At 71.8% G+C, this 55,791-nt stretch carries 54 protein-coding genes and 2 riboswitches (2 of these 56 only partly in view); of the genes, 17 read left to right on the forward strand and 37 right to left on the reverse strand.

All coding sequences use genetic code 11. The features are described 5' to 3' along the window. The 5 genes from ACZ4XJ_RS07320 to ACZ4XJ_RS07340 form a co-directional block, all read right to left on the reverse strand. Positions 1-756 carry the 5' portion of a hypothetical protein gene (locus ACZ4XJ_RS07320; protein WP_468495590.1) on the reverse strand. Its footprint begins 222 nt before the window's first position, so 756 of the gene's 978 nt are visible here — the first part of the coding sequence; the start codon lies at positions 754-756; its stop codon lies off the left edge, out of view. A 50-nt stretch (positions 757-806) separates the two neighbouring features. Beyond that, positions 807-1,721, reverse strand: coding sequence for a methylenetetrahydrofolate reductase [NAD(P)H] (gene metF / locus ACZ4XJ_RS07325; RefSeq protein ID WP_362879706.1), 915 nt, complete (start codon positions 1,719-1,721; stop codon positions 807-809). Positions 1,722-1,847: 126 nt separating this feature from the next. After that, entirely contained in the window at positions 1,848-2,498 is a 651-nt protein-coding gene (gene thiE / locus ACZ4XJ_RS07330) for a thiamine phosphate synthase (RefSeq protein WP_362879708.1), read from the reverse strand. A 71-nt stretch (positions 2,499-2,569) separates the two neighbouring features. Beyond that, positions 2,570-2,935: an Rv2175c family DNA-binding protein gene (locus ACZ4XJ_RS07335; protein WP_362879710.1), complete on the reverse strand. Its 366-nt coding sequence runs from the start codon at positions 2,933-2,935 to the stop codon at positions 2,570-2,572. A gap of 146 nt (positions 2,936-3,081) precedes the next feature. Then, the gene (locus ACZ4XJ_RS07340; protein ID WP_468495591.1) at positions 3,082-4,302 is read right to left on the reverse strand and encodes an NAD(P)/FAD-dependent oxidoreductase; all 1,221 of its coding nucleotides are present in this window, start codon (positions 4,300-4,302) and stop codon (positions 3,082-3,084) included. Positions 4,303-4,471: 169 nt separating this feature from the next. After that, positions 4,472-4,584: riboswitch (TPP riboswitch) on the forward strand. Between ACZ4XJ_RS07340 and thiO the strand changes: the two genes are divergently transcribed. The 6 genes from thiO to ACZ4XJ_RS07370 all read left to right on the forward strand — a co-directional run bounded on the left by thiO (position 4,582) and on the right by ACZ4XJ_RS07370 (position 10,389). Next, complete coding sequence (thiO, locus tag ACZ4XJ_RS07345) at positions 4,582-5,751, forward strand: glycine oxidase ThiO (protein ID WP_468495592.1); 1,170 nt, start codon at positions 4,582-4,584, stop codon at positions 5,749-5,751. It overlaps the preceding riboswitch by 3 nt. Then, complete coding sequence (gene thiS, locus ACZ4XJ_RS07350; protein WP_468495593.1) at positions 5,748-5,948, forward strand: sulfur carrier protein ThiS; 201 nt, start codon at positions 5,748-5,750, stop codon at positions 5,946-5,948. The genes thiO and thiS overlap by 4 nt, the downstream gene beginning before the upstream one ends. A 5-nt stretch (positions 5,949-5,953) precedes the next feature. After that, positions 5,954-6,754: a thiazole synthase gene (locus tag ACZ4XJ_RS07355; RefSeq protein ID WP_362879717.1), complete on the forward strand. Its 801-nt coding sequence runs from the start codon at positions 5,954-5,956 to the stop codon at positions 6,752-6,754. Between the two features lie 137 nt (positions 6,755-6,891). Further along, complete coding sequence (gene pknB / locus ACZ4XJ_RS07360) at positions 6,892-8,808, forward strand: Stk1 family PASTA domain-containing Ser/Thr kinase (RefSeq protein WP_468495594.1); 1,917 nt, start codon at positions 6,892-6,894, stop codon at positions 8,806-8,808. Between the two features lie 20 nt (positions 8,809-8,828). Further along, on the forward strand, positions 8,829-9,737 hold the full coding sequence (locus ACZ4XJ_RS07365; RefSeq protein ID WP_468495932.1) for a deoxyribonuclease IV: 909 nt from the start codon (positions 8,829-8,831) through the stop codon (positions 9,735-9,737). Between the two features lie 94 nt (positions 9,738-9,831). Continuing rightward, the gene (locus ACZ4XJ_RS07370; protein ID WP_362879721.1) at positions 9,832-10,389 is read left to right on the forward strand and encodes a DUF4396 domain-containing protein; all 558 of its coding nucleotides are present in this window, start codon (positions 9,832-9,834) and stop codon (positions 10,387-10,389) included. Between the two features lie 19 nt (positions 10,390-10,408). Here ACZ4XJ_RS07370 and ACZ4XJ_RS07375 read toward each other — a convergent pair whose 3' ends face one another. Further along, the gene (locus ACZ4XJ_RS07375; RefSeq protein WP_362879723.1) at positions 10,409-11,041 is read right to left on the reverse strand and encodes a sulfite oxidase-like oxidoreductase; all 633 of its coding nucleotides are present in this window, start codon (positions 11,039-11,041) and stop codon (positions 10,409-10,411) included. Positions 11,042-11,214: 173 nt separating this feature from the next. Between ACZ4XJ_RS07375 and bfr the strand changes: the two genes are divergently transcribed. After that, entirely contained in the window at positions 11,215-11,694 is a 480-nt protein-coding gene (gene bfr / locus ACZ4XJ_RS07380) for a bacterioferritin (RefSeq protein WP_281204637.1), read from the forward strand. Between the two features lie 19 nt (positions 11,695-11,713). Here the strand turns inward: bfr and ACZ4XJ_RS07385 are convergent, their stop codons facing one another. Both ACZ4XJ_RS07385 and ACZ4XJ_RS07390 read right to left on the reverse strand, forming a co-directional pair. Then, on the reverse strand, positions 11,714-11,965 hold the full coding sequence (locus ACZ4XJ_RS07385) for a (2Fe-2S)-binding protein (protein WP_362879724.1): 252 nt from the start codon (positions 11,963-11,965) through the stop codon (positions 11,714-11,716). Between the two features lie 157 nt (positions 11,966-12,122). Then, positions 12,123-13,478, reverse strand: coding sequence for a class II 3-deoxy-7-phosphoheptulonate synthase (locus ACZ4XJ_RS07390; RefSeq protein ID WP_362879726.1), 1,356 nt, complete (start codon positions 13,476-13,478; stop codon positions 12,123-12,125). Positions 13,479-13,760: 282 nt separating this feature from the next. On the opposite strand from ACZ4XJ_RS07390, the gene ACZ4XJ_RS07395 reads away from it, so the two are divergent. Further along, positions 13,761-15,641 carry an anthranilate synthase family protein gene (locus tag ACZ4XJ_RS07395; RefSeq protein ID WP_468495595.1) on the forward strand — a complete coding sequence of 627 codons (1,881 nt, stop codon included), beginning with the start codon at positions 13,761-13,763 and terminating at the stop codon, positions 15,639-15,641. A 28-nt stretch (positions 15,642-15,669) separates the two neighbouring features. Here ACZ4XJ_RS07395 and ACZ4XJ_RS07400 read toward each other — a convergent pair whose 3' ends face one another. From ACZ4XJ_RS07400 to ACZ4XJ_RS07420, 5 genes are all read right to left on the reverse strand, one after another. Continuing rightward, positions 15,670-16,668 carry a 2-hydroxyacid dehydrogenase gene (locus ACZ4XJ_RS07400; protein WP_468495596.1) on the reverse strand — a complete coding sequence of 333 codons (999 nt, stop codon included), beginning with the start codon at positions 16,666-16,668 and terminating at the stop codon, positions 15,670-15,672. 110 nt (positions 16,669-16,778) lie between these two features. Continuing rightward, positions 16,779-17,807: a 6-phosphofructokinase gene (locus ACZ4XJ_RS07405; RefSeq protein WP_468495933.1), complete on the reverse strand. Its 1,029-nt coding sequence runs from the start codon at positions 17,805-17,807 to the stop codon at positions 16,779-16,781. A gap of 198 nt (positions 17,808-18,005) precedes the next feature. Then, positions 18,006-18,650, reverse strand: coding sequence for a response regulator transcription factor (locus tag ACZ4XJ_RS07410; protein WP_362879779.1), 645 nt, complete (start codon positions 18,648-18,650; stop codon positions 18,006-18,008). 50 nt (positions 18,651-18,700) lie between these two features. After that, positions 18,701-19,921, reverse strand: a complete 1,221-nt coding sequence (gene macS, locus ACZ4XJ_RS07415; protein ID WP_468495597.1) for a MacS family sensor histidine kinase — start codon at positions 19,919-19,921, stop codon at positions 18,701-18,703. A 38-nt stretch (positions 19,922-19,959) separates the two neighbouring features. After that, positions 19,960-20,700: a lysophospholipid acyltransferase family protein gene (locus ACZ4XJ_RS07420; protein ID WP_468495934.1), complete on the reverse strand. Its 741-nt coding sequence runs from the start codon at positions 20,698-20,700 to the stop codon at positions 19,960-19,962. Between the two features lie 176 nt (positions 20,701-20,876). Here ACZ4XJ_RS07420 and ACZ4XJ_RS07425 point away from each other — a divergent pair, with 176 nt between their 5' ends. Further along, positions 20,877-21,656, forward strand: a complete 780-nt coding sequence (locus tag ACZ4XJ_RS07425; RefSeq protein ID WP_468495598.1) for an alpha/beta hydrolase — start codon at positions 20,877-20,879, stop codon at positions 21,654-21,656. Then, entirely contained in the window at positions 21,649-22,254 is a 606-nt protein-coding gene (locus ACZ4XJ_RS07430) for a hypothetical protein (protein WP_468495599.1), read from the forward strand. Before ACZ4XJ_RS07425 ends, ACZ4XJ_RS07430 begins: the two co-directional genes overlap by 8 nt. A gap of 244 nt (positions 22,255-22,498) precedes the next feature. On the opposite strand, the gene ACZ4XJ_RS07435 is transcribed toward ACZ4XJ_RS07430, so the two are convergent. The 6 genes from ACZ4XJ_RS07435 to ACZ4XJ_RS07460 form a co-directional block, all read right to left on the reverse strand. Then, the gene (locus tag ACZ4XJ_RS07435) at positions 22,499-23,269 is read right to left on the reverse strand and encodes an endonuclease/exonuclease/phosphatase family protein (protein WP_468495600.1); all 771 of its coding nucleotides are present in this window, start codon (positions 23,267-23,269) and stop codon (positions 22,499-22,501) included. A gap of 69 nt (positions 23,270-23,338) precedes the next feature. Next, positions 23,339-24,280 (reverse strand): ROK family glucokinase, encoded by a 942-nt coding sequence (locus tag ACZ4XJ_RS07440; RefSeq protein WP_362879738.1) that lies wholly within the window; start codon positions 24,278-24,280, stop codon positions 23,339-23,341. 61 nt (positions 24,281-24,341) lie between these two features. Beyond that, positions 24,342-24,815, reverse strand: a complete 474-nt coding sequence (locus tag ACZ4XJ_RS07445; protein ID WP_362879740.1) for a DUF5304 family protein — start codon at positions 24,813-24,815, stop codon at positions 24,342-24,344. Between the two features lie 67 nt (positions 24,816-24,882). After that, positions 24,883-26,025 carry an ArsA family ATPase gene (locus ACZ4XJ_RS07450; protein ID WP_468495601.1) on the reverse strand — a complete coding sequence of 381 codons (1,143 nt, stop codon included), beginning with the start codon at positions 26,023-26,025 and terminating at the stop codon, positions 24,883-24,885. 301 nt (positions 26,026-26,326) lie between these two features. Next, complete coding sequence (locus ACZ4XJ_RS07455; RefSeq protein ID WP_468495602.1) at positions 26,327-26,767, reverse strand: SRPBCC family protein; 441 nt, start codon at positions 26,765-26,767, stop codon at positions 26,327-26,329. A 156-nt stretch (positions 26,768-26,923) separates the two neighbouring features. Beyond that, positions 26,924-27,706 (reverse strand): metallophosphoesterase family protein, encoded by a 783-nt coding sequence (locus ACZ4XJ_RS07460; protein ID WP_362879743.1) that lies wholly within the window; start codon positions 27,704-27,706, stop codon positions 26,924-26,926. Between the two features lie 266 nt (positions 27,707-27,972). Here ACZ4XJ_RS07460 and ACZ4XJ_RS07465 point away from each other — a divergent pair, with 266 nt between their 5' ends. Next, positions 27,973-29,769 carry an AMP-dependent synthetase/ligase gene (locus ACZ4XJ_RS07465; RefSeq protein WP_468495603.1) on the forward strand — a complete coding sequence of 599 codons (1,797 nt, stop codon included), beginning with the start codon at positions 27,973-27,975 and terminating at the stop codon, positions 29,767-29,769. A gap of 66 nt (positions 29,770-29,835) precedes the next feature. Here ACZ4XJ_RS07465 and ACZ4XJ_RS07470 read toward each other — a convergent pair whose 3' ends face one another. From ACZ4XJ_RS07470 to ACZ4XJ_RS07500, 7 genes are all read right to left on the reverse strand, one after another. After that, positions 29,836-31,452 (reverse strand): GMC oxidoreductase, encoded by a 1,617-nt coding sequence (locus ACZ4XJ_RS07470; protein ID WP_362879746.1) that lies wholly within the window; start codon positions 31,450-31,452, stop codon positions 29,836-29,838. A 233-nt stretch (positions 31,453-31,685) separates the two neighbouring features. Then, positions 31,686-32,828, reverse strand: a complete 1,143-nt coding sequence (locus ACZ4XJ_RS07475; protein WP_383988893.1) for a glycosyltransferase family 4 protein — start codon at positions 32,826-32,828, stop codon at positions 31,686-31,688. Between the two features lie 53 nt (positions 32,829-32,881). After that, positions 32,882-34,015, reverse strand: a complete 1,134-nt coding sequence (locus tag ACZ4XJ_RS07480; protein ID WP_468495604.1) for a hypothetical protein — start codon at positions 34,013-34,015, stop codon at positions 32,882-32,884. Between the two features lie 88 nt (positions 34,016-34,103). Then, positions 34,104-35,147 (reverse strand): C40 family peptidase, encoded by a 1,044-nt coding sequence (locus ACZ4XJ_RS07485; RefSeq protein WP_362879749.1) that lies wholly within the window; start codon positions 35,145-35,147, stop codon positions 34,104-34,106. Between the two features lie 243 nt (positions 35,148-35,390). Next, the gene (locus ACZ4XJ_RS07490) at positions 35,391-36,428 is read right to left on the reverse strand and encodes a C40 family peptidase (protein ID WP_468495605.1); all 1,038 of its coding nucleotides are present in this window, start codon (positions 36,426-36,428) and stop codon (positions 35,391-35,393) included. 265 nt (positions 36,429-36,693) lie between these two features. Next, positions 36,694-38,058 carry an NYN domain-containing protein gene (locus ACZ4XJ_RS07495; protein WP_362879781.1) on the reverse strand — a complete coding sequence of 455 codons (1,365 nt, stop codon included), beginning with the start codon at positions 38,056-38,058 and terminating at the stop codon, positions 36,694-36,696. A gap of 39 nt (positions 38,059-38,097) precedes the next feature. After that, on the reverse strand, positions 38,098-38,337 hold the full coding sequence (locus ACZ4XJ_RS07500; protein WP_007263676.1) for a hypothetical protein: 240 nt from the start codon (positions 38,335-38,337) through the stop codon (positions 38,098-38,100). Between the two features lie 112 nt (positions 38,338-38,449). On the opposite strand from ACZ4XJ_RS07500, the gene ACZ4XJ_RS07505 reads away from it, so the two are divergent. Beyond that, the gene (locus ACZ4XJ_RS07505; protein WP_468495606.1) at positions 38,450-39,184 is read left to right on the forward strand and encodes a rhomboid family intramembrane serine protease; all 735 of its coding nucleotides are present in this window, start codon (positions 38,450-38,452) and stop codon (positions 39,182-39,184) included. Beyond that, complete coding sequence (locus ACZ4XJ_RS07510) at positions 39,181-39,462, forward strand: Lrp/AsnC family transcriptional regulator (RefSeq protein ID WP_007263678.1); 282 nt, start codon at positions 39,181-39,183, stop codon at positions 39,460-39,462. The genes ACZ4XJ_RS07505 and ACZ4XJ_RS07510 overlap by 4 nt, the downstream gene beginning before the upstream one ends. Positions 39,463-39,589: 127 nt before the next feature. Here ACZ4XJ_RS07510 and ACZ4XJ_RS07515 read toward each other — a convergent pair whose 3' ends face one another. The 6 genes from ACZ4XJ_RS07515 to ctaE form a co-directional block, all read right to left on the reverse strand. Next, complete coding sequence (locus ACZ4XJ_RS07515) at positions 39,590-40,993, reverse strand: aminotransferase class V-fold PLP-dependent enzyme (protein WP_468495607.1); 1,404 nt, start codon at positions 40,991-40,993, stop codon at positions 39,590-39,592. A gap of 215 nt (positions 40,994-41,208) precedes the next feature. Further along, a riboswitch (SAM riboswitch) is annotated at positions 41,209-41,325 on the reverse strand. Between the two features lie 82 nt (positions 41,326-41,407). Further along, entirely contained in the window at positions 41,408-42,472 is a 1,065-nt protein-coding gene (gene trpD, locus ACZ4XJ_RS07520) for an anthranilate phosphoribosyltransferase (RefSeq protein WP_362879755.1), read from the reverse strand. A 166-nt stretch (positions 42,473-42,638) separates the two neighbouring features. Continuing rightward, the gene (gene qcrB, locus ACZ4XJ_RS07525; protein ID WP_362879757.1) at positions 42,639-44,270 is read right to left on the reverse strand and encodes a cytochrome bc1 complex cytochrome b subunit; all 1,632 of its coding nucleotides are present in this window, start codon (positions 44,268-44,270) and stop codon (positions 42,639-42,641) included. Further along, positions 44,267-45,325: a cytochrome bc1 complex Rieske iron-sulfur subunit gene (gene qcrA / locus ACZ4XJ_RS07530; protein ID WP_362879758.1), complete on the reverse strand. Its 1,059-nt coding sequence runs from the start codon at positions 45,323-45,325 to the stop codon at positions 44,267-44,269. The genes qcrB and qcrA overlap by 4 nt, the downstream gene beginning before the upstream one ends. Continuing rightward, positions 45,322-46,131 carry a cytochrome bc1 complex diheme cytochrome c subunit gene (gene qcrC / locus ACZ4XJ_RS07535; RefSeq protein WP_362879760.1) on the reverse strand — a complete coding sequence of 270 codons (810 nt, stop codon included), beginning with the start codon at positions 46,129-46,131 and terminating at the stop codon, positions 45,322-45,324. Before qcrC ends, qcrA begins: the two co-directional genes overlap by 4 nt. Before the next feature lie 76 nt (positions 46,132-46,207). Continuing rightward, positions 46,208-46,828, reverse strand: a complete 621-nt coding sequence (gene ctaE / locus ACZ4XJ_RS07540; RefSeq protein ID WP_281204606.1) for an aa3-type cytochrome oxidase subunit III — start codon at positions 46,826-46,828, stop codon at positions 46,208-46,210. A gap of 198 nt (positions 46,829-47,026) precedes the next feature. Between ctaE and ACZ4XJ_RS07545 the strand changes: the two genes are divergently transcribed. Continuing rightward, positions 47,027-47,428, forward strand: coding sequence for a DNA-binding transcriptional response regulator (locus ACZ4XJ_RS07545; protein WP_281204605.1), 402 nt, complete (start codon positions 47,027-47,029; stop codon positions 47,426-47,428). 59 nt (positions 47,429-47,487) lie between these two features. Here the strand turns inward: ACZ4XJ_RS07545 and ACZ4XJ_RS07550 are convergent, their stop codons facing one another. The 4 genes from ACZ4XJ_RS07550 to ctaC form a co-directional block, all read right to left on the reverse strand. Continuing rightward, positions 47,488-48,735 carry a L,D-transpeptidase gene (locus tag ACZ4XJ_RS07550; protein ID WP_362879762.1) on the reverse strand — a complete coding sequence of 416 codons (1,248 nt, stop codon included), beginning with the start codon at positions 48,733-48,735 and terminating at the stop codon, positions 47,488-47,490. Positions 48,736-48,889: 154 nt separating this feature from the next. Continuing rightward, positions 48,890-49,288 (reverse strand): cytochrome c oxidase subunit 4, encoded by a 399-nt coding sequence (locus ACZ4XJ_RS07555; RefSeq protein WP_362879763.1) that lies wholly within the window; start codon positions 49,286-49,288, stop codon positions 48,890-48,892. Then, on the reverse strand, positions 49,285-51,018 hold the full coding sequence (ctaD, locus tag ACZ4XJ_RS07560; RefSeq protein WP_362879765.1) for an aa3-type cytochrome oxidase subunit I: 1,734 nt from the start codon (positions 51,016-51,018) through the stop codon (positions 49,285-49,287). The genes ACZ4XJ_RS07555 and ctaD overlap by 4 nt, the downstream gene beginning before the upstream one ends. Next, on the reverse strand, positions 51,015-52,040 hold the full coding sequence (gene ctaC / locus ACZ4XJ_RS07565; protein WP_362879766.1) for an aa3-type cytochrome oxidase subunit II: 1,026 nt from the start codon (positions 52,038-52,040) through the stop codon (positions 51,015-51,017). Before ctaC ends, ctaD begins: the two co-directional genes overlap by 4 nt. 283 nt (positions 52,041-52,323) lie before the next feature. Here ctaC and ACZ4XJ_RS07570 point away from each other — a divergent pair, with 283 nt between their 5' ends. After that, positions 52,324-53,703: a cysteine desulfurase/sulfurtransferase TusA family protein gene (locus ACZ4XJ_RS07570; protein WP_362879768.1), complete on the forward strand. Its 1,380-nt coding sequence runs from the start codon at positions 52,324-52,326 to the stop codon at positions 53,701-53,703. Positions 53,704-53,803: 100 nt separating this feature from the next. Here ACZ4XJ_RS07570 and ACZ4XJ_RS07575 read toward each other — a convergent pair whose 3' ends face one another. Then, positions 53,804-54,781, reverse strand: a complete 978-nt coding sequence (locus tag ACZ4XJ_RS07575; RefSeq protein WP_362879769.1) for a carbohydrate kinase family protein — start codon at positions 54,779-54,781, stop codon at positions 53,804-53,806. A 132-nt stretch (positions 54,782-54,913) separates the two neighbouring features. Here ACZ4XJ_RS07575 and ACZ4XJ_RS07580 point away from each other — a divergent pair, with 132 nt between their 5' ends. Both ACZ4XJ_RS07580 and ACZ4XJ_RS07585 read left to right on the forward strand, forming a co-directional pair. Further along, complete coding sequence (locus tag ACZ4XJ_RS07580; protein ID WP_362879771.1) at positions 54,914-55,129, forward strand: hypothetical protein; 216 nt, start codon at positions 54,914-54,916, stop codon at positions 55,127-55,129. Between the two features lie 93 nt (positions 55,130-55,222). Further along, positions 55,223-55,791, forward strand: the start of a protein-coding gene (locus ACZ4XJ_RS07585) for a hypothetical protein (protein ID WP_468495608.1). It continues 910 nt past the right edge of the window; only the first 569 of its 1,479 coding nucleotides appear in the window; it begins with the start codon at positions 55,223-55,225; the stop codon falls past the right edge of the window.

The raw sequence follows: 55,791 nt of genomic DNA on the forward strand, positions 1-55,791 counted from the left end.
CTGCTGCGCCGGGTCGTACGGGGCGTAGCCGGAGTAGTCGTAGGCGGGCGGGGCGACCGTGCCGCCGGTGCCGATGTACGGGTCCGAGTAGGCGGCGTAGACCTGCTGTTCGCCGGTCGGGTAGCCGCCGGACCAGTCGTAGCCCTGGCCGGCCTGCTGCTGGTCGTAGTACGCCGCGTACTGCTGGGCGTCCTGCTCGGGCCGGCCCTGGGGCGCGGACCCGTCGCCCTGGCGGGGGGCGAAGCTCTGTATGCCGTACGAGCCGGTGTCCTCGGGGACCGGCTCCGGGGTGAAGACCCGCGTCGAGTCCACGTCGCCGTCGTCGCGTCCCTCGTGGCCGTCGCGTCCCTCGTGGCCGCGGCGCCCGGCGGAGAGGTCCGCGCCGGAGGCGTCCGGGCCCTGGGATCCGTACTCCAGCGCCGTCACCTCCAGCCCGGCGTCCGAGCGGAGTCCCTTGCCCGCGCGGCGACGTCGGCCCTGTTCCTGCGGGGCGGGCTCCCCGCCCTTGCGCAGCGACCAGCCGGCCACGAAGCCCTTGCGGAAGGACAGGGTCACCAGGGTCTGGCCCAGGGCGAAGGCGACGGCGCCCGCGCCGATCACGTACACCGAGGGCAGGACCACCCCCGCCACGACGCCGAGGAACCCGGTGAAGGCGAGCAGGCGCCAGCGGAGCCGGGCCTTGTACTGCATCAGGACCTCGGCAAGCAACCACAACGCGACGACACCGAACGCGATGTAGAGGACCGTCATTCCCATGCGTGGCCCCTCTCGGTACGGCCGCCCGCACGGGAACGGGGATTGGCCGGTCAGGCCCGCTGGTGCAGGCCCAGGTTCTCGTAGATCTCGAGGGACGCCGTGGAATTGTTCAGCGTGATGAAGTGCAGTCCCGGAACACCCTCGGACAGCAGCCGCGCGCAGAACTCCGTGGCGAACTCGATGCCAATGGAGCGTACAGCGGCCGGATCGTCCTTGACCGCGAGCATGCGCTCTTTCACGTTCTCGGGGAAGACGGCGGTGCTGAGTTGCGGCAGCCGGTCGAGCTGTTTGACGCCCACAACAGGCATGACCTCGGGGATGATCGGGGTGTCGCAGCCCGCCTTCGCGACGCTGTCGCGCAGCCGCAGATAATTCTCCGGATCGAAGAACATCTGGGTGATGGCGTAGTCCGCGCCCGCGCGGCACTTGTCCACGAAGTGCCGGATGTCCGTGTCCCAGTCCTCCGAGCGGGGGTGCATCTCGGGGAACGCGGCGACGCCGACGCAGAAGTCCCCGGACTCCTTGAGCAGCCGGACCAGGTCGGCGGCGTAGTCCACGCCCTCGGGGTGCTTGACCCACGGCGCCATCGGGTCGCCCGGCGGGTCCCCGCGCAGCGCGAGCATGTTGCGGATCCCGGCGTCCGCGAACTGGCCGATGACGTGGCGCAGCTCGGCGACCGAGTGGTCCACGGCGGTGAGGTGCGCGACGGGTGTCAGGGTGGTGTCGGCGGCGATCTGCTGGGTCGCGCGGACGGTGCCGCCGCGGGTGGAGCCACCGGCCCCGTAGGTCACCGAGACGAAGCTCGGGGAAACCGCCTCGATCCGGCGGAGCGCGTTCCAGAGGTTGCGCTCGCCCTTCTCCGTCTTGGGAGCCCAGAACTCGAATGAGTACGAGCCCCCGGACGCGATGAGATCGCGGACCGTGTGCGCACGATCCGACCAGGTGGAAGCGGTACCAAGGGCCATACGGGCAGGTTAGACGCGGCTTGCCGGTCATCGAAGCCACGTCCATCCATTGGACACATTTTTGGACACCCTGCGGGGAGGTTCCCGGGCCGTGACGTCGACCCGGAACGCCGTGCCCCGGCGGCCTCAGCCCGCGGCGACCTCGGCGCGGGCGCGCACGCGCCGGGCGAGGTCCGCGGCGGCCGCGCCGGGGTCGGAGGACTCGGTGAGGGCCCGTACGACGACGACGCGGGTGGCGCCGGCGTCCAGGACCTCGTCCAGGTTGCCGGCGTCGATGCCGCCGATGGCGAACCAGGGCCGGTCCTGGCGCAGGGCGGCGGCGTGGCGGACGAGGTCGAGGCCGGGGGCGTGTCGGCCCGGCTTGGTGGGGGTGGGCCAGCAGGGGCCGGTACAGAAGTAGTCGACGCCGGGCTCGGCGGCCGCCTCGTCGACCTCGGACTCCGAGTGGCAGGAGCGGCCGATGAGGACGCCGCCACCGAGGATGGCGCGGGCGGCCGGGACGGGGATGTCTCCCTGGCCGAGGTGCAGGACGTCGGAGCCGATGGCGTGCGCGACGTCGGCGCGGTCGTTGACGGCGAGGAGCTTGCCGTGGCGGCGGGCCGCCTCGGCGAAGACCTGGAGGTGTTCCAGCTCCTCGCCGGCCTCCATGCCCTTGTCCCGGAGCTGGACGATGTCCACGCCGCCGGCCAGGACGGCGTCCAGGAACTCGGGGAGGTCACCCTGCCGCCTGCGGGCGTCCGTGCACAGGTAGAGCCGGGCGTCGGACAGCTGCTGCATGGGTGTTCCCCCCGTGGTGGTGGCGGTGTGCGGGCCGGTGGGACCGGCCCGCACACCGGTGGATCAGCTCATCAGAGGGCGAGCGCCTGCGCGCGGCGCTTCACCTCCGTGCCGCGATTCTCACTCAACGCCTGCACGGGGCTGCCGGGCAGGGTCGGATCCTCGGTGAAGAGCCATTCCAGGATCTCCTCCTCGGAGAAGCGGTCGTCGCGCAGCACGGTCAGGAGGCCCACGAGGCCCTTCACGACCTTGTCGCCGTCGATGAACTGGGCCGGAACCTGCAGGGTGCGGTTCTCGCCCCGGCGTACGGCGATGAGCTGGCCTTCCTTGACCATCTGGCGGACCCGGGTCACCTCGATGTCGAGCATCTCCGCGATGTCGGGGAGGTGCAGCCAGGAGGGGACGAGGGCATCGATCTTTGCGTCAATCTCGGTCACGGACACAAGCCTGCCATCTCGGACGGGCCGCCGGTACCTGGCCCGTCCGTCCGGGGTCCGGGCCGCCTCCCGCCCGGGCGGCGCGGTGCGGACTTCCCCGCTCCGCCCGGCCGCGTCCCCGCCCGTGTCCCGGCCCGCCCCGGCCGTCAGGCGGTGGCGGACTTCAGCGGGGCGGCGGGGTCCGCCACCCGGGCCGGGTCGAGCCGGACGCCCGACTCGATGAGCTTGCGGCCCTGTGCGAGGTCCCGCGGCCGGCCGACGGCCAGGACCGCGACCAGGGCGGCGTCCCGCAGCCAGCACACCGACCAGCCCGCCCCGCCCGGGTCGCCGCGCCACAGCAGGGTGTCGGCCCCGGCGTGGTGTCCCGCGTACTGGACGAAGCGGCCGAACTGCTCCGACCAGAAGTACGGCACCGGGTCGTAGGCCCGTACGGGCTCCCCCGCCAGGATGTTCGCCGCGACGGCGCGCGGCCCCTGGAGGGCGTTGTCCCAGTGGTGGACCAGCAGCCGCGCACCGTAGCGGGCCGAGGGGAAGGAGGAGCAGTCGCCGACGGCGTACACCCCGGGGAGGGTGGTGCGCAGGTGGGCGTCCGCGGTGACGGAGCCGTCGGGGCCGAGGTCGACGCCGGTGCCGGCCAGCCAGTCCGTCGCGGGGCGGGCGCCGATGCCGACGACGACGGCGTCCGCCGCCAGTTCCCGGCCGTCCGCGAGCCGGACCCGGCCCTCCTCGACGCCGGCCACCTTCGCGCCGGTGATGAGCTCGGCGCCCGCCTCGGCGTACCAGTGCGCCATCGGGGCGGTGACCTCGGCCGGGAGGGCGCCCGCCAGGACCCGGTCCGCCGCCTCGACGACGGTCACGGCGCAGCCCGCCGCGCGGGCGGCGGTGGCGAACTCGGCGCCGATCCAGCCGGCCCCGACGACGACGGTGGCGGGGGCGGCGGCCAGGACGGGCCGCAGCCGGGCGGCGTCGTCGAGGGTGCGCAGCAGGTGCACGCCGGGGACGCCTTCGGTGCCGGGCAGGGTCAGCGGTCGCGCGCCGGTGGCCAGGACGAGGGCCCCGTACGGGACGGGTCCGGCCCCGGTGTCCAGTTCGCGGGCGGCGTGCCGCAGGCCGGTGACCTCGGTGCCGAGCCGCAGCTCGATGTCCAGGCCCTCGAAGTCGACGTCGAAGGCGGAGTCCTCGGCCTTGCCGAGCAGCACCGCCTTGGACAGCGGGGGCCGGTCGTAGGGCTGGTGGGGTTCGGCTCCCAGCAGGGTCACGGGGCCGGTGAAGCCCTGTTCGCGCAGGGCCACCGCGGTCTGCACCCCGGCCATTCCGGCGCCGACGATCACGACACCGGGCTTCGTCTGTTGCGTCTGCTCGCTCACCCGACCCAGCCTAGTTCCCTGACGATTCGTCAGGAATAGCGGGTGCGGCGGCCCGGGCGGGACGGCGGGGAGCCCACGGGCCGAACAGCGCCGGGGCGGTGGCGGGACGGCGGGAGGCAGCGGGGAGGCAGCCTTACCCGCCACCGGCCACGGGGTTAGTCTGGCCACCGTTACCCATCGCGGGAGTCCGGGCGCACCGGGCTGAGAGGGAGGCTAGCCGGCCTCCGACCGTACGAACCTGATCCGGGTCATGCCGGCGAAGGGAGGGGCTGGACGCCCATGCACTCATCTCGGAAGGGATCCGACGTCCTCGTCATCGGGGGCGGGATCATCGGCCTGGTCATCGCCTGGCGGGCCGCCCGGCGCGGCCTGCGCGTCGTACTGGCCGACCCGGACCCGGGCGGCGGCGCGGCCCGGGTCGCGGCGGGCATGCTGGCCGCCGTCACGGAACTGCACTACGGCGAGGAGACCCTGCTCGGGCTCAACGTGGCTTCCGCCGCCCGCTATCCGGACTTCGCCGCCGAACTGCACGAGGCCGCCGGCGGCATGGACATCGGCTACCGGGCCTGCGGCACCCTGGCCGTCGCCCTCGACGCCGACGACCGCCTCCACCTGCGCGAACTCCACGCGCTCCAGCGCCGCTGCGGGCTGGAGTCCGAGTGGCTCACCGGCCGCGAGTGCCGCCGCCTGGAGCCGATGCTGGCGCCCGGGGTGCGCGGCGGGCTGCGGGTCGACGGGGACCACCAGGTCGATCCGCGCCGGCTCGCGGCCGCGCTGCTGGCCGCCTGCGAACGCTCCGGGGTGACGTTGCGCCGCAGCCGGGCGGACCGGCTCCTCACCAGCGGGGACCGGGCGGCGGGCGCCGTCCTGGACGACGGTACGGAGGTGCTCGCCGACCAGGTGGTGCTGGCCGCCGGCTCGCTCAGCGGCCGGCTGGCCGGCGTACCGCCCCAGGTGGCCGTTCCCGTACGGCCGGTGAAGGGGCAGGTGCTGCGGCTGTCGGTACCGGCCGCGTACGGCCCGTTCCTGTCGCGGACCGTACGGGCGGTCGTGCGCGGCAGCCACGTCTACCTGGTGCCGCGCGAGAGCGGCGAGCTCGTCGTCGGCGCCACCAGCGAGGAACTCGGCTGGGACACCACCGTCACCGCCGGCGGCGTCTACGAGCTGCTGCGCGACGCCCACGAGTTGGTGCCCGGCATCACCGAACTCCCGCTGGTGGAAACCCGGGCGGGGCTGCGCCCCGGCTCGCCGGACAACGCGCCGCTGCTCGGCCCGACCGAGCTGCCGGGCCTGCACCTGGCCACCGGCCACTACCGCAACGGGGTCCTGTTGACCCCCCTCACCGGGGACGTGATGGCGGAGTTGCTGGCGACCGGTGTCGTACCGGAGATCGCCCGCCCCTTCACCCCCCGCCGCTTCTCCCCCGCACGTCAGGAGTCCTACGCATGACCATCTCCGTCAACGGCGAGCCGCGCGAGTTCGCGGCCGGCACCACCCTCGACGCGGTGGTCGCCACTTTGTCCCGGGCGCCCAGGGGCGTCGCCGCCGCCCTCAACGAGACCGTGGTCCCGCGCGGGCAGTGGCCGCACACCCCCGTGGGCGACGGCGACCGCGTCGAGGTCCTCACCGCGGTCCAGGGAGGCTGACGGCGATGGCGGACGATCTCTTCGCGCTCGGCGGCCGGACCTTCTCCTCCCGCCTCATCATGGGCACCGGCGGCGCGCCGAGCCTGGACGTCCTGGAACGCGCGCTGACCGCGTCCGGGACGGAACTGACGACGGTGGCGATGCGCCGCCTGGACCCGACGGTGCAGGGCTCGGTGCTGTCGGTCCTGACGAAGCTCGACATCGCCGTGCTGCCGAACACGGCGGGCTGCTTCACCGCCGGCGAGGCCGTGCTCACGGCCCGCCTCGCACGGGAGGCCCTGGGCACGGACTGGATCAAGCTGGAGGTGGTCGCGGACGAGCGCACCCTGCTTCCCGACGGCGTCGAGCTGCTGGACGCCGCCGAGGTCCTGGTGGACGAGGGCTTCACCGTCCTGCCGTACACCAACGACGACCCGGTGCTCGCCCGCAAGCTGGAGGACGTGGGCTGCGCGGCGATCATGCCGCTCGGCTCCCCCATCGGTTCGGGCATGGGCATCCGCAACCCGCACAACTTCGAGCTGATTGTCGAGCGGGCCGGTGTCCCGGTCATCCTGGACGCGGGGGCCGGCACGGCGTCGGACGTCGCGCTGGCCATGGAGCTGGGCTGCGCGGGGGTGATGCTGGCCTCCGCCGTGACCCGGGCCCAGGACCCGGTCCTGATGGCCGCGGCCATGCGGGACGCCGTCTCGGCGGGACGCCTCGCGCACCGCGCCGGTCGCATCCCGCAGCGGCGCTTCGCCGAGGCCTCCTCCCCCGTCGAGGGCCGCGCCGCCCTCGACCCCGAACGCCCCGCCTTCACCTCCTGACCCTGCGGTACGGGCCCTGCCGGGCGGGGCCGGCAGGGGTCTGCGGGCGCCTGCCCGGAGGGGGACGTGCGTCACAGCTGCGCTGCAACCACCCCCATCCGGGCCGGTGGCGCGGTGGGCGCTCGTAGAATCGCCGGGTGGATACGACCCTGGATGACCCCCTCGTCGGGCGCGTGCTCGACGGCCGCTACCGCATCGATGCCCGCATCGCGGCCGGCGGCATGGCCACGGTCTACCGGGCCGTGGACACCCGCCTGGACCGCGTCCTCGCGCTGAAGGTGATGCACCCGGCGCTGGCCGCCGACGGCGCCTTCGTCGACCGCTTCATCCGCGAGGCGAAGTCCGTGGCCCGCCTCGCCCACCCCAACGTGGTGGCCGTCTTCGATCAGGGGACCGACGGTCCGTACACCTACCTCGCGATGGAGTACGTCTCCGGCTGCACCCTGCGCGACGTGCTCCGCGAGCGCGGCGCGCTCCAGCCGAGGGCCGCCCTCGACATCCTCGAACCGGTCCTCGCCGCCCTCGGCGCCGCCCACCGGGCGGGTTTCGTGCACCGGGACATGAAGCCGGAGAACGTCCTGATCGGCGACGACGGCCGGGTGAAGGTGGCCGACTTCGGGCTGGTCCGCTCCGTGGGCTCCGTCACGAACACCACCGGCTCGGTCCTCGGCACGGTCTCCTACCTGGCGCCCGAGCAGATCGAGAACGGGATCACCGACACCCGCGTGGACGTCTACGCCTGCGGCGTCGTGCTCTACGAAATGCTCACCGGCAGCAAGCCGCACAACGGCGGCAGCCCCGCCCAGGTGCTCTACCAGCACCTCAACGAGGACGTGCCGCCCCCGTCGGCCCTCGTCCCGGGCCTGCCGGCCGGTCTCGACGCGCTCGTCGCGCAGGCCGCCGCCCGCAACCCCGAGCTGCGCCCCTCCGACGCCGCCGCCCTCCTCGGCCTGGTCCGCGGCGTGCGGGACGGCCTCGGCGAGGGCGAGCTGGACGCCGTACCGCCGCAGGCGCTGGCCCGGACGCGCACCGCCGCCGAGGACCGTACGGGGGTGATTCCCCGCGCGGTGGACGATCAGCAGCCGGTGCTCCACACCTCGCGGCTGGCGTCGACGCCGCTCGCCTCCTCGGCGCCGCCGCCCCCGAGCCGCCGGCTGCCGCGCGGGCCCCGGCGCGGGCCGCTGCTGATCGTCGCGGGCGTGCTGCTCGCGCTCGGTCTCGGCACGGGCGTCTGGTACATCAACTCCGGCCAGTTCACGAAGGTCCCGAACCTGCTCGGCAAGTCCGAGGAGCGGGCGAAGTCCCAGCTGTCGGCGGCCGGGCTCGGGGTGAAGCGGATCGACCGCAAGTTCAGCGACGCCTTCGAGCGCGGGACGGTGATGAACACCGACCCCGAGGGCGGCAAGCGGATCCGCGGGAACGGCGCCGTGGTGCTCACCGTCTCGCGCGGCCCCGAGGTCGTCGGCGTGCCCGACCTCAAGGGTCGGCCGTTGGAGGAGGCCAAGGCCGAACTGACGAAGACGGGCCTGGCGCCCGGAATCGTCACGCAGGCCTTCAGCCAGGACGTCGCCCGGGGCTCGGTCATCAGCACCGACCCGGCGGGCGGTCAGCGGCGGGCGCCCGACACCGCGGTCGCGCTGGTCGTCAGCAAGGGGCGGCCCGTCCAGGTGCCGAACGTCACCGGCCGGACCCTGGACCAGGCGCGGGAAGCGCTGGAGGGCCTCGGCCTCACCGTGAGGACGGCCGGTGAGCAGGTCAACTCGCCCTCGGCGCCGGGCACGGTGGCCAACCAGTCGGCGCTCGCCGGCGCCCAGGCGGCCGCCGGTGACACGGTCACCCTCACCCTGTCCAAGGGCCCCCGCCAGGTGCAGGTACCGGACGTGACCGGCAAGGACCTGGACACGGCCCGCAGGACGCTGGAGAGCCTCGGCTTCCAGGTCAAGGTGGACCGGCCGTTCCTGTCCTTCAGCGACACGGTGGACTCCCAGTCGGTGCTCGGCGGCCTGAACGCCCCCGAGGGCAGCACGATCACGGTGCGGACGAGGGGCCTGTGAACCCGTCCGTCACCCCCGCGGTGACCAACTCGACGCCGACGCCTCCCGCCGTCTCCCGCGACGCGGCGGCGACGCGCAATCCGGTGGGCGGGCACGTGCCCGTCGCCGGCGGACTCGCCTCGGTGGGCCTGGCGTACGCCGCCGAGATGGGCGCGGAGGCCGTCCAGGTCTTCGTCGCCAATCCCCGGGGCTGGGCCACGCCGAAGGGGAACCCGGCGCAGGACGAGCTGTTCCGCGCGCGGTGCGCCGCGCTCTCCGTACCGGCGTACGTGCACGCGCCGTACCTGATCAACTTCGGCTCGCACACCGAGGCCACCGTGGAGAAGTCGGTGGAGTCACTGCGGCACTCGCTGCGCCGGGCCCGGGAGATCGGCGCGCTCGGGGTGGTCGTCCACACCGGCTCGGCGACCGGCGGCCGTCCGCGCGAAGCGGCGTACGCGCAGGTCAGGGAGCACATGCTGCCGCTGCTGGACGAGCTGACCCATGACGACGACCCCTTCCTGCTGCTGGAGTCCACGGCCGGGCAGGGTTCCTCGCTGTGCTCGCGCACCTGGGACTTCGGGCCGTACTTCGAGGCGCTCGACCACCACCCCGGGCTCGGGATCTGCCTGGACACCTGCCACATCTTCGCGGCCGGTCACGACCTGGCCGAGCCGGGCGGCACCAAGCAGACGTTGGACCTGCTGGTGGACGCCGTCGGACCGGGCCGGCTGAAACTGATCCACGCCAACGACTCCAAGGAGGGTGTCGGCGCCCACAAGGACCGGCACGCCAACATCGGCCAGGGGCACATCGGCCCGGATGCCTTCGGTGAACTGTTCTCGCATCCCGAGACGGCCGGCGTCCCGCTGGTCATCGAGACGCCCGGCGGCAAGGAAGGGCACGCGGCGGACGTGGCCCTGCTGAAGGAGCTGCGCACCTCGCACTGATCGCCACGTTGCTTGAGGAATACCCTGGGGGGGTATACGGTTCTGTCACCGGGACAGAACCGCATACGGCGTTTCCCATGCGAGGGGCTTGGCCATGGAACACGCGCACGCGCACCACGAACACGGCGACGAGCACGACGGCACCCACGAACCGGGACACGACCCGGGGCACGCATCCGGCCACCACGGACCCGCACACCCGCCCGCCGGCGGCAAGGTCACGTGGGGTGCGGCGGCCCGGGCCACCCTGCACTGCCTCACCGGATGCGCCATCGGCGAGGTGCTCGGCATGGTCATCGGGACCGCGCTGGGCTGGGGCAACGTACCGACGATGATCCTCGCGATCATCCTCGCGTTCGTCTTCGGTTACGCCCTCACGCTGCGCGGGGTCCTCGCGGCCGGGGTGGACTTCCGCTCGGCCGTCCGGGTGGCGCTGGCCGCGGACACGCTTTCGATCGCGGTCATGGAGTTGATCGACAACGGGGTGATCGCGCTGTGGCCGGGCGCGATGGACGCGCACCTCGCGGACCCGCTGTTCTGGATCGTCCTGGCGATCGCGCTGGCCGCGGCCTTCGTGATCACCGTGCCGGTGAACCGGTGGATGATCGGCCGCGGCAAGGGTCACGCGGTCGTCCACCGCTACCACCACTGAGCGGGGGCCACTTCACGGCCTAGAGCTCGGGGCCGTCGCCCGGCTCCTCCTGGTACGAGTAGCGCTGCTCGCGCCAGGGGTCGCCGACGTTGTGATAGCCGCGCTCCTCCCAGAAGCCGCGGCGGTCGGCGGTCATGTACTCGATGCCGCGGACCCACTTGGGGCCCTTCCACGCGTACAGGTGCGGTACCACCAGGCGCAGCGGGAAGCCGTGTTCGGCCGTCAGCAGTTCGCCGCCCATGTGGGTGGCGAAGACGGTCCGTTCGGCGGCGAAGTCGGCGAGTCTCATGTTGGAGCTGAAGCCGTACTCGGCCCACACCATCACGTGCGTGACCTGCGGGGTCGGCGGCGCCAGTTCCAGGAGGGTGCGCGCGCGCACGCCGCCCCATTCGGCGCCCAGCATGCTGAACTTGGTGACGCAGTGCAGGTCCGCGACGACGGAGTCGAACGGCAGCGCCGCGAACTCCTCGTGGTTCCAGCAGCGCTTCTCGCCGTCGACGGTCGCGCCGAAGACGCGGAACTCCCACCGGTCCGGCTTGAACTTCGGTACAGGGCCGTAGTGGGTGACGGGCCAGCCCCGCTGCAACCGCTGCCCCGGAGGGAGCTCGAACTGCTCTGCTCCCGGAGATTCCCGGTTTTCCGGCTGACCCATGAGTCCATGGTGACAGACTGGGCAGGGTGGTCATGACCAGGTCCGGGCCCATCAGGGCAAGTCCTGGCAACTCCCACTAAGGAGGCACTTACTGGACGGCCTCCGGCGGCGGTGCAAGGATGCGCGCACCTGCCCAGTCACTTAGATGACATTGCTTGGAAGGAGCTTCTGCGATGCAGGGCGACCCCGAGGTCCTTGAGTTTCTCAACGAGCAGCTGACCGGCGAACTCACCGCCATCAACCAGTACTGGCTGCACTACCGCATCCAGGACAACAAGGGTTGGACGAAGCTCGCCAACTACACCCGTGCCGAGTCCATCGACGAGATGAAGCACGCGGACAAGATCACCGAGCGCATCCTGATGCTCGACGGGCTGCCGAACTACCAGCGTCTCTTCCACGTGCGCGTCGGTCAGACCCTCACGGAGATGTTCCAGGCGGACCGGCAGGTCGAGGTCGAGGCGATCGACCGCCTCAAGCGCGGCATCGAGGTCATGCGCGGCAAGGGTGACGTCACCTCGGCGCGGCTCTTCGAGGAGATCCTGGAGGACGAGGAGCACCACATCGACTACCTCGACACCCAGCTGGAACTGATCGAGAGCATCGGCGAGCCTCTCTACATCGCGCAGCTGATCGAGCAGCCGGAGAGCTAGGCCGCCGGGACCCCGGACTCTAGGCCGCTTCGGCCAGCGCGGGTTCGTCGGCCGAGAGGACGGCGGCCGTCCGGCCCTGGTCCAGCAGTTCCCGGCGGGGGCACGCCCCGCGGCCCAGGATGCCCTGGATGGTGCGCACGCACGAGCCGCAGTCGGTGCCGGCCTTCGTCGCCGAGGCGATCTGGCGGGGGGTACAGGCCCCGGCCGCCGCGTGGTCCTTGACCTGCTTGTCGGTGATCCCGAAGCACGAGCAGACGTACACGCGGTTCACCTCCCTGGCGAGGAACGGTTCGACGACCCTCCCCGATTCGGTGAGGCTTACCTAACCGTACCCAAAGTTAGGCAACCCTAAAAGCCCTCGATACGACGATGGGGCGCGGATCACATCGATCCGCGCCCCATCGTCGTACGAAGGTACTGAGTGATCCCTACTGGTCCCGGTACATCTCGGCGACCAGGAACGCCAGGTCCAGGGACTGGCTGCGGTTGAGCCGCGGGTCGCAGGCCGTCTCGTAGCGCTGGTGCAGGTCGTCGACGAAGATCTCGTCGCCGCCGCCCACGCACTCGGTGACGTCGTCACCGGTGAGCTCGACGTGGATGCCGCCCGGGTGGGTGCCCAGCGCCTTGTGGACCTCGAAGAAGCCCTTGACCTCGTCGAGCACGTCGTCGAAACGGCGCGTCTTGTGGCCGGAGGCCGCCTCGAAGGTGTTGCCGTGCATCGGGTCGGTGACCCAGGCGACGGTCGCGCCGGAGGCGGTGACCTTCTCGACCAGCTCGGGGAGCTTGTCGCGGACCTTGTCGGCGCCCATGCGGACGACGAAGGTCAGCCGGCCCGGCTCGCGCTCGGGGTCGAGGCGGTCGATGTAGGTCAGGGCCTCGTCGACGGTCGTCGTGGGGCCGAGCTTGATGCCGATCGGGTTCGCGATCTGCGAGCAGAACTCGATGTGCGCGTGGTCCAGCTGGCGCGTGCGCTCGCCGATCCAGACCATGTGGCCCGAGGTGTCGTACAGCTTGCCGGTGCGCGAGTCCGTGCGGGTCAGCGCGCCCTCGTAGTCGAGGAGCAGCGCCTCGTGGGAGGCGTAGAACTCGACGGCCTTGAACTCGGCCGGGTCGGTGCCACAGGCCTTCATGAAGTTGAGCGCGTTGTCGATCTCCCGCGCGAGCTGCTCGTAGCGCTGCCCGGACGGGGAGGACTTCACGAAGTCCTGGTTCCAGGCGTGCACCTGGCGCAGGTCGGCGTAACCACCGGTGGTGAAGGCGCGCACCAGGTTGAGCGTGGAGGCGGAGGCGTGGTACATCCGCTTCAGCCGCTCGGGGTCCGGGATGCGGTCCGCCTCGGTGAAGGCGAAGCCGTTGACGGAGTCGCCGCGGTAGGTCGGCAGGGTGACGCCGTCGCGGGTCTCGGTGTCCTTGGAGCGCGGCTTGGAGTACTGGCCGGCGATGCGGCCGACCTTGACGACCGGCACGGAGGCCGCGTACGTCAGGACGGCACTCATCTGGAGCAGCGTCTTCAGCTTGGCTCGGATGTGTTCGGCGGACACCCCGTCGAAGGCCTCGGCGCAGTCGCCGCCCTGCAGCAGGAACGCCTCGCCCTTGGCGACGGCTCCCAGACGGGCGCGCAGCTGGTCGCACTCACCCGCGAAGACGAGGGGAGGATACGACTCGAGGTCCGCGACGACAGCGCGCAGTGCCTCGGCATCGGGGTACGAAGGCTGCTGCGCCGCGGGAAGGTCTCGCCAGGTCGCCTTGGCGGCGGGGGCTTGGGTTTCAGCGTTCACGGTCACCTCGTACACATTACGGCGTCCTACGTCCCGTCCAGCCCGTTGCCCACTACGTGAGACGACCATCTCCCCGGACGCGCGCGGTGTGGGCTAGGGTCGTCGGCATGTACGCGCACTCGCACCAGAACTGGTGGTGGCCCGCTTCCGGCGGCCCACTCCTCGCGCGTACCCACTGACACGTACGAGTGACGCGAAGGCCGCCCCGAGGGGCGGCCTTCCGCATGTGGTGCGACCGACACCGCGCAGGAGCCCGGGCCGTCCCTCCCTCCGGAAGGACGCCCCACCATGACCACGGGATTCAGCCGCCTGCTCCACGACTCCGCCCCGCCGTTCGCGCTGCTGCGTCGGCGGACCCCGGGCCGTGACCACGACACCGTCGAGGTGCTCGTCGGTCCGGTCCACGAGGCCGAGCGGCTCGCCGACCTGCCCGTCGGCCCGCTGCCCACCTTGGCCCTCGTACCGTTCCGGCAGATCCGCGAGCGCGGCTTCGACGTGCGCGACGACGGCACCCCGCTGAGCGTGCTGGCCGCCGAGGAGGCCTGGGAGGTGCCGCTCGCCGAGGCGTTGGCCGCGCTGCCCGCGCACGAGGTGCGGGTCGAGGGCGGCGGCTTCGACGTCGGCGACGAGGAGTACGCGGCCACCGTCGAGCGGGTCATCCGCGACGAGATCGGCCGCGGCGAGGGCGCGAACTTCGTGATCCGGCGCACCTACGGCGGCCGGATCGACGGCTTCGGCCGGGCGGACGCGCTGGCCCTGTTCCGGCGGCTGCTGGAGGGCGAGCGGGGCGCGTACTGGACGTACGTCGTCCACACCGGGGACCGCACCCTGGTCGGGGCCAGTCCGGAGGTCCACGTACGGATGTCGGGCGGCACCGTCGTGATGAACCCGATCAGCGGGACGTACCGGTATCCCGCGGGCGGCCCGACGGTCGATTCGCTGCTCGCCTTCCTCGGTGACCGCAAGGAGACCGAGGAACTGTCGATGGTCGTCGACGAGGAACTGAAGATGATGTGCACGGTCGGCGACATGGGCGGGGTCGTCGTCGGGCCGCGACTGAAGGAGATGGCGCACCTCGCGCACACCGAGTACGAGCTGCGCGGCCGGTCCTCGCTGGACGCCCGCGAGGTGCTGCGGGAGACCATGTTCGCGGCGACGGTGACGGGCTCGCCCGTGCAGAACGCCTGCCGGGTCATCGAGCGGTACGAGAAGGGCGGCCGGGGCTACTACGCGGGGGCGCTGGCGCTCCTCGGCACGGACGCGGCGGGAGCGCAGACCCTGGACTCCCCGATCCTGATCCGCACCGCCGACATCGCCCCGGACGGCGCCCTGCGGGTGGCGGTCGGCGCCACCCTGGTCCGGCACTCCGACCCCGCCGGCGAGGTCGCGGAGACCCACGCGAAGGCCGCCGGGGTGCTGGCCGCGCTCGGCGTGCGGGAGGCCGCGCCCCGGCCGGCCTTCGCCGGCGCCCGGGCGGCCGACGATCCCCGGGTGCGGGAGGCGCTCGCGGCCCGGCGCCGGGACCTGGCCCCGTTCTGGCTGCGGATGCAGGACCGCCCGGCGCGGGTCACCGGGCACGCCCTGGTGGTGGACGCCGAGGACACCTTCACCGCGATGCTTGCGCACCTGCTGCGGGTGACCGGCCTGGAGGTGACCGTACGCCGCTACGACGACCCGGGGCTGCGGGCGGCGGCGACCGCTTGGGAGGGCCCGGTCGTGCTGGGCCCGGGGCCCGGCGACCCGGCGGACGCCGACGACCCGAAGATGCGGACGCTGCGCGCGCTGACCGGGGAGCTGCTGGCCGCGCACCGGGGCGGGATCCTGGGCGTCTGCCTGGGGCACGAACTGTTGGCGGCCGAGCTGGGTCTGCCGCTCGTGCGCAAGGCGGAGCCCGCGCAGGGCGCGCAGACCCGCATCGACCTGTTCGGGGCCGAGGAGGTGGTCGGCTTCTACAACACGTACACCGCGCACTGCGCCGACGACCTGGCCGCGCGGCTGGCCGCCGAGGGGGTGGAGGTGTCCCGGGACCCGGTGACGGGTGAGGTCCACGCGCTGCGGTCGCCGGCCGCGGGCGTGGCGGGCGTCCAGTTCCATCCCGAGTCGGTGCTGACCCTGCGCGGCGTGGAGCTGGTCCGCGACCTGCTGATCGGGGTGCGGGCGCCGGTGTGAGCGCGGTGTGGGCCCCGCCCGGGCCCGGTCAGGCGGGGCCGGGCACGAGGGTGTTCTCGGAGCGGCGGCCGGCGAGGTAGTCGGCCACGTTCCGCACGGTGGTTTCGATGATCTGGCCCACGGCGTCGCTCGTGTAGTACGCCTGGTGGGAAGTGACCACCACGTGCGGGAAGGTGACCAGCCGGGCCAGGGTGTCGTCCTCCACGGTCTCCAGGGACTTGTCGAGGAAGAACACCCCGGCCTCCGCCTCGTACACGTCGAGGCCGATCCCGCTGAAGCGGCCCGCCCGCAACTCCGTGACCAGGGCTTCGGTGTCGATCAGTCCGCCGCGGCTGGAGTTCACCAGGATCGCGTCGTCGCGCATGGCCTTCAGGGCGGCCGCGTCGATGATGTGGTGGGTGGAGTCCAGCAGGGGCACGTGCAGGCTGATCAGGTCGGAGGAGGCGAACAGTTCCTCCTTCTGCACGTACGTCATGCCCAGGGCCGCGCAGGCCGGGTTCTCGGCGACGTCCCAGCCGAGCAGGTTCATCCCGAAGCCGTGGGCGATCCGGGTGAAGGCCTCGCCGATCTTGCCGGTGCCGAGGACGCCGACGGTGCGGCCGCGCATGTCGCGGCCCATCAGCCCGTCCAGCCGGAAGTCGAAGTCGCGGGTGCGGATCGAGGCGCGGACGATCCGCCGGTTCACGGCCATCGCCAGGGTCCAGGCGAATTCGGCCACCGAGTAGGGCGAGTAGAAGGAGACCCGGCCGACGGTCATGCCGAGCCGGGCGGCCACGTCCAGGTCGATGTTGTTGAAGCCGGTGGACCGCTGGGCGATCATCCTGGTCCCGCCGGCGGCGAGGATGTTCAGGACCCGGGCGTTCAGGGCGGCGTTGACGCTGGAGGAGACGATCTCGTACCCGGCGGCGATGGGCGCGGTGTCCTCGGTCAGGAAGACTTCGAGGCAGCGGGCCTCGTGCTCCCCCGCGAAGGCGCGCTCCAGGAGCGGCTTCTCGTCGGCGGTCACTCCGAAGGCCAGGATCTCCACGCGTGCTCCCGTACGGTATGTCGGACCATGGGTCGTTCGTCACGATACGACCCACGGTCCGGCGGCGCCCGGCAACCCAGCCCCCGCGTTCGTCGGGAATCCCGGGCCGGTCAGCCGAAGAAGACGCCGACCTCCTCGTAGAGCGCGGGGTCCACGGTCTTCAGCTTCGAGGTGGCCTCGATGATCGGCACCCGGACGATGTCGGTCCCCTTCAGCGCGACCATCTTGCCGAAGTCCCCGTCCCGCACGGCGTCGACGGCGTGCAACCCGAAGCGGGTGGCCAGCCAGCGGTCGAACGCGCTCGGGGTGCCGCCGCGCTGGACGTGCCCGAGGACCGTCGTACGGGCCTCCTTGCCGGTGCGCGCCTCGATCTCCTTGGCCAGCCACTCGCCGACGCCGGAGAGGCGGACGTGCCCGAAGGAGTCGGTGGTGGCGTCCTTGAGGACCAGTTCGCCGTCGGTCGGCATCGCGCCCTCGGCGACGACGACGATCGGGGCGTAGCTCGCCTTGAACCGGGAGGTGACCCAGGCGCAGACCTTGTCGATGTCGAAGCGCTGCTCGGGGATGAGGATGACGTTGGCGCCGCCCGCGAGGCCGGAGTGCAGGGCGATCCAGCCGGCGTGCCGGCCCATCACCTCGACGACCAGGACCCGCATGTGGGACTCGGCCGTGGTGTGCAGCCGGTCGATGGCCTCGGTGGCGATGCCCACGGCCGTGTCGAAGCCGAAGGTGTAGTCGGTGGCCGACAGGTCGTTGTCGATGGTCTTGGGGACGCCGACGCAGGGGATGCCGTACTCCGCGTACAGCTCGGCGGCCACGCCGAGGGTGTCCTCGCCGCCGATCGTGATGAGGGCGTCGACCTCGAACTTGGCGAGGTTCTCCTTGATGGAGCGCACGCCGTTCTCCGTCTTGAACGGGTTCGTGCGCGAGGACCCGAGGATGGTGCCGCCCCGGGGGAGGATGCCCCGGACGGCGGGGATGTCGAGCGGGACGGTGTTGCCCTCGACGGCCCCGCGCCAGCCGTCCTTGAACCCGATGAACCCGTAGTCGTACTCCTGCACGCCCTTGCGGACGACGGCCCTGATCACCGCGTTGAGTCCGGGGCAGTCGCCGCCGCCCGTGAGCACTCCGACCTTCATGGAATCTCCCTTCGCCATGACGGTCACGCTAGTGGTGACCCACGTCACAGCAAGGGGTCCGGCGAGGGTGATTCAGGTGGAATCGCGGGGCGTCGCGTACATCGGTTCACTCGTACGAAGACGTAAGTACGACGTTCGACACCCGGTTCGCGGCGATCCGGCGGGCCGGCGTGGACCGCGGCGGCGGCGCGGGTCCGGTCAGGCGTCGTCGAGCCCGCGCTCTATGGCGTACCGGACGAGCTCCACCCGGTTGTGCAGCTGGAGCTTGCCGAGGGTGTTCTGGACGTGGTTCTGCACCGTGCGGTGCGAGATGACCAGGCGTTCGGCGATCTGCTTGTACGAGAGCCCCTTGGCCACCAGCCGCAGGACCTCGGTCTCCCGGTCGGTCAGCTGCGGGGCCTTGGGCTCGTCGGCGGCGACCGGGGCGGGATCGGTGGCCAGCCGCCGGTACTCGCCGAGCACGAGGCCGGCCAGCCCGGGGGTGAACACCGGGTCGCCGGCGGCCGTGCGGCGGACCGCGTCGATCAGTTCCTGCGCTCCGGCGGACTTCATCAGGTAGCCGGTCGCGCCGGACTTCACCGCCTCCAGCACGTCCGCGTGCTCCCCGCTGGCCGACAGGACCAGGACGCGCAGGGCGGGATCGGCGCCGACGAGTTCCTTGCAGACCCGCACCCCGGGCATGCCCGGCAGGTTGAGGTCGAGGACCAGTACCTGCGGGACGACGGCGCGGGCGCGGCGCAGCGCCTCGGGACCGTCGCCGGCCGTGGCCACGACGTCGAACCCGGCGGCGGCCAGATCGCGGGCGACCGCGTCGCGCCACATCGGGTGGTCGTCGACGACCATCACCTTGATGTCGTGGAGTTCGTTCGGGCCATGGGGCTCGTTCGGCGCGTTCACTGGGTCCTCCCCCTCGGTACTTTCAGTTCCACTTCGGTGCCCTGTCCGGGGACGGACACCAGCTCGGCGCTGCCGCCGAGCTCGCGCAGGCGGCCCCGGATGGACAGGGCGACGCCCATCCTGCCCTCGCCCGCCGCCTGGTCGAGCCGGCCGGACGGGATGCCCGGGCCGTCGTCCCGGACGGTGACGATCACCTCGTCGCCCCAGTCCTCCACCAGGATCCAGGCCCGGGCGCCGTCCCCGGCGTGCTTGCGCACGTTGTCCAGGGCGGCGCCGACGGCCGCGGCCAGCTCCCGGGCCGCGGGCACCCGCAGCATCACCGGCGTCCCCGGCTCGGCGAAGCTCACCCGCGACCCGGCGTGCGGGGCGAGGAGCGTGCGCAGGTCCAGTTCGCCGGTCCCGGACTCCGATTCGTCCACCTCGTCCACCTCGTACGTGTCGACGAGCGCGCCGAGGGACTCGTCGCGGGAGACCCGTGAGGGGTGCACGAGGCCGGTGGAGACCAGCGTGCGCAGGGCGACCTCCTGCTCCCCCGCCATCCGCCCCAGCTCGGCGGCCTCGCCGCCCAGTTCGGTGCCGCGCCGCTGGACCATGGCGAGGACCTGGAGGACCCCGTCGTGGATGTCGCGGGCCAGGCGCTCGCGTTCGCGGGTGGCGGCCTCGATCTCCAGGGCGCGGGCGAGGGTGGCCTCACTGGCCCGGGCGACCTCGACGACGTAGCCGATCGCGATGGACGCGACCCAGACCAGCAGGACGTTGTGCAGGGTGTCGCGGGTGGGCTGGCCCGCGTGGATGACGAGGTTGGCGGCGGCCACGAAGGAGGAGGCGAAGGCGGCCCAGCGCCAGCCGCCCTTGATGGCGAAGGCGAGCACCGATCCGGCGGTCCAGATGCTCGGCAGCGTCGAGCCGCCGTCCGCTATCCGTTCGTGGGAGTCGGCGAGCGGGGTGAGCAGGATCCCGGTCAGCGCGACGGTGAGGTCCGCGCCGAGGAAGCCCCGGGTGCAACTGGCCGCGTTCGCCACCCTGGGGTGGGTGGCCAGGGTCCAGACCGCGAGGAGGCAGAGGTAGCCGATCGCGACGCCGGGCCGGTCGAACTCCTTGTGGGAGAAGGCGAACAGCAGCACCGCGTAGACCACGGTGAGCAGCCGGTAGGCGGTCAGGGCCCGCCACAGCGGCTGCTCGACCGACATGCGTACGACGCGCTCGCGCTTCGCCATCTCCCCCACCCCCCGCGGGCGGTACGTCCGCCGCCCACCTACTCGGCGACGGTGTCGCCCTTGCCGCCCCTGTCGGGCCTGTCACCCTTATCGGCCTTCTCGGCCTTCTCCGCGTCGGCGATCTGCCGCTTGGCGGCCGTCGCGTAGATGTCGACGTACTCCTGGCCGGAAAGCTTCATGATCTCGTACATGACCTCGTCGGTCACCGAGCGGAGGATGAAGCGGTCCCCGTCCATGCCGTGGTAGCGGCTGAAGTCCAGCGGCTTGCCGATCCGGATGCCCGGGCGCATCAGCTTCGGGACCACCTTGCCCGGGGGCTGGATCTTCTCGGTGTCGATCATCGCGACGGGGATCACCGGAGCGCCGGTGGCGAGCGCCACCCGGGCCAGACCGCCGGGTTTGCCGCGGTAGAGGCGGCCGTCGGGTGAACGCGTCCCCTCGGGGTAGATACCGAACAGCTCCCCGCGTTCGATGACGTCGATGCCGCTCTTGATCGCGGCCTCGCCCGCTCCGCGCGCACCGGAGCGGTCCACCGGAAGCTGACCGACGCCCTTGAAGAACGCGGCCGTCAGCTTGCCCTTGACCCCGGGGGAGGTGAAGTACTCCGCCTTCGCGATGAAGGTCACCTTCCGGTCGAGCACGGCCGGGAGGAAGAAGGAGTCCGAGAAGGACAGGTGGTTGCTCGCGAGGATCGCCGGCCCCTCCGCGGGAATGTTTTCGAGGCCCTCCACCCACGGCCTGAAGGCGAGCTTCAGGGACCCGCCGATGGAGAACTTCATTGCGCCGTAGATCAACTCGAAAGCCTTCCTGTATCTGTCGAACAGACCTTATCCCCTGGCTCCGCCCGCGGCGGCCCTACGACCCTGGTCGGTACCACCCCCGTCGCGTACGGTGAAGTCACACAGCGCAACGCTCCCCGTACCCCCGCGCATCCTGATCGACTAAGGAGACTCTGGTGCCCGTCCTCCCTGGAGCAGAGCCGTTCCGCCACGAGGGCGGAGAGGTCGGCGTGCTTCTCTGCCACGGCTTCACCGGTTCGCCGCAGTCGCTCCGCCCCTGGGCCGAGTACCTGGCCGCGCGCGGCCTGACCGTGTCGCTGCCGCTGCTGCCCGGGCACGGGACGCGCTGGCAGGACATGCAGCTCACGGGTTGGCAGGACTGGTACGCGGAGGTGGACCGCGCGCTGCGGGAGCTGCTGGACTCCTGCGAGCAGGTGTTCGTGTTCGGATTGTCGATGGGTGGCGCGCTGACCCTGCGGCTGGCCGCCAAGCACGGGGACGACATCAGCGGCATCGTCCTCGTCAACCCGGCCAACAAGGTGCACGACCCGCTCGCCGTCGCCCTCCCGGTGGCCAAGCACTTCATCCGTTCGACCCCGGGCATCACGAGCGACATCGCGAAGCCGGGTTCCGTCGAGATCGGCTACGACCGGGTCCCGACCCGGGCCGCGCATTCGCTGCGCACGTTCTTCCGGCTGGTCGACGCCGAACTCCCGCAGGTCACGCAGCCGCTGCTGCTGCTGCACAGCCCGCAGGACCACGTCGTACCGCCGGTCGACTCGGCGCGCATCCTGGCCCGGGTGTCCTCCACGGACGTCACCGAGACCCTGCTGGAACAGAGCTACCACGTCGCGACGTTGGACCATGACGCGGAGCGGATCTTCGCGGACAGCTATGCGTTCGTCGGTCGGCTCGCGAAGAGCGTCGGCAGGGAGGGGGCGGCCAGCGGTGGCTGAGCACGAGGAGTCGTCCGGGGGCGTTCCCCCGCTGGACGAGGAGGCGGCGTGGGCGGCGATCGTCGCCGGGTACGGACAGGAGCCCCCGGACCCGCCCGGGGCCCGGCCGTTCCGGCCGATCGAGAACCTGCTGCTGCCCGAGGAGGACGTGAAGCCGGCCCCGCCGGCGCCGGTGGCGGACGAGGACCACGGTAAGGGGGAGGGGAAGGGGAAGGGCACCGACCCGGACCCCTTGCCGCCGCTGGGCAGTTCGGTGGTCTTCGCCCCGGGCGTGGGCGCGACCGGGCCGGGCACCGGTCCCCGGGACCACTCGCCGGCCGAACCGAAGGACGACGACCCGGGCGCGGAGGAGGGTCACTTCGTCCCGCCGGAGCCGGAGCTCCCGCCCGCGGACACGACGGCGAAGTTCGCGTGGCTGGCGGTGATCGGCGGCCCGGTGCTGCTGCTCCTGGCGGTGCTGCTCCAGTGGAACATGACCTGGTGGTTGACCACCCTGGGCATCGGCGGTTTCCTGGGCGGCTTCGCCACCCTGGTGGCCCGCATGGCCCACGGCGACGAGGACGAGGACGACGACCCGGGCCGCGGCGCGGTGGTCTGACCCGCGCCGCCCCGGCGGCCGCGCCGGCCCCGTCCGGCGCGGCGGCCGGCGCGACGCCCGCCCCACCCCCACCCACGTCGGGCGCACGGCGCCCGCCGCCCCCGGCCCCCAGCCCCACCGGCGTTTGAGGCGTGGGGGTGCAGGGGCGGAGCCCCCGGACGGGGGCCGGGGCGCGGTCCCGGAAAACGGCGAAAGGGCGGGGCGGGGAGCGGGCCCGCGCAGCGGCCGCCCCGGGGCCACCGCCCTACGGCCCCGCCGGAAGCCGCAGCACGGCCAGCACCGGCAAATGATCGGTGGCCGCCCCCAGATCACGGTCCGCCACCCCGGGCAACCCGACCGGCACCCCGCAGGCCAACACCTCCACCCCCGACGAAGCGAAGACCGCGTCGATCCGCCGATCGGCCCGCACCCCCGGCCCCGCCGGAAACGTGTGCTCGCCACCCCACGGCGCCACCGCCCAGCAGTCCTGCAACACCCCGGCCAACCTCCCGAACGCATCCCCGACCGGAGTCTCGTTCACATCGCCCCCGACGATCACGTACGGGACGTCCATCGACGCGACGCGCTCCAGCAGCATCCCCGTCTGCCGCCCCCGCTCCTCCCGCTCCAGCGACAGGTGCGTGCTGATCACCCCGAGCCGGACCGCCCCGAACCGGACCACCGCCGTGGCGAAGCCGCGCCGGTGCAGGCCGGGGCCGAGCGGCAGCAGGACGTCCTCGGTGCGCTCCACCAGGGCCCGCAGCGAGCACAGCAGCAGCGGCCCGGCCGCCGTCGCTCCCCCGCCGAGCACCACCAGGTCGCACTTCGCGGCCAGCCGGGCGGCGTGCTTGCGCCAGCGGAAGAACCGCGGCGCTTCCTGCGCGAGGACCAGGTCGGGTGCGCAGGCCCGGATCACCCGGGCGAGCGCGTCCTCGTCGTCGTGCAGCGAGCGGAGGTTGTAGCTGAGCACCCGGATGACGACGGAACCGTCGGGCTCGGTAAGGGACTTGGGCGGCAGGGGCGGCGTCGGGTCCATGCCCGCAACATACGCAGCCGCCCGCCGCTCCCCCAAGGGGCGCGACGGGCGGTCATGACGAAGGACCGGTCAGCCCTGGCGCGCCAGGTCGGCCGCGCCGACGAGTCCGGCCCTGCCGCCGAGCTGCGCGGCCAGCACCTGCGCGTGCGGCCGCCACGCGCCGCCGATCAGCCAGCGCTTGAAGGACTTGCGGATCGGGTCCAGGACGAGGTCCCCCTCGTCGGAGACGCCGCCGCCGACGATGAACGCCGACGGGTCGAAGAGCGAGGCCAGGTCGGCCAGCCCCGCGCCGGCCCAACGGGCCAGCTCGCGGAAGGAGTCGATGGCCACCAGGTCGCCCTGGCGGGCCGCCTGGCTGACGTGCTTGCCCTCGATGCCCTCGGGGGTGCCGTCGCCGAGGGCGAGCAGGATCGCCGCGTTCTCGGGGGTGGCGTTGGCGCGCTGCCTGGCGTAACGGACGAGGGCGCGGCCGGAGGCGTACTGCTCCCAGCAGCCCTGGCTGCCGCAGCCGCACAGCAGGCCGTCCGGGACGACGCGGATGTGGCCGAACTCGGCCGCGACGCCGAAGCGTCCGCGCCGCAGCTTGTTGCCGATGATGATGCCACCGCCCAGGCCGGTGCCGAGCGTGATGCAGATGACGTCCTCGTGGCCCTGGCCGGCGCCGAAGCGGTACTCGCCCCAGGCGGCGCAGTTCGCGTCGTTCTCGACGACCACCGGCAGGCCGATGCGCTGCTCGACCTTGTCCTTGAGCGGCTCGTGGCGCCAGTGGATGTTCGGGGCGAAGAGCACGGTCGCGCGCTTGTCGTCCACGTATCCGGCGGCGCCGATGCCGACGGCTTCGATGGTGTGGTTGCTGCTGACTTCGGCGACGGCGGCGCAGATCGCCTCCGTCACCCCGTCCGCGGTCGGTGGGGTGGGCACCTTGTACGTCTCAAGGATGGTGCCCTCTTCGTCGACCACGCCGGCCGCGATCTTGGTGCCGCCGATGTCGACGCCGATGGTGAGTCCCATTAGTCCCTCGGTTTCCGGTCAAGCCCCGCCACGGCCCACCGTACCCGAGGCAGCCGGAGGATCAGTCGAGATCGATCCGCTCGGCCGGACCCGCACCCGGGTCCTCGCCGGGCCCGTGACCGGGGTCGCCGTCCTTGCGGGGGGTCGGCCGGGTGGGCGGTTCGTCGCGCGTCCACCGGCGCTCGTGGCCGTCGACGGCCGAGCGGTAGGCGGCGAGGAGTTCCGCGCCGGCGGCCGCGAGGTGGCCGAATACCTCGGGATTGCGCTCGACGACGGGCTTGGCCGCGGTCTTGGCCTGGTTGACGAACTGGCGTACGGCGTCCTGGGCGACGGCGCCGACGATCGGGTTGTTCAGGGAGGAGACCTTTTCGGCGACGGCCTCGAAGAGCTTGAACAGTTCCTCGGCGGCGGTCCCGTTGCCCGGTGCGGCGCCGTCCCGGCCGGCGCGGCGACGCTCCCGTTCGGCGGCGAGGTCCTCCTCGCAGGCCTTCGCCCAGGCGTCGTCGTCGGTGGGGCGGTCGGCGGTCTCGCTCATCGCGGACTCTCCTTGCGGGGCGTACGGTGCAGCCACATTCGACCTTACCCGAACGGCGGTACGTCGTTCAGTGCGCCCGTGGCCACAGCTGGGGGTCCGGGGTGAAGCGGATGCGGAGCACGCCGTCGGTGAGGGCGGCGCCGGAAACGGTGCAGCGGCGCAGCGCCGAGGGCAGCGGAACGATCCTGCGGTGCGGGCCCACCGCGAGGAGCAGCTCGTCCCCGCGCCGGATCAGGTCGAGCTCGCTCTTGCGGGCCCGGGGCAGCGGAACCGCCCAGACCAGTACCCCGTCCTCGGCCCGCCGGTCCTCGACGGCCCAGCGGGGGCGGCCCGGGGCGGCCGGCGGGGCGAGCGGGCCGGCGCCGGCGAGGGCGGCCGGCGACCCCGGGCCGCGGGGCTCCCCGCCGGTGTGGGGCAGGGCGAGGACGCGCAGGTCCCGGCTCCACTCCTCGCGGAACTCGTCCTGTCGGGCGGCGAGGCCCGCGACCCAGGGGTCCGCGGAGTCCCGGGGCACGAGCCGGTTGGCCACCAGGTCGGTGACGGGCAGCTGGTGCAGGGCGAGGCCGAGGAGGCCGGCGCGCAGGGCGGCGTCCGCGGCGGCCCCGGGCTCGGCGACGACCCGTACGGCCGTGTCGGCGGCTTCGACGACGGCTTGGACGGCGGCGAGCTCCTCGTCCCAGCGGGCGGCGGCCTCGTAGAGCCACTGGGCGGGCATCGGGACGCCGGCCAGCTGGGCCAGTACGGGGCGCAGCGCGCGGGCCGCCTGCCGTTCGGCGGGCAGCAGCCGGGCCAGGTAGCGGCGCAGCTGCGCGGGGAGCGCGAGGGCGGTCACGCTCTGGTGGAGCGGGGGCATGTCGACGACGACGAGGTCGGTCGCGGGTGCCGCGGCGGCCCGGCGCAGGGCGCGGAGCAGGGCGAACTGTTCGGCGCCGGGCAGTTCGGTGATCTCCTCGGCGCCGAGCGGGCGTCCGCCGAGCATGCCGATGAGGGAGGCTCCGCGTTCCTGGAGGGCGACGAGTTCGGCGCGGAACTCCTCGCCGGAGTCGATGCCGGCGAACCGCAGCCCGGGAACGGCCCCGGGGTCGGCCGCCGGGTCCGCGGAGAGCAGCAGCACCCGCTGCCCGGCGCGGGCCGCGGCGAGCGCGGTACCGGCGGCGACGGTGGTCCGCCCCGCCCCTCCGGGGCCGGTGATCAGCAGGGTGCGGGGCATGGTTCTCCTCGTACGAATCGGGCGCGGCCCGGGGACGGGGTCCCGCCCGAACCGGGAGCCGACCGGCCGGCCCGGCGGCGCAGCACCGGATCGGCGCCCCGCTGCGGCGCGTCACGGCCGGCGGGGGCCGGGCCGGCGGCCGCGTGAGGACCCGCCTCGGCGTCAGGGCCGGGCTCGGGCGGGCAACAGGGCCGAGGCGGCAGCCGGCACCCGCACCCGGGTCGGAACAGAGGGCCCGCACCCGCCGCCGTACCGGAGTCGGGCTGCCCCCGTACCGGCGTCGGGCTGCCCCGTACCGGCGTCAGGCCGATTCGACGCGCTTCTTCAGGCCCGCCAGCGCGCGGTCGATGATGACCTTCTCCGCCTTGCGCTTGATCATGCCCAGCATCGGGATCTTGACGTCCACGGTCAGCTGGTAGGTGACCTCCGTGCTGCGACCGCCGTCCACGGGCGCCAGCCGGTACGAGCCGTCGAGCTGGCGCAGCATCTGGGACTTGTCCAGGGTCCAGCTGACCTCGTCCGCGCCCTTCCAGGCGTACGCGAGGGTGTGGTCGTCCTTGATCGCGCCCGCGTCGAGCAGCAGGCGCACCTTCTCGGCCCGGCCCGCGGCGTCGGTGGCGAGCACCTCCGCCTCCTTCACCTCGCCGGTCCACTCGGGGTAGCGGGCGAAGTCGGCGATCACGGCCATGACGTCGGCCGGCGAGGCCTCGATCGTGATGCTTGAGCTGGTGTGTTCCGCCATCGCGGTCGCTCCTCCGGGGAGTGTTCGACAAGTGTGCGGGAGGCCTCCGGCCGCCGCGTGAAGGCTACCGCGCGTGTGGGTGCGGCCACTCCAGGGCCTCCCGCCGCCACTCCAGCACCTCCCGCCGCGCCCCTCCCGGGAGCGGCGACGCCCAAGTCACCACTCCAGGGACCACGGTGTGCCGGTCGAGGCGAAGTGGCCCACGTTCACGCATTCCGTGCCGCCGATCCGCATGCGTCGGGCCAGCGGCTGGTGGACGTGCCCGAAGAGCGCGTACCGCGGCTTCGTCCGGCGGATGGCGGCGAGCAGGGCCTCGCTGCCGCGTTCGAAGCGGCGGGCCACGGTGTCGTAGCAGAGCTCGGGGACCTCGGGCGGAATGTGCGAGCACAGCACGTCGACCTCGCCCAGCGCCTCCACCTTGGCGGCGTACTCCTCCTCGGGCACCTCGTACGGCGTGCGCATCGGGGAGGGCAGTCCGCCGCCGACGAAGCCGAAGACGCGGCCGCCGATCTCCACGCGCTGCCCGTCGAGGACGGTGGTGCCGGGGCCCGCGTACTCGGGCCACAGTGACGGGACGTCGACGTTGCCGTAGGTGGCGTACGTCGGGGAGGGGAAGGCGGCGAACATCTCTGCGTACTGGCGGCGTACGGCTTCCTCGATCAGCCGGTCCCGGTCCAGTCCGGCCCACAGCCGGCGGCCGAAATCGCGCGCTTCGCCGAACTTCCGGGCCGTGCGCAGTTCCACGATGCGGTCGGCGTTCTCGACGCCGAAGAGGTCGGGAAAGATGCCGCGCGAATGGTCGGCGTAATCCAGGAAGAGCACCAGGTCACCGAGGCAGATCAGCGCGTCGGCGCCGTCCTTGGCCCGGGCCAGCGCCTCGACGTTGCCGTGGACGTCGCTGACGACGTGGACCTTCGTACGACTCCTGCTGCCACCCATGCCCGCAACCCTAGGGGCGACCGGGCCCGGACCGGTAGGGCGGCCCCGGAAGCCTGCCGGACCTGCGGTTACTTCCTAGTCGCAAACAGGGTCGACTACTGTCGGCATCGCCGATACCGGGCGTGCGGCGTCCTGGCTATGTCTGACGATGTACAGAATGTGACGCACGGAACATCTGGCCGGTTCCCTCTATCCGGAACCCACTACCGGTGGGTAACGTCCGGTCGGTCCACACGGTGGCGATGGCGCCCAGAGGAGCAGCAGTCTTGCGCGAGTTCAGCCTTCCGGCTCTGTACGAGGTCCCGTCGGACGGGAACCTGACGGATCTCATCCGCCGCAACGCCGCTCAGCATCCAGACACCGCCGTCATGAGCCGCAAGGTGGACGGCCGGTGGCAGGACGTGACCGCGACGGAGTTCCTCGCCGAGGTACGGGCCGCCGCCAAGGGCCTGATGGCGGCGGGGATCCAGCCCGGTGACCGGGTCGCCCTGATCTCCCGCACCCGTTACGAGTGGGTGCTGCTCGACTTCGCGATCTGGAGCGCGGGCGCGGTCACCGTCCCCGTGTACGAGACCAGCTCCCCCGAGCAGATCCAGTGGATCCTCGGTGACTCCGGCGCCGCCGCGGCGATCGTCGAGAGCCCGGGTCACAGCGGGACCGTGGCCGCGCTGCGCGACCGGTTGCCGGAACTGCGCGAGGTCTGGGAGATCGAACAGGGCGCCCTGGAGGCACTGAAGGCCGCGGGCGCCGCGATCACCGACGCGGAGGTCGACGAGCGCAGCGGTCTGGCGAACGCCGACGACCCGGCCACCATCGTCTACACCTCGGGCACGACCGGTCGCCCCAAGGGCTGCGTGCTCTCCCACCGCAACTTCTTCGCCGAGTGCGGCAACGCGGTGGAGCGGCTGAGCCCGCTGTTCAAGACCGGCGAGTGCTCGGTGCTGCTGTTCCTGCCGGCCGCGCACGTCTTCGGACGCCTGGTGGAGGTGGCGGCCGTACTGGCGCCGATCCGGCTGGGCTGCGTACCGGACATCAAGAACCTGACCGACGAACTGCAGTCCTTCCGGCCGACGCTGATCCTCGGCGTGCCGCGCGTCTTCGAGAAGGTCTACAACTCGGCGCGCGCCAAGGCGCAGGCCGACGGCAAGGGCAAGATCTTCGACGCGGCCGCCGAGACGGCGATCGCGTACAGCCGGGCGCTGGACACCCCGCGCGGGCCGTCCTTCGGGCTGAAGCTCAAGCACAAGCTGTTCTCGAAGCTCGTCTACAGCAAGCTGCACGCGGTCCTCGGCGGGCGCGGCGAGTACGCGATCTCCGGCGGCGCGCCGCTGGGCGAGCGGCTCGGGCACTTCTTCCGCGGCATCGGCTTCACGGTGCTGGAGGGCTACGGCCTGACCGAGTCCTGCGCGGCCACCACCTTCAACCCGTGGGACAAGCAGAAGATCGGTACGGTCGGCCAGCCGCTGCCGGGCTCCGTGGTGCGCATCGCGGACGACGGCGAGGTGCTGCTGCACGGCGAGCACGTCTTCACCGGGTACTGGAAGAACGAGACGGCGACCGCCGAGGCGCTCACCGACGGCTGGTTCCACACCGGCGACGTCGGCACCCTCGACGAGGACGGCTACCTCGCGATCACCGGCCGCAAGAAGGAACTCATCGTCACGGCGGGCGGCAAGAACGTGGCGCCCGCGGTGATCGAGGACCGGATCCGCGCCCACGCGCTGGTCGCGGAGTGCATGGTGGTCGGCGACGCGCGACCGTTCGTCGCCGCGCTGGTCACCATCGACGAGGAGTTCCTCGGCCGCTGGGCCGCGGAGCACGGCAAGCCGGTGGGCGTGACGGCGGCGGAGCTGCGGGAGGACGCGGATCTGATCGCCGCCGTCCAGCAGGCCGTGGACGACGGCAACGCGGCGGTCTCCAAGGCGGAATCGGTGCGGAAATTCCGCATCCTGCCCTCCCAGTTCACGGAGGAGTCGGGCCACGTCACGCCGTCGCTGAAGCTGAAGCGGAACGTGGTGGCGAAGGACTTCGCGGACGAGATCGAGAACCTGTACCGGTCCTGACGGGCCCGACGGGTCCGACGGGCCTGACGGGTCCGACGGGCCTGACGGGTCCCGGAAGGGGACGGACTAGCGCGGATCCTCGGCGAGGATCCGCGCCATGTTCCGTTCCGCGAGGGCCGTGATCGTCACGAACGGGTTCACCCCGAGCGAGCCGGGGACCAGGGAGCCGTCGACGACGTAGAGGCCCTGGTAGCCCTTGGCGCGGCCGTACGCGTCCGTCGCGCGGCCGAGCACGCAGCCGCCGAGCGGGTGGTAGGTGAAGTCGCCGGCGAAGGCCCGGTTGCCGCCGAAGAGGTCGTGGCGGTAGACGGTGAAGTTCCGCCGGTTGATGCGGTCGAAGAGGTTCTTGGCCGCGTTCAGGGACGGGTCGCTCTGTTCCCGGCGCCACTGGAGCCGCGCGGAGTCGGCGGCGGCGTCGTAGGTGAAGTGCCCGCGTTGCGGGTTCTTCGTGATCGCCAGGTACATCGAGATCCAGTGCTCGAACCCCATGGGCAGCGGGGCGATCTCGGCGAAGACCGGGTTCGCCGCGTTGTCCCAGTCGTCGATGCCGAGGGCGGGCATGGTGGCCTGGTTGGCGCCGACGGTGTCCCAGATGTGGTTGGCGCGGGCGGTCATGACGTTGCCGTTGGGCCCCCAGCCGAGCCCCACCTGGTCGTTCAGCGCGGGCAGGGTGCCGGTTTCGCGGGCGCGCAGCAGGATCTCGGTCGTGCCGAGGCTGCCGGCGCCGAGGAAGAGCCGGCGACAACCCAGCTCGCGGACCTGCGTGACCCGGCCGCTGAGGTCGCTGGTGCGGACGGTGAGGACGTAGCCGCCCGCCGGGTCGGGGCGGACGCCGACCACGCGCTGCATGGTCTCGATGGTGACGTTGCCGGTGCCGAGGGCGGCGGCGAGGTAGGTCTTGTCGACGCTCTTCTTGCCGTGGTTGTTGCCGTAGATGACCTCGCCCGCGAGCGCGGAGCGGGGGGCGGTGCCGGCGGCCTCGCGCTTCATGTGGTCGAAGTCGTAGACGTTGGGCACGAACACGGTCTTCAGGCCGGTGTTGTGGGCGTGCTTGCGCGAGGTCCGGGCGAAGCGGTACCACTCGGTGGACTCGAACCAGGCCGGGTCGATGTCGTTGACGCCCAGCATGGCGCGGGCCCGGGGGTAGTAGGTGCCGTACATCTCGTCGGCGTCGACCTGGGGCAGCACCTCGGAGAAGTACGAGCGGCGCGGAGTCGGCGCCATGCCGCCGTTGACCAGGGAGCCGCCGCCGACGCCGCGGCCCACGTACACGGACATGTCGCCGTAGTTCACCCGGTCCAGGACGCCGGGGTAGGGGCTGATGTCGCGGTTCACCACGTCGAGCCAGAGGAACTGGGCGAGCGGGGCCTCGGTGCGGGTGCGGAACCACATGGAGCGGTGGTCGGGTGCCGAGGTGGCGGGGAAGACCTTGCCGTCGGGCCCGGGGGTGTCCCACAGCCGCCCCATTTCGAGGACGACGGTACGGACGCCGGCCTGCCCGAGCCGCAGGGCGGCGACGGCGGATCCGTAGCCGGAGCCGACGACGATGGCGGGGGCGTACTGGGCGGGTGGCGGCTCGGCGCCCGCGGCGGCGGCCGGACCGATGCGGGTGAAGCCGAGCGCCGCGGCGGCCTGGAGGGCGCCGAGCCCCAGGACATGACGACGCGTCAGGTTGGGTGTCATGGCCGCATCATGAGCGGATTCCGCCCAACCGGCCACAACCCGAACTGACACGCTTCTGAGTAACAGTCAGACATGGCTCGACCGTATGCGGGCCCCACCGGAGCCCGCCCGGTTCGCCCGATCCCGCCCGCGGCGGGGCCCTCGGGAGCGATAATCCCCCCTTCCCCGGGGAAAGGGGGTCCCGGGCCGTGCCGCAGGAGTCCGGGCCGTGCCCTCGGCGGCCCGGGCCGTGCCTACAGCAGCTCGCGCAGCCGTTCCGCCAGGAGGTCCCAGCGCCACTTCTCCTCGACCCAGGCGCGGCCCCGCTCGCCCATGCAACGGCGCAGTTCCGGATCCTGGAGCAGGGCCGTGATCCGGTCGGCCGCCTCCTCGGGGGAGCCGCCGCGCACGACCCAGCCCGTCTCCCCGTCCAGTACCGCGTCCGGGGCTCCGCCGGAGTCGCCCGCCACCACCGGCAGGCCGGTCGCCGAGGCCTCCAGGTAGACGATGCCGAGCCCCTCGACGTCCAGGCCGCCGCGCCGGGTCCGACACGGCATCGCGAACACGTCGCCGGCGCCGTAGTGGGCCGGGAGTTCGGCCCAGGGCACGGCCCCGGTGAAGACCACGGACCGGGAGACCCCGGTGGACTCGGCGAGCCGTCGCAGGTCCGCCTCGTACGGGCCGCCGCCCACGACGAGCAGCACCGCGTCCGGCACCGCGGCCAGGATCCGCGGCATCGCCTCGATCAGGGTGTCCTGCCCCTTGCGCGGGACCAGCCGGGAGACGCACACCACCACCGGGCGGTCCGTGAGCCCGAGCCGGGCCCGTACCGCGGCGCCGCCGGATCCGGGGTGGAAGGTCTTCTCGTCCACCCCCGGCGGGAGTTGCACCATCCGCGCCGCCGCCCGGTCGGTCACCGCCGAGGCGATCCGCGAGCGCGTGTACTCCCCCAGGTAGGTCAGGGTGTCGGTGCCCTCGCCGATGCGGCGCAGCAGCTGTCGGGCCGCGGGCAGTTGGGCCCAGCCGGCCTCGTGCCCGTGCGTGGTGGCGACGAGCCGGCGCGCGCCCGCGCGCCGCAGCGCCGGACCCATCAGGCCCAGCGGGGCCGCCGCCCCGAACCACACGGACTCGCAGCCGTGTTCGCGCAGCAGGCCGACCGCGCGCCGGGTCACCCGGGGGGTCGGCAGGAGCATCGTCGTACGATCGCGCACCACCTGGAACGGCTGTTCCGCGTCGAAGGCGGCGGTGGCCGCGCGGCCTTCCTCGCCGTGCTTCCAGGTGGAGGCGTAGACGACGATCCGGTCGGGATCCAGGCGCAGCGCCATGTTGTGGAGGAAGGCCTGGATGCCGCCCGGGCGCGGCGGGAAGTCGTTGGTCACGATCAGCGTCTTGTGCATCACCGGCCAAAGTACCGGACGCGCCCGCAGCCGTCGGGCGCGGACGCCGGCGCTCAGCGGGTGGCGGGCGCGTCGGGGCCGAGTTGCGTGCGCAGCGCCGCCTGCCAGGCGGTGGTCAGGCCGGTCGGGTCTCCCCCGATGGTCCGGGCGAGCGCGGTCGGGAGCCCTTCGCGTCCGGCGCGTTCGTACAGCGTGGTCAGCGCGTCCTCGCCCCACCGGTCGGCGATGAGCCGGCAGGCCAGCCAGGCTCCCTCGTACGCCCTGGCCTGCGCGTCCGGGTCGCCGCCGAAGGCGAAGGCCGTGTCCGGCGGCAGTTCGGCGGGGACCTCGCCGCGCCGCACGGCCCGGGCGAGGGCGGGCGCGGCGTCGGCCGGGCCCAGCCCGGTGTCGCGGTACGCCACCCAGTCGGCGAAGCCCTCGGACAGCCACAGCGGGGTCCGGGCGGTGGTCGCGGCGCGGGTCGCGACGTGGGTGGTCTCGTGGGTCAACAGGATCCGCCTGCCACGCTCGGACAGTAGCGCGTACCCCGCCGGGTTGACGACGACCCGGTCGGCGGGAGCGGGACCGCCACCGGTGCTTCCCGTGGTGACCGCGCCCAGGCCCCGGTAGGCGTCGGCGGGTCGGCCCAGCAGGGCGGCCATCGCGTCCAGGTCGGCGGGGACCAGGACCACCACCCGCCCGGCCCACGTGCCCGGCCGTGCGGCGCTCACGGCGGGCACCGCCCGGTCGGCCTCCGCGGCGATGTCCGCCAGGGTCCGGGGGCTCTGCCCGACGCCGAGGACCAGCGCGTGCGCGCCCCGCGCCACCTCGGGTTCGCCCTGGTCCCACAGTTGCGGCGGCGCACCCGGCGCGGGCCGGTCCCCGTCGACCCGCCAGCCGGTCGGGCTCCGGGTCAGCTCCACCTCGCGGTCCGACCCGGTGGGGGCGGCGTCGTGACCGGTGAGGCCGTAGCGCAGCCGGGCCCGCGCGGTGGCCCGTGTGCCGTCCCGCCGGATGGAGGTGACCTCGTACGACCAGCCCTCCAGCGGGATCGCGGCGAGCCGGGCGGGCGGGGCGGCGGACCAGTCGGCCACGGCCCGCCGCACGTCGCGCCCGTCGACGCCGGCCGGGGCGGGCGCCGTGCATCCGGCCACCACGAGCAGGCACGGCAGCAGGAGGCGGACGACGGCTCTCGGCAGGGGGGTCACCGGCCGATCGTACGCAGCGCGCCGACCGGGGCGGGCCCCCCGGCCCGGTGTCCTCGGTCACCGGGCCGGGGTGCGACGAGGGCGCCGGCTACGGCCGGGTGACCGAGGACACCGGCATCATCCCGACCGGGTCGTAGCGCACCCGGGCCCCCGGGTAGGGGGCGTGGACGACCTGCCCGTTGCCGACGTACATGCCGACGTGGCTGGCGTCCGAGCGGTACGTCACCAGGTCGCCGGGTCGGGCCTGCGACAGCGGGACCTGCCGGCCCGCGCCGCGCTGGGCCTGCGAGGTGCGCGGCAGCGCGACGCCCGCCTGCCGGTACGACCACACCATCAGCCCGGAGCAGTCGAAGCCGGAGGGGCCGGTGGAACCCCACACGTACGGTTTGCCCACCGCGGCGCGGGCGGCCATCACCGCGGTCATGGCCCGGCCCGACGCCTGCCCGGGGGCGGCCGGCTCGGGCGGCGCGCCGGGGCGGCCGCCGGAGCGCGAGGCCCGCTCGAAGTCGGCGCGTTCCGCGGTCGGCATCTCGTTGAGCAGCCGGCGGGCGGCGGCGAGCTTCGCGGTGACGGACCGCTTGTGCCGGGCCACGTCGGCGCGCAGGGCGTCGAGTTCGGCCAGCTTGTGGGAGGCCTCCTGGCGCTGCTGGCCGAGCCGGCGCTGCTCCTCGCGCAGTTCGCCCAGTTGGCGGGCCTGCCGGCCGCTGAGCCGGTTCAGGACGGCGGCCTTGTCGAGGTAGTCGTTGGGGTCGTCGGAGAGCATCAGCTCGACGGTGGGGTCGAGGCCGCCGGAGCGGTACTGGGCTCCGGCGAAGGTGCCGAGGACACCGCGCATGGTGTTGATCCGGTCCTGGCCGCGGGCAACCGCGTCCTGGGCGCGGCCGATGTCGGCGCGCAGCCGGTCGGCCTTCTCCCCCGCCTCGTTGAACTGCTCGGTCGCCTGCTCGGCCTCCTCGAAGAGCCGGTCGACCTGGGCCCGGGTACCCGATGGGGGCTCCTGCGGTAGGCCGGGGGCCGCACCGGCGGGTGCGCCCGTCATGGCTACGGCGGCGGTGGCCGCCGCGGCGGTGAAAACGGTGACCTTGGTGTTCCGGTCGAGGCTTCTGAGCCCGGGTCGGCGATGGGACGCCACGTGGAACCGCTCCCTTCCGCTGCGCGGGGCCCGGGTCCGCCCTCCGTGGACGGCCGTGTGCCGGGTTCCGCGCTGGCAGACAGTAGCGGCGCGAACACGCGCCGACCAACGACCGCCGGCGGGCCCGTACGCGGGCGCCCCGCCTCAGACGCAGGTCATCGGCGGGGCGTGCGGTCGCGGCGGGGCCCGTGAATTCGCCCGGATGGGCGGTGCGCGGGCGCGTCCCGGTGGGCGCGGGTCGGGTCAGATGCGGACGCCGAACTGGAACGGCATGTTGTCGATCGACTCGTACTTGACGCCGCCGCGCGGGTTGGAGGCGTGCAGGGTGGTGTTGTTGCCCGCGTACAGGCCGACGTGGTGCAGGTCGCCGTAGAAGAAGACGAGGTCACCGGGCTGGAGCTGGCTCCGGCTGATGCGGGTGCCCTCCTCGGCCTGGGTGTAGGTGGTGCGGGTGACGGACACCCCGGCCTGCTTGTACGCCCACTGCACCAGCCCGGAGCAGTCGAAGGCGCTGGGGCCCTCGGCGCCGGATATGTAGGCGCTGCCCAGCTTGGTCTTGGCGGCGGCGAGCGCGGCGGCGGCCCGGCCGGAGGCGTTGGCGGGCGGCGCGGCGGGGGTGCGTTCGCCCTGGTCGCGGGCGGCCTCGCCGGCCTTGGCGTCCTCGTCCTTCAGCTGCCTGCGCTCCTGCGCGGTCAGCGTGTTGAGGAGGGCCTGGGCCTCGGCGAGCTTGTCCTGGGAGGCCTTCTTCTTCTCGCCGAGTTCCTTGCGGGTGGCGTCGAGGTCGGCGAGCTTGCCCGAGGCCTCCTGGCGTTGCTGCGCGAGGGTGCGCTGCTTGTCCTGGATCCTGCCGACGGCGTCGACCTGCTTGCCGCTCAACTGCTGGAGGGTGGCGGCCCTGTCGAGGTAGGACTCGGGGTCGTCGGAGAGGAGGAGTTCCACGGACTGGTCGAATCCGCCGCCGCGGTACTGGGCGGTGGCCATCGAACCGAGCGTGTTGCGCAGGGTGTTGAGTTCGTCCTGGCCGCGGGCGACCCGGTCCTGGAGCTGGGCGATCTCCTTCTCCAGCTTCTCCTGGCGCTCCTTGGCCCCGTTGAACTTCTCGGTGGCCTGTTCGGCCTCCTCGTAGAGGGTGTCGACCTTGGTCTTGACCTCGTCCTTGTTCGGCTTGTCCGGGGCGGCCACGGCCGAGTGCGAGGAGAGCGCGACGGCCGCCGCGGCGGTGGCGGTGAGCACGCTCACGCGCGCGCGGGCCGGGTGCTTGGGTCGACGGTGGGACGCCACGGAGACGAGCTCCTTCTTCCTCGGACTGCCTCGGGCCGCCGAGCGGGAACGCACGCCCGGCAGCAACCCCGCCCTCACTCGAAGGAGTGAACTACCGCACGGAGGTTTGAGCAGACCCTAGTGACATGCGCTTGATCACTTCAAATACCCGTACGGAAAAATCCGTCGTCCTGCCCGCTTCTTTACCCGGGGCGCACGCTGCGTGCCGGCGGACTGACGGTACGTCCTCCACGGACACCGCCAATCCCGGCATCGCGCCCGGCCGTTACGAAACGCGCGAAAGCCGCTTCAGGAGCAGAGCGGACGTCACGGGCCGGGCCCCGGCCTTGGCGACCCCGTCGGCCACCTCCCGGTCGGTGGAGACCACGACCACCGGGCGACCCGGCGGTTCGGCCCGCACCAGCTGGCGGATGAGTTCGTCCGCCGTCACGCCCGCCTTGGAGAACAGCACCCGCACCCCGCGCGGCGGCGCGAGCAGCACCGGCGCCGCCAGCTCCGCCCCGTCGAACACGCAGGTCATCTCGGCGCCGGTCTGCGCGGCCAGCATCGACAGCCCGCCCAGCAGGCGCAGCCGCTGCTTCTCCAGCGGCATCGTCGGATAGCCGGTCTTCGTCACGTTGTAGCCGTCGACCACCAGATGCGCCTGGGGCAGCGCCAACAACTGGTCCAGCAGGGCCGGATCGGTCTCCGACAGAGCCCGCGCCGCGATGTCCTTCGGCGTCATCCGGCCCGGCTCCACCGCGTCCACGGTGTCCGCGGGACGGGTGTTGACCGGCGGAAGCGCCAGCTCGCGCCGCAGGCCGGCCGCCGCGTCCAGGACGGTGTCCAGCAGCAGCCGCAGCCGCATGTCCTCGATGCTGCGGCCCTCGCGGGTGGCCCGGCGCGAGATCTCCAACGCCGACTCCACCTCCGCGAGGCGGGACTTGAGCCGCCGGGACTCGCTCTCGGCGGCGGTCACCTGTGCGGCGGCCTCCCCGCGGATCCCGTCGATCTCGGCGCCCACCTTGCGCAGGGCCGCCTCACCCCGCTTGACGTCGCTCAGGGCGCTGCGCAGCTTGCGCTGAAGCGATTCGGCTTCCCTGCGGGCCGCTTCGAGGTCGGCGCGCACCTGCTCGCCGCCCGACCTCTGCTGCTCCCGCACCTGGGCCAACTCCTCGCGCAGCCGCTCCAGCTCGCGCCGCGCCTCGTCGCCCACCCGCTCGGCGTCGGCGCGCTGCGCCTCCTCGCCGGCGGAGGCCACCAGCTTGACCCAGCCGGCCGGGCGCAGCACGTACGCGGCGGCCGCCACGTCCAGCGGGTCCGCCGCGGCCGGCGGCGCCCCCGACTCCAGCGCCCCGGTCAGCTCCGGCTGCGCCTCGCGCAGCTTGTCCGCGACCCGGCCGCGGAAGACGGCGTCCGCCTCCACGGCCGCGGCCATCGCGTTGCCCGCGAACTTGGCGCGCCGGCTCGGGGTGAACCGCGCGTACTGACGCAGCTGCGCCGGGAGGTCGGCGACCGTCAGGCCACCGAAGGCGTCCGAGACGAGCGCGACGACCCGGCGCCGCACGCCTTCCGGCAGCGGGCGGTCGAGCACCTCGGCGGCGTCGCCGGCCTCGTCGGCCGGCTCAGCGCCGCTTGCTGGCTCCACAATCCGTCACCCCTACCGTGATCTACTGTGGGCCCGGCTCCGTCAGGAGTCGGTGCCCGGCCTGTCCACGAGTTCGATCTGGTCCACCGCGTTGCACCAGCGGCAGCGGACCGACTCGATGGTCTCACTGACCACCTCGCGTTCCTCGACCTTGGGCTCCCCGGCGAGGTCCAGGTGGACGTACTCCACGACCTTCGACGATCGGGTGACGTCGAACCGCGTGAGGTTGCCGCACAGCGTGCAGCGCCACCGGGTGGTGTCGGTCGGCAGGGGAACCGTCATCAGGCCGCTCTCTCCTTCGTAGCTCATTCAATCAAAGCCTTTCGCGGCGGTCCGCGGACCGCGCACGTAACCCTACGGCCTGGCACCACCCCCGAGGGGGTGCACCTGCGTCATGCTCTTCCGCATGATCGTAAGGTGGCGGACCGTCCGCGAGGCCGCCCGGGGCCCGGTGATCACGTACGCGCTGATCGCCGGCTGCTGCGTGGCGTTCGTCCTCGGCCCGGCGTCGGGCTTGAACCCCTCCTACGGGACGGGCGACCGGCTGACCGAGACGGGCACCGCGTACTTCAGGCACTGGGGCGTGGTCCCGGACGAGCTGTTCTCCGGAGCCGGCCGGGCGCCGCTCACCCCGTTGACGGCGCTCTTCGTGCACGGCAGTTGGTTGCACCTGCTCGGGAACATGCTGTTCCTGTACGTCTTCGGGGCGATGGCGGAGGAGCGGATGGGTCGGGCGCCCTTCCTCGTGTTCTACGTCTGCACCGGATACCTCGCGCTGGCCGCGTACGCGGCGGCCAACGCCTCCTCCGACCAGACCCTGGTCGGCGCGTCCGGCGCGATCTCGGCGGTCCTCGGCGCCTTCCTCTGCCTGTTCCCGCGGGCACGGGTGACCAGCCTGTTCCCGTTCCTGCTGTTCCTGCCGCTGCGCTTCCCCGCGTGGGTCGTGCTGCTGTTCTGGTTCGGCCTGCAATGGCTGGCGGCGCACCGGGCGGAGAGCGGTCCGGGGGTGGCCTACCTGGCCCACGTGGTGGGCTTCTCCCTGGGCTTCCTGTACGCGTGGGTCCGATATCGGCGTACGACTAGAGTGAGGCGACCAGTGACTGCCGGCGAGGGAGACAGCCAACCGTGATCACCGCGATCGTGCTCATCAAGACCAGCGTGGACCGCATCCCCGAGATCGCCGAGTCCATCGCGCAGCTGGACAGTGTCAGCGAGGTCTACTCGGTCACCGGCACGTACGACCTGATCGCGCTGGTCCGCGTCGCCCGCCACGAGAACCTCGCGGACATCATCCCGGGCCGCATCAGCAAGATCCCCGGCGTCGAGGCGACGGACACCCACGTCGCGTTCCGCACGTACTCCCAGCACGACCTGGAGGCCGCGTTCGCGATCGGCCTCGACGCGTAGCGCTCGGGGCCCGGGCAACGCCCCGCCCACCGGGGCGGGGCGGCCGTCGCGCAGCCCGGACGGGCACCCGGACGGGCACCCGGGCGGGTCCTGGGCGAGACCCCCACTCGGTGTGGGCCACAGCCCGTCAGACGGCCGGGACGCAGCGGCCCTCTTCGGTGCGGTACTGCCACTTGGCGCCGTCCGCGACGAGTTCCTTCACCGCGCGGACGAACCGCTCGACGTGCTCGTCGGGGGTTCCCGCGCCGAAGCTGACGCGGATGGCGTTCAGGGAGCGCTCGCCGGGGGCGGCCTCCGGGGCTCCGCACTCGCCCTGGGCCTGCGGCTCGCTGCCGAGCAGGGTGCGGACCAGCGGGTGGGCGCAGAAGAGGCCGTCGCGGACGCCGATGCCGTACTCGGCGGACAGGGCCGCGGCGAAGTGACTGCTGTTCCAGCCGTCGACCACGAACGAGATGACGCCGACGCGCGGGGCGTCGTCCCCGAACAGGGACAGCACGCGGACGGCCGGGACCTCCGCCAGGCCCTCGCGGACCTTCGCGATGAGCTGGTTCTCGCGGGCGACCAGGTTCTCGAACCCGGCCTCCTTCAGGGCCTTGCAGGCTGAGGCGATGGAGTAGACGCCGATGACGTTCGGGGAGCCGGCCTCGTGGCGGGCCGCGGTGGTGTGCCACTCGACGTCGACGCCGCCGTCCTCGCGGCGGGCCACCTTGCGGGAGGCGCCGCCGCCGGCGAGGTACGGGTCGGCCTCCTGGAGCCAGTCCGCGCGGCCGGCGAGGACGCCCGAGCCGAAGGGCGCGTACAGCTTGTGGCCGGAGAAGGCGACCCAGTCCACGTCCAGGTCCTGGACGGAGACGGGGTGGTGCGGGGCCAGCTGGGCGGCGTCCAGGACGATCCGCGCGCCGTGGGCGTGCGCGGCGGCGGCGAGTTCCTTGACCGGCCACTGCTCGCCGGTGACGTTGGAGGCGCCGGTGACGCAGACCAGCGCCGGGCCGTGGCCCTCTTCGATTGACGCGGTGCGGTCGGCGAGCGCCCGCTCCAGGGTGGCGACGGCCTCGCCGGGGGTGCGGGGGGCGTTGAGGTAGCTGACGCGGGCGTTCGTCCAGGGCAGCAGCGAGGCGTGGTGCTCGGTCTCGAAGACGAACACCTGGCAGTCGGCCGGCAGGACGGCGGCGAGCAGGTTGAGGGAGTCGGTGGTGGACCGGGTGAAGACCACCTGGTCGGAGGGCCGGCAGTCGAGGAACTCGGCGACGGTGACGCGGCTCTGCTCGAAGAGGTCGGTGGACAGCTGGGAGAGGTAGCCGGCCCCGCGGTGGACGCTGCCGTAGTAGGGGGCGTACGCGGCGACGTCGTCCCAGACCCGCTGGAGCGCGGGGGCGCTGGCCGCGTAGTCCAGGGCGGCGTAGGTGACCTCGCCGCCGGTCACGAGCGGGACGGTGACGTCACGGCCGAGCACGGCCAGCGGCTCGCCACAGGCGGGCCCGTCGGCGCATACGGCGGTGGTGGTCGCGGCGGTGTTCAGGGATGCGGACATGGCGGTATCTCCCGGCAGGCAGGGCGGAATGGCTTCGGTGTGCCCGTACGCGGATGCGGCGCTGCGGCCGTCGGGGTACGGGAAAGCCCTCGGAAGTGACACGGGTGCACGCAAGTGCCCCGGTCCGAGGGGTGAAGTGGGGGCGGAGCCGCCCTATCGCATTCGCTTGCTCACGGAAAACGCTCCTCGAGAGACCAGGACCCCTGGTGTCGAGGGATCCGCGCTTGCCGTAGACCTCGCTGCCTACGGCCTGGTCATCACCCGGGGCACCCCGCCACGGAAGGAGGGTTGCCGGACAGCAAGCCGGGGCCTAAACGCTGTCACTCGTGACCTGGTCAGAATCCTGCCACACGATCCCTCGTGCGCAAGACCCCGGTCCGCATCGTGGACCGGGGTGTTGGCCGAAAGGATGCCTCAGGCGTTGCTGGCCGCCACCCAGCGCTCCAGCGCGGCCCGAGCGGATCCCGAGTCGATGGACTCGGCCGCCCGGGTCACGCCCGCCGCGAGCTGCTCCTCCAGGGAGCCCGTACCCGGGTCCAGCGCCACCAGGGCGGCGGCCGAGTTCAGCAGGACGGCGTCCCGGACGGGGCCGGTCTCCCCCGCCAGCAGTCGGCGGGCGACGTCGGCGTTGTACGAGGCGTCCTCGCCGCGCAGCCGCGACACGTCCACGAGCGGGATCCCGATGTCGCGCGGGTCGAAGGGCGACTCGGTGACGGAGCCGTCCCGGACCCACCAGACCCGCGAGGTGGCGGTGGTGGTCAACTCGTCGAGGCCGTCGTCACCGCGGAAGACCAGCGCGGAGGAGCCCCGCTCGGCCAGTACCCCGGCCACGATGGGCGCCACCCGGGGGTCGGCCACGCCGGTGGCCTGCGCGCGCACCTTGGCCGGGTTGGTCAGCGGTCCGAGGAAGTTGAAGGTGGTCCGGATGCCCAGTTCCTTGCGGGCGGGCGCCACGTGGCGCAGCGCCGGGTGGAACTTGACGGCGAAGCAGAAGGTGATCCCGGCCTCCTCGGCGACCTCGACCACCCGCGCGGGGGTGAGGTCGAGGTTGACGCCGAGCTTCTCCAGGACGTCGGAGGAGCCGCTCGCGGAGGACGCCGCCCGGTTGCCGTGCTTGACGACCTTGGCACCGGTTCCGGCCACCACGATCGCCGACATCGTGGAGATGTTCACCGTCTTGGCGCCGTCGCCGCCGGTGCCGACGATGTCGACCGTCCGCCCCGGGACCTCGATCAGGTTGGCGTGCGCGTACATGGCCCGTACGAGCCCGTTGATCTCCGAGACGGTCTCCCCCTTGGCCCGGAGCGCGACCGCGAAGCCGGCGATCTGGGCGTCGGTGGCCTCGCCCCGCATGATCCGGTCCATCGCCCAGGCGGTGTCGTCCGCGCCGAGGTCCCGGCCGTCCAGCAGGGCGTCGAGGAGGCCCGGCCAGCCGCGGGCCGCCACGTTGTCGCCGCCTGTCGGGGTCAACACGTTCATGGTCCGCTCCTGCTGCCGGGTGAGGTTGCCACGTCGAATGGGATGGGGGCCAGCCTATCCAGCCCTGGGGGACGGCAAAGAGCCCCGTCCGGACCGTGGACGGGGCTCTTGCCGTGGCGACACCAGGATTGACCGAAATCAATCCCTCAAGCGGTCGTGCGGAGGATCAGTGGTGGCCGTGGCCGCTCTGGATCTCCTTGTACTCCTCCACCGTGGGCTTCGGGATCTGGTTGCCCTCGGCGTAGTAGCTCTTGCTGAGCTTGGCGCGGAGCTTCTCGGTGGCCTTCACCTTGCGCTCGACGCCGTTCTCGTCGACCGTCGGGCCGATCTCGATCGGCTCGTACGTGGTGTACGAGGTGAGCGTGTGGAGCTTGCCCTGCGAGAGCGGCTCGTGGATCTCGACGAACTCACCGTGCGGCAGGCGCTTGATGATGCCGGTCTCGCGACCGTGCAGCACCTTGTCCCGGTCCCGGCGCTGGAGGCCGAGGCAGATCCGCTTGGTGATGACGAAGGCGATGACCGGGCCGACGAAGAAGCCGATCCGGGCGAACCAGGTGATCGAGTTGATCGAGAGGTGGAAGTACTGCGCGAACATGTCGTTTCCACCGGCGATCAGCAGGATGACGTACCAGGTCAGCCAGGCCACACCGAAGGCGGTACGGGTCGGGACGTTGCGCGGGCGGTCCAGGATGTGGTGCTCGCGCTTGTCGCCGGTGACCCAGGACTCGACGAACGGGTACACCGCGATCGTCGCCAGCACCAGCGGGAAGATCACCAGCGGGATGAACACGCCCAGGACGAGCGTGTGGCCCCAGAGGTTGATCTCCCAGCCCGGCATCGCACGGATGAGGCCCTCGGAGAAGCCCATGTACCAGTCGGGCTGCGCGCCCGTGGACACGTGGTCCGGGACGTACGGTCCGAGCGCCCAGATCGGGTTGATCGAGGCGATGCCCGCGATGGCCGCGATGATGCCGAAGACCAGGAAGAAGAAGCCTCCGGCCTTGGCCATGTAGACCGGCAGCAGCGGCATGCCGACGACGTTGTTGTTCGTCTTACCGGGGCCCGCGAACTGGGTGTGCTTGTGGTAGAAGACCAGGATCAGGTGGGCGACCAGCAGGCCCATCATGATGCCGGGCAGCAGCAGGATGTGGATCGAGTAGAACCGGGCCACGAAGTCGTGACCGGGGAACTCCCCGCCGAACAGGAACATCGACAGGTACGTGCCGACGACCGGCACGGACAGGATCGCGCCCTGCATGAAGCGGACACCGGTGCCCGAGAGCAGGTCGTCCGGCAGCGAGTAACCGGTGAAACCGGTGAACATGCCGAGGACCAGCAGCAGAAAGCCGAAGATCCAGTTGATCTCGCGCGGCTTGCGGAACGCGCCGGTGAAGAAGACGCGCATCATGTGCACCATCATCGCCGCGACGAAGATCAGTGCCGCCCAGTGGTGGATCTGCCGGATGAGCAGACCGCCGCGGACGTCGAAGCTGATGTCCAGGGTCGAGGCGAACGCCTCGGACATCCGGACACCCTGCATCGGCACGTACGAGCCGTGGTACACGACCTCGTTCATGCTCGGGTGGAAGAACAGCGTCAGGTACACACCCGTGAGGATGATGATGATGAAGCTGTAGAGGCAGATCTCACCCAGCATGAAGGACCAGTGGTCCGGGAAGATCTTGCGCATGTTGGCCTTGGCGAGGCCGTAGATGCCCAGGCGACCGTCCGCCCAGTCCGCTACGCGCTCGCCGGCCGGCGCTTTGCGCCCCGTCTTGTTGTCTGTGGCAGTGCTCATCCGCGCTCCCAGAATGCAGGACCGACGGGCTCTTCGAAGTCGCCGTGCGCTTCGAGGAAACCTTCGTCATTCACGCCGATCCGCAGCTGCGGAAGTGCGTGACCGGCCGGGCCGAAGATGACACGGGCGCCGTCGGAGAGGTCGAAAGTGGACTGGTGGCACGGGCAGAGCACGTGGTGCGTCTGCTGCTCGTACAGGCTGATCGGGCAGCCGACGTGGGTGCAGATCTTGGAGAAGGCCACGATCCCGTCGTGGGACCACTCCAGTTCCTTCTTGTCCTTGATGTCCTCCGGCTGGATACGGACGATCATCAGGGCGGCCTTGGCGATCTGGGACATGTAGTCGTGCGCGTCCTCCTCCAGGCCCTCGGGCTTGGCGAAGGTCAGCGAGCCGACCACGATGTCCTCGGGACGCAGCGGCTCCATCGTGTTCTGGTTGATGAGCAGCTTGCCCTTGGCCCAGATGGTCTTGCGGAGCTTGTCCTCGGGCAGCGGGCCCAGGTCGCGCAGCAGCATGACGCCGGACAGGGGCACCAGGGCCATCGCGCCGATCAGCGTGTTGCGGATCAGCGGCCGGCGGCCGATGGCGGACTCGTTCGCGCCGTCGGCGAAGTCCTGCAGGACCTGCGCCTTGACCTCCGGCGGAGCGGCGATCTCGTGGCGCTCGGCGGCGACCTCGACGTCGGACATCAGGGTGCGGGCCCAGTGGACCGCGCCCGCGCCGATGCAGAAGAGCGCCGTGCCCAGGGTCAGACCGAGCGCGAAGTTCAGCGCGCTCACCTTCCCGATGGGGAAGATGTAGACGATCTTGTCGACCGGGAAGATCACGTAGGACGCGATGAAGCCGATCGTGGCCAGCATCGACAGCGTGAACAGCATCGCGACCGTGCGCTCGGACCGCTTGGCGGCCCGCTCGTCGATGTCCTGGATGCGCGGCCTGTGGACCGGCAGACCGGGGTCGGCGAACGGGTCGTCCGCGACCGCCACGCCACCGTGATGCGCGTCGCCCTGCTCGCTCGGCAGGTGCTTCTCTTCGGGAATGTCTTGGCTACTCATGACTTCTTGGCCTTAGCGGTGTGGGCCGCGACCCAAACGGCGACAGCGATCAGCGCACCCAGACCGAAGATCCAGCCGAACAGACCCTCGGAGACGGGGCCGAGGCCACCGAGCTTCAGACCACCGGGGTTGGTCGACTTCTCGCCGTTGACGTTCTGGAGGTACGCGATGATGTCCTTCTTTCCCTGCTCCGGCATCGTGCTGTCCGGGAAGGAGGGCATGTTCTGCGGGCCGGTGAGCATGGCCTCGTAGATGTGCTTCGGCGAGACGTCCTCGAGGTTCGGGGCGTACTTGCCGTTCGTCAGGGCGCCGCCCTCGCCGGTGAAGTTGTGGCACTGCGCGCAGTTGTTGCGGAACAGCTCACCACCCTTGGCGATGTCGGCCCCGGCCGGGTCGTACTGCTTCTCGGTCGGCGTGATCGGGCCGGCTCCGAGCGAAGCGATGTACGCCGCGAGCTGGTCGATCTGGGCCTGCGAGTAGATGTTCGGCTTCTTCGGCACCTGGGCGCCGGGCTGCTGGGCGGGCATGCGGCCCGTGCTCACCTGGAAGTCGACGGCTGCGGAGCCGACGCCCACCAGGCTCGGGCCGTCAGAGGAGCCCTGACCGCCGGTACCGTGGCAGCTTGCGCAGCCCACGGCATAGAGCTTCTTGCCCTCCTCGATGGCGAGGGACTGGGCGGTTTCGTCGGCCTGCGCCTTGCCCGCGGGCGCGAAGGCGGCGTACAGCCCCCCAGTGACCGCCAGCGCGAAGAGTAGAACGACGACCGCCGCCAGCGGATGGCGTCGTCGTGCGGAGAGCTTTTTCACGGATTACCCCGGTGTCAGGATCTTCTGCGTCGGTGTTTCTGGATGGAGTGCCGGGTCGGGCCCGGCGACGTGTTCGCTACTTGATCAGGTAGATCGTGGCGAAGAGGCCGATCCAGACGACATCGACGAAGTGCCAGTAGTAGGACACGACGATGGCCGACGTGGCCTGTTCGTGGGTGAACCTCTTGGCCGCGTACGTCCGGCCGAGGACCAGCAGGAAGGCGATGAGACCGCCCGTCACGTGCAGACCGTGGAAGCCGGTGGTCAGGTAGAAGACCGAGCCGTACGGTCCGGACGAGAGGGACATCCCCTCGTGCTTGACCAGCTCGGTGTATTCGAACACCTGCCCGCCGATGAAGATCGCACCCATGACGAACGTGATGATGAACCACGATCGGAGCTTCTTCACGTCACCGCGCTCGGCGGCGAATACGCCGAGCTGGCAGGTGAGCGAGGAGAGCACCAGGATCGTCGTGTTCGTTGCCGAGAAGGGCAGATTCAAGGCCGAAGCCTGCTCTGTCCAGTACTCGGCACCCGTCACTGATCGCAGGGTGAAGTACATCGCGAAGAGGGCCGCGAAGAACATCAGCTCGGAACTCAACCAGATGATGGTTCCGACGCTGACGAGGTTCGGCCGGTTGACCGTCGGGTGCGCGTGCCCGGTATCTACTGTCGTTGCTGTCGCCACGACCGACATTATGTCGGTCGCTTATCCCGCCCTCACCCCGGGGGGTGCCGTTCGGAGTGTCAGGGGGGTGTGCAAGGCCCGAACGGCCCATCAGATCGTCCTTCCGGAGTCTCGGGCGGGGCTGTGCGAACCGATGTTGACAGCCGGTCGGACGGAGTAGCATCCCGCGCATCATCAGCGTGATTCACGGACACGTGGAGGAACGAAATGCGGGCGACTGCGCGGGTTCTGGTCTACAGCGACGACGCGGGCACCCGGGAGCAGGTGCGGCTCGCGGCCGGTCGCAGGCCGGCGGCGGACCTGCCGCCGGTGGAGTTCCTGGAGTGCGCGACGCTTCCGGCGGTCCTGACGGCACTGGACGAGGGCGGCATCGACGTCTGCGTGTTGGACGGCGAGGCGGTGCCGGCCGGGGGCATGGGCGTGTGCCGGCAGATCAAGGACGAGATCTTCCGGTGTCCCCCGGTGCTGTTGCTGATGGGGCGTCCGCAGGACGCCTGGCTGGCGACGTGGAGCCGCGCGGACGCCGCTGTCACCCTTCCGGTGGACCCGGTGGACTTCCCGGAGGTCCTGGCGGGCCTCCTGCGGCCCCGGTTGTCCCTGGACGCGTAGAGCGACCCACGAGCCCCACGGGCGCCCCTGAGGGACTCGTGGGGCTCGTGGCCGGTCTCCTAGACGGTCGGGCGCAGGCGGGCCTGGTCGACGGGAGTGCGGCCTTCCTGGGTGCCCTTGAGGAGGGCGCTGCCCTCCCTCCAGTCCTTCCAGTCCATGTTCCAGTCGCCGAAGCCGTTGCCGAAGATGTCCATGTCGTCGCCGATGCTGTTGATCACCTTGACGATGTCGCCCTCGGTGATGTTCTCGTAGAACCAGGCGGCGTTGCCGGTGCTCATGCCGGTGCATCCGTGGCTGACGTTGGCGACGCCGTGCGAGGAGACGGACCACGGCGCGGCGTGCACGTATTCACCACTCCAGGTGACACGGGTCGCCCAGTAGACGGGCAGGTTGTAGTACTCGCTGCCGCCGATGCCGACGGTGTCACCGCGCATCTGGACGTAGTACTGCTTGCCGAGCACCACCTTGATGCCGTTCCGGGTGGAGAAGCCGGGCTTGCCGGTGGTCACCGGAAGGGTCGTGACCACTTCCCCGTTGCGGCGGAACGTCATGTAGTGCGAGGAGGCGTCGGTGGTGACCTCCACCCGGTCGCCGAAGTCGATCTTGAGCGGCTTCGAGGCGGCGCCGTGGAGTTCGTCGGAGACCCGGACGCCCTCCAGGTTGCTCCGTACGGTGACGCTGGTGTTGGCCGGCCAGTAGTCCTTGGGCCGGAAGTGGAGGTTCTTGTCGTCGATCCAGTGCCAGGCGCCCTCGACGCCGTCCGCCGCGTCGACGACCAGGGCCCGTTCCACGACGGCTCGGGCCGCCTTGTCCTTGACCGGTTCGTTGAGTTCGGCCGTGATGGGCTGTCCGACGCCGTACTTGCCCTCGTCCGGGCCGAATTCGACCTTGAGCACCCCGTCGGCCGGGGTGGTGTCGAAGGCCAGCGTGCGCTGCCCCTGCGCCCCGCTCCCGTTCTCCGTGGTCACGGTGACCGCGTAGTGGACGCCCGCGGCCATCGAGGCGGTGCTGTGCCAGCGGTCGCCCTTGGCGGAGAGTTCACCCGCCAGGCGGCGTCCGTGGGTGTCCACGACGGTCACGTCGGTGATCCGGGACTCGTTGCCCTTGACGGTGACTTCGAGGGGCTTGTCGGGGTCGGCGGGGCGACCGCCGGGGGCCAGGTTGAAGGCGACGTGCTCGCCCGCGTCGTACGGGCGGACTGACAGCGGGTTCTTCTCGCCGGACCCGCATGCGGTGGCTCCGGCCCCGAGGGACGCGACCAGCAGGGAGCAGCTGAGTACCGTCCAAAGACGCGGTGAGTGCTTCATGGAGCCAACGCTATGAAGATATGACAATTACGGCGCGCGGGGTGACTGCAAACGAGGGGCCCGGACTCCTCCGAAGAGGTGTCCGGGCCCCAGGTGCGCGGCGAACGCCGCGAGATCCCGCTGGTCCTTCTGGTCCTGCTGGTCCTGCTGGGTACTACTGGTTCTGGTTCTCACCGCGGTAGTACTCGTACACCCAACCCCACAGGCCGACCAGGATGACCGGCGCCGAGAAGTACATGAGCCACCAGCCGAAGATGACACCCATGAACGCGAGGGCGCCACCGATGGCCAGCGAGAGCGGCTGCCAGCTGTGCGGGGCGAAGAACCCCAGCTCGCCCGCCTCGTCGGCGACGTCGGCCTCCAGGTTGTCCTGGGCCATCTCGTCCACGCGCTTGGCCGTGAAGGCCAGGTAGTAGCCGATCATGACGCTCAGGCCGAAGGCCAGGAAGAGCGCGGTGGTGCCGACGGGCTCCTTCGACCACACGCCGTACACGACGGCCATGATCAGGATGAAGAAGGAGAGCCAGAGGAACATCTTGCCCTGGATCTTCACTTGCCGGCCTCCTTGCCACCGCTGACGGCCTTGGTGCCGGCGCCGTGGTCCTCAAGGTGGTCGAGGGCCGCGATCTCCGGGTGGTGCAGGTCGAACGCCGGGGATTCGGAACGGATCCGCGGGAGGGTGAGGAAGTTGTGCCGCGGCGGCGGGCAGGAGGTCGCCCACTCCAGCGAACGGCCGTAGCCCCACGGGTCGTCGACCTCGACCTTCTTGCCGTACTTCGCCGTCTTCCAGACGTTGTACATGAACGGCAGCATCGACAGGCCGAGCAGGAACGAGCTGATCGTGGAGATCGTGTTCAGCGCGGTGAATCCGTCGGCGTCCAGGTAGTCCGCGTAACGGCGCGCCATGCCCTCGGCGCCCAGCCAGTGCTGCACCAGGAAGGTGCCGTGGAAGCCGATGAACAGCGTCCAGAAGGTGATCTTGCCCAGGCGCTCGTCCAGCATCTTGCCCGTGAACTTCGGCCACCAGAAGTGGAATCCGGAGAACATCGCGAAGACCACGGTGCCGAAGATGACGTAGTGGAAGTGCGCGACGACGAAGTACGAGTCGGAGACGTGGAAGTCCATCGGGGGCGAGGCCAGGATGACGCCGGTCAGACCACCGAAGGTGAAGGTGATCAGGAAGCCGACGGCCCAGAGCATCGGTGTCTCGAAGGACAAGGAGCCCTTCCACATCGTGCCGATCCAGTTGAAGAACTTCACACCGGTCGGTACCGCGATGAGGAACGTCATGAAGGAGAAGAACGGCAGCAGCACACCGCCGGTCACGTACATGTGGTGCGCCCACACGGTCACCGAAAGGCCGGCGATCGCGATGGTGGCGGCGATCAGACCGATGTAACCGAACATCGGCTTGCGCGAGAAGACCGGAATGACCTCGGAAATGATTCCGAAGAACGGCAACGCGATGATGTACACCTCTGGGTGTCCGAAGAACCAGAAGAGGTGTTGCCACAGCAATGCGCCGCCATTGGCCGCGTCGAACACGTGCGCACCGAATTTACGGTCGGCCTCCAGCGCGAAGAGCGCGGCGGCCAGCACCGGGAAGGCGAGCAGGACCAGAACACCGGTCAGCAGCACGTTCCAGGTGAAGATCGGCATGCGGAACATCGTCATGCCGGGGGCGCGCATGCAGATGATCGTGGTGATGAAGTTGACCGAACCGAGGATCGTGCCGAAGCCGGAGAAGGCCAGACCCATGATCCACATGTCGGCGCCGATGCCCGGCGAGCGGACCGCGTCCGACAGCGGGGAGTAGGCGAACCAGCCGAAGTCGGCGGCACCCGAGGGGGTGGCGAAGCCGGCCACCGCGATGGTCGAGCCGAAGAGGTACAGCCAGTACGCGAACATGTTCAGCCGCGGGAACGCCACGTCGGGCGCGCCGATCTGCAACGGCATGATCCAGTTGGCGAAACCCGCGAAGAGCGGGGTGGCGAACATCAGCAGCATGATCGTGCCATGCATGGTGAACGCCTGGTTGAACTGCTCGTTCGACATGATCTGCGTGCCCGGTCGGGCCAGCTCGGCGCGCATGAAGAGCGCCATGATCCCGCCGATGATGAAGAACACGAAGGACGTGACCAGGTACATCGTGCCGATGGTCTTGTGGTCGGTGGTGGTGAGCCACTTCACGACGACATTGCCCGGCTGCTTGCGCCGTACCGGCAGCTCGTTCTCGTACGAGTCGGCTGCGGCGGCACCCTGAGATTCGTTGAGGATGCTCACAGTTTGTTGATCTCCGCATTCCGGGCCGGGTCGGTCTGCTTGATGCCGGCCGGCAGGAAGCCGGTCTGACCCTTCTCGGCGAGCTCCTTCAGGTGCGCCCGGTACGCCTCGGGGGAGACGACCTTGACGTTGAAGAGCATTCGGGAGTGGTCGACACCGCACAGCTCGGCACACTTGCCCATGAAGGTGCCCTCCTGGGACGGAGTCACCTCGAAGACGTTGGTGTGACCGGGGATGACGTCCTGCTTGAACAGGAAGGGCACCACCCAGAACGAGTGGATGACGTCGTTCGACGACAGGATGAAGCGGACCTTCTCGCCCTTGGGCAGGTAGAGGGTCGGCCCCGGGTTACCCGTCTGCGGGTTCCGGTCGCTGGGGACGCCCTTCTGGTAGACGCCTTCGGCGCCCGCCGGGAAGTCCTTGGTGAAACGGTCCGGGATGGAGTCGAGCTCCTTGGGGACCGTGGTCGTCCTGGGCGCGCCGTTCTCGGCCTCGCCGGACTGCTTCGGCAGCTCCCTCGAACGGGGGGTGGCCGCGTCGCCGTCGACGTCCTCGATGTAGTTGAAGCCCCAGCTCCACTGGAAGCCGACCACGTTGATCGTGTGCGCCGGCTTGGCGGAGAGGGAGAGCAGCTTCGACTCGTCACGCGCGGTGAAGTAGAAGAGCACCGAGACGATGATGAGCGGGACCACGGTGTACAGCGCCTCGATGGGCATGTTGTACCGGGTCTGCGCGGGGACCTCGATCTTCGTCCGGCTACGCCGGTGGAAGATGACGCTCCACATGATCAGGCCCCACACCAGGATGCCCGTGATGAGAGCGGCCGCCCAGGATCCCTGCCACAGGGAGAGGATGCGAGGCGCCTCCTCCGTGACCGGGGTGGGCATTCCGAGGCGGGGGAAGTCTTTCCAGGTGTACGAGCAACCAGTGGCGGTCGCCAGGACCACGCCCGCAGTCAGCGCCTGCAGCAGCTTCCGCCGCATCGGGCGCCGCGGCGAGCGGTCGGAGCCGTAGGGACTCACGTAGCGCCTTCCCGAGAGTCTCGGCCCGCGCGGCCGGCCGCGGCCGTGTTCGGGTCGGTCGCCGGCCCTGACGCAGGCAGGGGTTTGGATGTTTATGCGGACCAAACCCTACTGGACGCTATTTGGGGTCGCGCGGGGAGGGTGCCCAACGCGCCGTTACTGACCCCGAAGGGGTGGATCCGCCGTACGGGGGACGGGCCATCCGGCCCTGAATGGCGCCCTCCGGAAGACATCTGACGGCCCCTGACCCGGGCCGTCGCGGGGCGGGGGTTAGCGTGGCCCGATGCCGTACTTCGACACCGCGTCCGCCGCCCCGTTGCACCCCGTGGCCCGACAGGCCCTGCAGGCCGCCCTGGACGAGGGCTGGGCGGACCCGGCCCGGCTGTACCGGGAGGGCCGGCGCGCGCGACTGTTGCTGGACGCGGCGCGCGAGGCGGCGGCCGAGGCCGTGGGCTGCCGTCCCGACGAGCTCGTGTTCACTCCTTCGGGGACGCATGCGGTTCACACGGGTGTCGCGGGCGCCCTCGCGGGGCGTCGACGGGTCGGAAACCATCTGGTCGTATCGGCGGTCGAACACAGTTCTGTCCTGCACGCGGCGGACGCGCACGCCGCGGCCGGGGGCTCGGTGACGGAGGTCGCGGTGGACCGGCTCGGCGCGGTCGGCCCCGACGCGTACGCGGCCGCGCTGACCCCCGGCACCGCGCTGGCCTGCCTCCAGTCGGCCAACCACGAGGTCGGCACCGTCCAGCCGGTGGCCCGGACGGCCGAGGCCTGCGCGGCGGCCGGGGTGCCGCTGCTGGTGGACGCGGCGCAGTCGCTGGGCTGGGGCCCGGTCGAGGGGGCGTGGTCGCTGCTCGCGGCGAGCGCGCACAAGTGGGGCGGGCCGCCCGGGGTGGGGCTGCTGGCGGTCCGCAAGGGGGTCCGCTTCTCCTCCCACGGCCCCGCCGACGAACGGGAGTCGGGCCGCTCCCCCGGCTTCGCGAACCTGCCGGCGATCGTCGCGGCGGCGGCCTCGCTGCGGGCCGTGCGGGCGGAGGCCGAGGCGGAGGGGGCGCGGCTGCGGATCCTGGTGGACCGGATCCGGCGGCGGGTGGCCCGGCTGGTCCCGGACGTGGAGGTGGTGGGCGACGCCGAGCGCCGGCTCCCGCACCTGGTCACCTTCTCCTGCCTGTACGTCGACGGCGAGACCCTGTTGCACGAGCTGGACCGGGCCGGCTTCTCGGTGTCGTCCGGCTCCTCCTGCACCAGCTCCACCCTGACCCCCAGTCACGTGCTGCGGGCGATGGGGGTGCTGTCGGAGGGGAACGTACGGGTGTCCCTGCCGCCGGGCACCACCGCCGATCAGGTCAACGGCTTCCTGGAGGTGTTGCCGGGCGCGGTGGCCGGCGTACGGGAGAAGCTCGGCGTGTCGCAGGCGCCGGCCGCGGCGCCCGTCGCGGAGTCCGTGGAGGTGGACGCCCTGGGGTTGCGGTGTCCGCAGCCGGTGATCGAGCTGGCCCGGGCGATCGGCACCGTCCAGGTCGGGGGGACGGTGACCGTCCTGTCCGACGACGAGGTCGCGCGCCTGGACGTCCCCGCCTGGTGCGTGATGCGGGGGCACGCGTACCTCGGTGAGGCGGACCGGCCGGCGGGCGTGGCGTACACGGTGCGCCGGCTGGTCTGAGCCGGACCGGGCGCTCCCGGCCCGCGACGCGCGACGGCCCCGGCCCGCCGGGGAGGCGGGTCGGGGCCGGGGTGGTGCGTCCGCGTGGGGTGCGTCCGCGTCAGGAGGCGAGGTGGGCGCGGACCTCGGAGGCCGCGTCGTCGCCGTACGCCTTGGTGAAGCGCTCCATGAAGTGCGCCCGGGCCAGGGTGTACTCCTGGGTGCCCAGCGTCTCGATGACGAGGGTGGCCAGCATGCAGCCGACCTGCGCGGCCCGCTCCAGGCCGACGCCCCAGCCGAGGCCGGTCAGGAAGCCCGCGCGGAACGCGTCGCCGACGCCGGTCGGGTCGACCTTCGCGGTCTCCTCGGCGCAGCCGACGACGATCGGCTCCTCACCGGCCCGCTCGATGCGCACGCCCCGCGCGCCGAGGGTGGTGACGCGGGTGCCGACCTTGGCGAGGATCTCCTCGTCGCTCCAGCCGGACTTCGACTCGATGAGGCCCTTCTCGTACTCGTTCGAGAAGAGGTACGTCGCCCCCTCCATCAGGGTGCGGATGTTGTCGCCGTCCATGCGGGCGATCTGCTGCGAGAAGTCCGCGGCGAAGGGGATCCCGCGGGTGCGGCACTCCTCCGTGTGGCGGAGCATCGCCTCGGGGTCGTCGGCGCCGATGAGGACGAGGTCGAGACCGCCCACCCGGTCGGCGACGGCCTTCAGCTCGATCTGCCGGGCCTCGCTCATGGCGCCGGTGTAGAAGGAGCCGATCTGGTTGTGGTCCGCGTCGGTGGTGCAGACGAAGCGGGCGGTGTGCAGCACCTCGGAGATGCGTACGGAGTCGGTGTCGACGCCGTGCCGTTCCAGCCAGGCGCGGTACTCGTCGAAGTCCGAGCCGGCTGCGCCGACGAGGATCGGGCGGGTGCCGAGCTGACCCATGCCGAAGCAGATGTTCGGGCCGACTCCGCCTCTCCGGACATCGAGGTTGTCGACGAGGAAGGAGAGGGAGACCGTGTGGAGCTGGTCCGCGACCAGCTGGTCCGCAAAACGGCCCGGGAAGGTCATGAGGTGGTCGGTGGCGATGGAGCCGGTGACTGCGATGCGCACGGCGTGGACGCTCCTGCGGAGGACGGCAAGGGGACAGTCAAAACTACCCGGTCGCGGCCCTGCGGCCGACCGGCAGAAACTACCCCGTAGTAGGACTTCCTTCGCTCGTCGTGGCGTGCTTAACGTGCCCCCATGACCTACACCGATGGCTTCGGGCACGTCGAGTACGCCGCGAACGCGCGGCCCGGCTTCGCACGGCTGCTGGGCGACTGCGCCCGGATGGCCCCGCACTGGACGGTCCCGGAGGGGCCCCGGCCGGTCCGGGTGGCGCCCTCGCAGATCCACGGCGTCAGCGTGCCGCCGGACTCGGCCCGGCTGATCGCCTCCACGGCGGCGTACGGGGACTGAGTTCCACCCTCGGGAAGTCCCGGGGGAACCGGTTCCGGCGCTGCCACGTCACACCCGCATCACGTACCGCGGGACGGGCGAAGGAGCGAATCGGTGACCAGCGAACAACCCGACACATCAAGCGCCACACGACGGCGGCCGTCCTGGGCCATCGGCTCGATCGCGGCGGCCGTCCTGCTGGCCGGCGGCGGCACGGCCTACTGGGCCTCCACCGCCCACGGCGGCGGTACGGATGGCGGCCGTACGGGTGACAGGGCGGCCTCCGCGCCCCGCGAGGCGGCGGGAACGGGGGCGCCGACGGGACCCGGCATCGCCCCCGGGGAGCCGGACCCCGCCGGCTCCGGGGTGACCTACACGGCGGACGTGCCGCTGCCGGAGGCGCCGGCTTCGGCGCCCGCCTTCGCGGCGTCCGGCGAGGTGACCTCCGACGAGGTGACCCGGCTCGCGAAGGCCCTGGGCTTCGAGGGCGCGCCCCGGCTCGTCGGTGACGTCTGGCAGGTGGGCGAGGGCGCCGACGGCTCGGGGCCCCGACTCACGGTGACCCGTCAGGCCCCCGGCACCTGGAGCTTCTCCCGGTTCCAAGGCGTCCCGGGCACGGGTGACGGCACGGGCAACGGCGCGGGCGACGACTGCGTGCGGGGCAAGGACACCTGCGGCCCGGC

This window comes from Streptomyces sp. NPDC029836, assembly GCF_055574495.1.

Coding starts and splice junctions, on each gene's coding strand:
- ACZ4XJ_RS07455 (WP_468495602.1), bottom strand. CDS start 26,767: ATGGCGGAACACACCAGCTCAAGCATCACGATCGAGGCCTCGCCGGCC.
- ACZ4XJ_RS07450 (WP_468495601.1), bottom strand. CDS start 26,025: ATGCCCCGCACCCTGCTGATCACCGGCCCCGGAGGGGCGGGGCGGACC.
- metF (WP_362879706.1), bottom strand. CDS start 1,721: ATGGCCCTTGGTACCGCTTCCACCTGGTCGGATCGTGCGCACACGGTC.
- ACZ4XJ_RS07440 (WP_362879738.1), bottom strand. CDS start 24,280: ATGGGACTCACCATCGGCGTCGACATCGGCGGCACCAAGATCGCGGCC.
- trpD (WP_362879755.1), bottom strand. CDS start 42,472: ATGAACGTGTTGACCCCGACAGGCGGCGACAACGTGGCGGCCCGCGGC.
- ACZ4XJ_RS07475 (WP_383988893.1), bottom strand. CDS start 32,828: ATGCACAAGACGCTGATCGTGACCAACGACTTCCCGCCGCGCCCGGGC.
- ACZ4XJ_RS07515 (WP_468495607.1), bottom strand. CDS start 40,993: ATGTCCGCATCCCTGAACACCGCCGCGACCACCACCGCCGTATGCGCC.
- ACZ4XJ_RS07445 (WP_362879740.1), bottom strand. CDS start 24,815: ATGAGCGAGACCGCCGACCGCCCCACCGACGACGACGCCTGGGCGAAG.
- ACZ4XJ_RS07570 (WP_362879768.1), top strand. CDS start 52,324: ATGCCGTACTTCGACACCGCGTCCGCCGCCCCGTTGCACCCCGTGGCC.
- ACZ4XJ_RS07355 (WP_362879717.1), top strand. CDS start 5,954: ATGGCGGACGATCTCTTCGCGCTCGGCGGCCGGACCTTCTCCTCCCGC.
- thiO (WP_468495592.1), top strand. CDS start 4,582: ATGCACTCATCTCGGAAGGGATCCGACGTCCTCGTCATCGGGGGCGGG.
- ACZ4XJ_RS07545 (WP_281204605.1), top strand. CDS start 47,027: ATGCGGGCGACTGCGCGGGTTCTGGTCTACAGCGACGACGCGGGCACC.
- thiE (WP_362879708.1), bottom strand. CDS start 2,498: ATGCAGCAGCTGTCCGACGCCCGGCTCTACCTGTGCACGGACGCCCGC.
- ACZ4XJ_RS07420 (WP_468495934.1), bottom strand. CDS start 20,700: ATGAAGTTCTCCATCGGCGGGTCCCTGAAGCTCGCCTTCAGGCCGTGG.
- ACZ4XJ_RS07550 (WP_362879762.1), bottom strand. CDS start 48,735: ATGAAGCACTCACCGCGTCTTTGGACGGTACTCAGCTGCTCCCTGCTG.
- ctaE (WP_281204606.1), bottom strand. CDS start 46,828: ATGTCGGTCGTGGCGACAGCAACGACAGTAGATACCGGGCACGCGCAC.
- ACZ4XJ_RS07375 (WP_362879723.1), bottom strand. CDS start 11,041: ATGGGTCAGCCGGAAAACCGGGAATCTCCGGGAGCAGAGCAGTTCGAG.
- ACZ4XJ_RS07580 (WP_362879771.1), top strand. CDS start 54,914: ATGACCTACACCGATGGCTTCGGGCACGTCGAGTACGCCGCGAACGCG.
- qcrA (WP_362879758.1), bottom strand. CDS start 45,325: ATGAGTAGCCAAGACATTCCCGAAGAGAAGCACCTGCCGAGCGAGCAG.
- ACZ4XJ_RS07460 (WP_362879743.1), bottom strand. CDS start 27,706: ATGGGTGGCAGCAGGAGTCGTACGAAGGTCCACGTCGTCAGCGACGTC.
- ACZ4XJ_RS07405 (WP_468495933.1), bottom strand. CDS start 17,807: ATGAAGGTCGGAGTGCTCACGGGCGGCGGCGACTGCCCCGGACTCAAC.
- ACZ4XJ_RS07505 (WP_468495606.1), top strand. CDS start 38,450: ATGCTCTTCCGCATGATCGTAAGGTGGCGGACCGTCCGCGAGGCCGCC.
- bfr (WP_281204637.1), top strand. CDS start 11,215: ATGCAGGGCGACCCCGAGGTCCTTGAGTTTCTCAACGAGCAGCTGACC.
- ACZ4XJ_RS07435 (WP_468495600.1), bottom strand. CDS start 23,269: ATGGACCCGACGCCGCCCCTGCCGCCCAAGTCCCTTACCGAGCCCGAC.
- macS (WP_468495597.1), bottom strand. CDS start 19,921: ATGGCGAAGCGCGAGCGCGTCGTACGCATGTCGGTCGAGCAGCCGCTG.
- ACZ4XJ_RS07470 (WP_362879746.1), bottom strand. CDS start 31,452: ATGACACCCAACCTGACGCGTCGTCATGTCCTGGGGCTCGGCGCCCTC.
- ACZ4XJ_RS07410 (WP_362879779.1), bottom strand. CDS start 18,650: ATGGTCGTCGACGACCACCCGATGTGGCGCGACGCGGTCGCCCGCGAT.
- qcrB (WP_362879757.1), bottom strand. CDS start 44,270: ATGAGCACTGCCACAGACAACAAGACGGGGCGCAAAGCGCCGGCCGGC.
- ACZ4XJ_RS07500 (WP_007263676.1), bottom strand. CDS start 38,337: ATGACGGTTCCCCTGCCGACCGACACCACCCGGTGGCGCTGCACGCTG.
- ACZ4XJ_RS07370 (WP_362879721.1), top strand. CDS start 9,832: ATGGAACACGCGCACGCGCACCACGAACACGGCGACGAGCACGACGGC.
- ACZ4XJ_RS07395 (WP_468495595.1), top strand. CDS start 13,761: ATGACCACGGGATTCAGCCGCCTGCTCCACGACTCCGCCCCGCCGTTC.
- thiS (WP_468495593.1), top strand. CDS start 5,748: ATGACCATCTCCGTCAACGGCGAGCCGCGCGAGTTCGCGGCCGGCACC.